The 56364-nt window shown below is 70.8% G+C and carries 53 protein-coding genes and 1 pseudogene (2 of these 54 running past the window's edge); 40 read left to right on the top strand and 14 right to left on the bottom strand.

The features are described from left to right. Window positions 1–905, top strand: partial view of a D-alanine--D-alanine ligase family protein gene (locus ACFWBD_RS11840; RefSeq protein ID WP_385665944.1) — the 3' portion only. Its footprint begins 253 nt before the window's first position; only the last 905 of its 1158 coding nucleotides appear in the window; its start codon lies beyond the left edge, outside the window; its stop codon occupies window positions 903–905. A 24-nt stretch (window positions 906–929) separates the two neighbouring features. On the opposite strand, the gene ACFWBD_RS11835 is transcribed toward ACFWBD_RS11840, so the two are convergent. Together ACFWBD_RS11835 and ACFWBD_RS11830 are read right to left on the bottom strand one after the other, a co-directional pair. Further along, complete coding sequence (locus tag ACFWBD_RS11835) at window positions 930–1412, bottom strand: DUF3515 domain-containing protein (protein ID WP_385665942.1); 483 nt, start codon at window positions 1410–1412, stop codon at window positions 930–932. A 20-nt stretch (window positions 1413–1432) separates the two neighbouring features. After that, window positions 1433–1666: an Lrp/AsnC family transcriptional regulator gene (locus ACFWBD_RS11830; protein ID WP_385665940.1), complete on the bottom strand. Its 234-nt coding sequence runs from the start codon at window positions 1664–1666 to the stop codon at window positions 1433–1435. Between the two features lie 206 nt (window positions 1667–1872). On the opposite strand from ACFWBD_RS11830, the gene ACFWBD_RS11825 reads away from it, so the two are divergent. Together ACFWBD_RS11825 and thiD are read left to right on the top strand one after the other, a co-directional pair. Further along, a complete protein-coding gene (locus ACFWBD_RS11825) occupies window positions 1873–2838 on the top strand; it encodes a thiamine-phosphate kinase (RefSeq protein ID WP_385665938.1) in 966 nt (321 codons plus the stop codon). After that, complete coding sequence (thiD, locus tag ACFWBD_RS11820; RefSeq protein WP_385665936.1) at window positions 2835–3650, top strand: bifunctional hydroxymethylpyrimidine kinase/phosphomethylpyrimidine kinase; 816 nt, start codon at window positions 2835–2837, stop codon at window positions 3648–3650. Before ACFWBD_RS11825 ends, thiD begins: the two co-directional genes overlap by 4 nt. 51 nt (window positions 3651–3701) lie before the next feature. Here the strand turns inward: thiD and ACFWBD_RS11815 are convergent. Next, a pseudogene (locus tag ACFWBD_RS11815) lies at window positions 3702–4583 on the bottom strand (BTAD domain-containing putative transcriptional regulator); the annotation flags it as partial. Between the two features lie 148 nt (window positions 4584–4731). Beyond that, on the bottom strand, window positions 4732–4917 hold the full coding sequence (gene rpmB / locus ACFWBD_RS11810; protein WP_328678677.1) for a 50S ribosomal protein L28: 186 nt from the start codon (window positions 4915–4917) through the stop codon (window positions 4732–4734). A 306-nt stretch (window positions 4918–5223) separates the two neighbouring features. Here rpmB and ACFWBD_RS11805 point away from each other — a divergent pair, with 306 nt between their 5' ends. Continuing rightward, on the top strand, window positions 5224–6945 hold the full coding sequence (locus ACFWBD_RS11805; protein ID WP_385665934.1) for a DAK2 domain-containing protein: 1722 nt from the start codon (window positions 5224–5226) through the stop codon (window positions 6943–6945). Window positions 6946–7038: 93 nt separating this feature from the next. Here the strand turns inward: ACFWBD_RS11805 and ACFWBD_RS11800 are convergent, their stop codons facing one another. Together ACFWBD_RS11800 and ACFWBD_RS11795 are read right to left on the bottom strand one after the other, a co-directional pair. Continuing rightward, window positions 7039–10038 carry a tetratricopeptide repeat protein gene (locus tag ACFWBD_RS11800; protein ID WP_385665932.1) on the bottom strand — a complete coding sequence of 1000 codons (3000 nt, stop codon included), beginning with the start codon at window positions 10036–10038 and terminating at the stop codon, window positions 7039–7041. Further along, window positions 10038–11885: an HSP90 family protein gene (locus tag ACFWBD_RS11795; RefSeq protein WP_385665930.1), complete on the bottom strand. Its 1848-nt coding sequence runs from the start codon at window positions 11883–11885 to the stop codon at window positions 10038–10040. The genes ACFWBD_RS11800 and ACFWBD_RS11795 overlap by 1 nt, the downstream gene beginning before the upstream one ends. Window positions 11886–12052: 167 nt before the next feature. Here ACFWBD_RS11795 and recG point away from each other — a divergent pair, with 167 nt between their 5' ends. The 8 genes from recG (at window position 12053) to mutM (ending at window position 19564) form a co-directional block, all read left to right on the top strand. Next, complete coding sequence (recG, locus tag ACFWBD_RS11790; protein ID WP_385665928.1) at window positions 12053–14284, top strand: ATP-dependent DNA helicase RecG; 2232 nt, start codon at window positions 12053–12055, stop codon at window positions 14282–14284. Between the two features lie 241 nt (window positions 14285–14525). Further along, window positions 14526–15110 carry a 16S rRNA (guanine(966)-N(2))-methyltransferase RsmD gene (rsmD, locus tag ACFWBD_RS11785; protein ID WP_351763522.1) on the top strand — a complete coding sequence of 195 codons (585 nt, stop codon included), beginning with the start codon at window positions 14526–14528 and terminating at the stop codon, window positions 15108–15110. A gap of 26 nt (window positions 15111–15136) precedes the next feature. Then, window positions 15137–15616: a pantetheine-phosphate adenylyltransferase gene (gene coaD, locus ACFWBD_RS11780; RefSeq protein ID WP_351763766.1), complete on the top strand. Its 480-nt coding sequence runs from the start codon at window positions 15137–15139 to the stop codon at window positions 15614–15616. 111 nt (window positions 15617–15727) lie between these two features. Further along, window positions 15728–16789: an ATP synthase F0 subunit B gene (locus tag ACFWBD_RS11775; RefSeq protein WP_385665926.1), complete on the top strand. Its 1062-nt coding sequence runs from the start codon at window positions 15728–15730 to the stop codon at window positions 16787–16789. A 161-nt stretch (window positions 16790–16950) separates the two neighbouring features. Further along, complete coding sequence (locus ACFWBD_RS11770) at window positions 16951–17604, top strand: DUF177 domain-containing protein (protein ID WP_171402257.1); 654 nt, start codon at window positions 16951–16953, stop codon at window positions 17602–17604. Window positions 17605–17606: 2 nt separating this feature from the next. Beyond that, on the top strand, window positions 17607–17780 hold the full coding sequence (gene rpmF / locus ACFWBD_RS11765) for a 50S ribosomal protein L32 (protein WP_007493396.1): 174 nt from the start codon (window positions 17607–17609) through the stop codon (window positions 17778–17780). Window positions 17781–17799: 19 nt separating this feature from the next. After that, on the top strand, window positions 17800–18612 hold the full coding sequence (gene rnc / locus ACFWBD_RS11760; protein WP_385665925.1) for a ribonuclease III: 813 nt from the start codon (window positions 17800–17802) through the stop codon (window positions 18610–18612). A gap of 91 nt (window positions 18613–18703) precedes the next feature. Beyond that, a complete protein-coding gene (mutM, locus tag ACFWBD_RS11755) occupies window positions 18704–19564 on the top strand; it encodes a bifunctional DNA-formamidopyrimidine glycosylase/DNA-(apurinic or apyrimidinic site) lyase (RefSeq protein ID WP_385665923.1) in 861 nt (286 codons plus the stop codon). On the opposite strand, the gene ACFWBD_RS11750 is transcribed toward mutM, so the two are convergent. After that, window positions 19537–19938, bottom strand: coding sequence for a winged helix-turn-helix transcriptional regulator (locus ACFWBD_RS11750; protein WP_385665921.1), 402 nt, complete (start codon window positions 19936–19938; stop codon window positions 19537–19539). The genes mutM and ACFWBD_RS11750 overlap by 28 nt on opposite strands. Before the next feature lie 107 nt (window positions 19939–20045). Here ACFWBD_RS11750 and ACFWBD_RS11745 point away from each other — a divergent pair, with 107 nt between their 5' ends. Continuing rightward, window positions 20046–20633 (top strand): flavodoxin family protein, encoded by a 588-nt coding sequence (locus ACFWBD_RS11745; protein ID WP_385665919.1) that lies wholly within the window; start codon window positions 20046–20048, stop codon window positions 20631–20633. A 162-nt stretch (window positions 20634–20795) separates the two neighbouring features. On the opposite strand, the gene ACFWBD_RS11740 is transcribed toward ACFWBD_RS11745, so the two are convergent. From ACFWBD_RS11740 to ACFWBD_RS11730, 3 genes are all read right to left on the bottom strand, one after another. Next, window positions 20796–21245, bottom strand: a complete 450-nt coding sequence (locus ACFWBD_RS11740; protein WP_385665917.1) for a hypothetical protein — start codon at window positions 21243–21245, stop codon at window positions 20796–20798. A gap of 500 nt (window positions 21246–21745) precedes the next feature. Then, on the bottom strand, window positions 21746–22300 hold the full coding sequence (locus ACFWBD_RS11735; RefSeq protein ID WP_385665915.1) for an AAA family ATPase: 555 nt from the start codon (window positions 22298–22300) through the stop codon (window positions 21746–21748). After that, the gene (locus tag ACFWBD_RS11730) at window positions 22300–23058 is read right to left on the bottom strand and encodes a GntR family transcriptional regulator (protein WP_385665913.1); all 759 of its coding nucleotides are present in this window, start codon (window positions 23056–23058) and stop codon (window positions 22300–22302) included. The genes ACFWBD_RS11735 and ACFWBD_RS11730 overlap by 1 nt, the downstream gene beginning before the upstream one ends. A gap of 192 nt (window positions 23059–23250) precedes the next feature. Between ACFWBD_RS11730 and ACFWBD_RS11725 the strand changes: the two genes are divergently transcribed. From ACFWBD_RS11725 to ACFWBD_RS11705, 5 genes are read left to right on the top strand one after another with little or no spacing between them, the layout of a single operon-like run. Continuing rightward, the gene (locus ACFWBD_RS11725) at window positions 23251–24000 is read left to right on the top strand and encodes a helix-turn-helix domain-containing protein (protein WP_385665911.1); all 750 of its coding nucleotides are present in this window, start codon (window positions 23251–23253) and stop codon (window positions 23998–24000) included. Then, a complete protein-coding gene (locus ACFWBD_RS11720) occupies window positions 23997–24203 on the top strand; it encodes a hypothetical protein (RefSeq protein ID WP_385665909.1) in 207 nt (68 codons plus the stop codon). The genes ACFWBD_RS11725 and ACFWBD_RS11720 overlap by 4 nt, the downstream gene beginning before the upstream one ends. Before the next feature lie 35 nt (window positions 24204–24238). Beyond that, window positions 24239–25627 (top strand): replication initiator protein RepSA, encoded by a 1389-nt coding sequence (repSA, locus tag ACFWBD_RS11715; RefSeq protein ID WP_385665907.1) that lies wholly within the window; start codon window positions 24239–24241, stop codon window positions 25625–25627. Then, window positions 25624–25818, top strand: coding sequence for a helix-turn-helix domain-containing protein (locus ACFWBD_RS11710; RefSeq protein ID WP_385665905.1), 195 nt, complete (start codon window positions 25624–25626; stop codon window positions 25816–25818). The genes repSA and ACFWBD_RS11710 overlap by 4 nt, the downstream gene beginning before the upstream one ends. Further along, entirely contained in the window at window positions 25818–27059 is a 1242-nt protein-coding gene (locus ACFWBD_RS11705; protein ID WP_385665903.1) for a tyrosine-type recombinase/integrase, read from the top strand. The genes ACFWBD_RS11710 and ACFWBD_RS11705 overlap by 1 nt, the downstream gene beginning before the upstream one ends. 20 nt (window positions 27060–27079) lie before the next feature. Here ACFWBD_RS11705 and ACFWBD_RS11700 read toward each other — a convergent pair whose 3' ends face one another. Continuing rightward, entirely contained in the window at window positions 27080–28213 is a 1134-nt protein-coding gene (locus tag ACFWBD_RS11700; RefSeq protein ID WP_385665902.1) for a CAP domain-containing protein, read from the bottom strand. Window positions 28214–28423: 210 nt separating this feature from the next. Here ACFWBD_RS11700 and ACFWBD_RS11695 point away from each other — a divergent pair, with 210 nt between their 5' ends. The 4 genes from ACFWBD_RS11695 to ACFWBD_RS11680 all read left to right on the top strand — a co-directional run bounded on the left by ACFWBD_RS11695 (window position 28424) and on the right by ACFWBD_RS11680 (window position 34774). Continuing rightward, window positions 28424–28705, top strand: a complete 282-nt coding sequence (locus ACFWBD_RS11695; RefSeq protein ID WP_351763505.1) for an acylphosphatase — start codon at window positions 28424–28426, stop codon at window positions 28703–28705. A gap of 379 nt (window positions 28706–29084) precedes the next feature. Beyond that, on the top strand, window positions 29085–29288 hold the full coding sequence (locus ACFWBD_RS11690) for a hypothetical protein (protein WP_385665901.1): 204 nt from the start codon (window positions 29085–29087) through the stop codon (window positions 29286–29288). Window positions 29289–29557: 269 nt separating this feature from the next. Continuing rightward, window positions 29558–33139, top strand: coding sequence for a chromosome segregation protein SMC (gene smc / locus ACFWBD_RS11685; RefSeq protein ID WP_385665899.1), 3582 nt, complete (start codon window positions 29558–29560; stop codon window positions 33137–33139). Between the two features lie 216 nt (window positions 33140–33355). Further along, window positions 33356–34774: a sugar porter family MFS transporter gene (locus tag ACFWBD_RS11680; protein ID WP_385665897.1), complete on the top strand. Its 1419-nt coding sequence runs from the start codon at window positions 33356–33358 to the stop codon at window positions 34772–34774. 87 nt (window positions 34775–34861) lie between these two features. Here ACFWBD_RS11680 and ACFWBD_RS11675 read toward each other — a convergent pair whose 3' ends face one another. Further along, entirely contained in the window at window positions 34862–35833 is a 972-nt protein-coding gene (locus ACFWBD_RS11675) for an LLM class flavin-dependent oxidoreductase (RefSeq protein ID WP_385665895.1), read from the bottom strand. Between the two features lie 91 nt (window positions 35834–35924). Between ACFWBD_RS11675 and ACFWBD_RS11670 the strand changes: the two genes are divergently transcribed. Both ACFWBD_RS11670 and ftsY read left to right on the top strand, forming a co-directional pair. Further along, window positions 35925–36128 carry a hypothetical protein gene (locus ACFWBD_RS11670; protein ID WP_385665893.1) on the top strand — a complete coding sequence of 68 codons (204 nt, stop codon included), beginning with the start codon at window positions 35925–35927 and terminating at the stop codon, window positions 36126–36128. 57 nt (window positions 36129–36185) lie between these two features. Further along, window positions 36186–37391 carry a signal recognition particle-docking protein FtsY gene (gene ftsY, locus ACFWBD_RS11665; protein WP_385665891.1) on the top strand — a complete coding sequence of 402 codons (1206 nt, stop codon included), beginning with the start codon at window positions 36186–36188 and terminating at the stop codon, window positions 37389–37391. 163 nt (window positions 37392–37554) lie between these two features. Here ftsY and ACFWBD_RS11660 read toward each other — a convergent pair whose 3' ends face one another. Next, complete coding sequence (locus ACFWBD_RS11660) at window positions 37555–38211, bottom strand: bifunctional DNA primase/polymerase (protein ID WP_385665890.1); 657 nt, start codon at window positions 38209–38211, stop codon at window positions 37555–37557. A 447-nt stretch (window positions 38212–38658) separates the two neighbouring features. On the opposite strand from ACFWBD_RS11660, the gene ACFWBD_RS11655 reads away from it, so the two are divergent. The 5 genes from ACFWBD_RS11655 to ffh all read left to right on the top strand — a co-directional run bounded on the left by ACFWBD_RS11655 (window position 38659) and on the right by ffh (window position 46311). Continuing rightward, window positions 38659–40143 (top strand): hypothetical protein, encoded by a 1485-nt coding sequence (locus tag ACFWBD_RS11655; protein ID WP_385665888.1) that lies wholly within the window; start codon window positions 38659–38661, stop codon window positions 40141–40143. 336 nt (window positions 40144–40479) lie between these two features. Further along, window positions 40480–41826: an ammonium transporter gene (locus ACFWBD_RS11650; RefSeq protein ID WP_385665887.1), complete on the top strand. Its 1347-nt coding sequence runs from the start codon at window positions 40480–40482 to the stop codon at window positions 41824–41826. Beyond that, window positions 41823–42161: a P-II family nitrogen regulator gene (locus ACFWBD_RS11645; RefSeq protein WP_003997576.1), complete on the top strand. Its 339-nt coding sequence runs from the start codon at window positions 41823–41825 to the stop codon at window positions 42159–42161. Before ACFWBD_RS11650 ends, ACFWBD_RS11645 begins: the two co-directional genes overlap by 4 nt. A gap of 26 nt (window positions 42162–42187) precedes the next feature. Continuing rightward, complete coding sequence (locus tag ACFWBD_RS11640) at window positions 42188–44638, top strand: [protein-PII] uridylyltransferase (protein WP_385665885.1); 2451 nt, start codon at window positions 42188–42190, stop codon at window positions 44636–44638. A gap of 122 nt (window positions 44639–44760) precedes the next feature. After that, the gene (gene ffh / locus ACFWBD_RS11635) at window positions 44761–46311 is read left to right on the top strand and encodes a signal recognition particle protein (RefSeq protein WP_385665883.1); all 1551 of its coding nucleotides are present in this window, start codon (window positions 44761–44763) and stop codon (window positions 46309–46311) included. A 268-nt stretch (window positions 46312–46579) separates the two neighbouring features. Here the strand turns inward: ffh and ACFWBD_RS11630 are convergent, their stop codons facing one another. Then, entirely contained in the window at window positions 46580–47461 is an 882-nt protein-coding gene (locus tag ACFWBD_RS11630) for an SAM-dependent methyltransferase (protein ID WP_385665882.1), read from the bottom strand. A gap of 199 nt (window positions 47462–47660) precedes the next feature. Here ACFWBD_RS11630 and proS point away from each other — a divergent pair, with 199 nt between their 5' ends. From proS to lepB (ACFWBD_RS11575), 11 genes are all read left to right on the top strand, one after another. Next, window positions 47661–49076 (top strand): proline--tRNA ligase, encoded by a 1416-nt coding sequence (gene proS, locus ACFWBD_RS11625; RefSeq protein ID WP_385665880.1) that lies wholly within the window; start codon window positions 47661–47663, stop codon window positions 49074–49076. A gap of 261 nt (window positions 49077–49337) precedes the next feature. Continuing rightward, window positions 49338–49934, top strand: coding sequence for a hypothetical protein (locus tag ACFWBD_RS11620; RefSeq protein ID WP_351763478.1), 597 nt, complete (start codon window positions 49338–49340; stop codon window positions 49932–49934). A gap of 284 nt (window positions 49935–50218) precedes the next feature. Next, window positions 50219–50638: a 30S ribosomal protein S16 gene (rpsP, locus tag ACFWBD_RS11615; protein ID WP_351763476.1), complete on the top strand. Its 420-nt coding sequence runs from the start codon at window positions 50219–50221 to the stop codon at window positions 50636–50638. A gap of 5 nt (window positions 50639–50643) precedes the next feature. Next, window positions 50644–50883, top strand: coding sequence for an RNA-binding protein (locus ACFWBD_RS11610; protein ID WP_005479813.1), 240 nt, complete (start codon window positions 50644–50646; stop codon window positions 50881–50883). A gap of 105 nt (window positions 50884–50988) precedes the next feature. After that, a complete protein-coding gene (gene rimM / locus ACFWBD_RS11605; RefSeq protein WP_385665877.1) occupies window positions 50989–51660 on the top strand; it encodes a ribosome maturation factor RimM in 672 nt (223 codons plus the stop codon). After that, window positions 51660–52493, top strand: coding sequence for a tRNA (guanosine(37)-N1)-methyltransferase TrmD (gene trmD / locus ACFWBD_RS11600; RefSeq protein WP_385665875.1), 834 nt, complete (start codon window positions 51660–51662; stop codon window positions 52491–52493). The genes rimM and trmD overlap by 1 nt, the downstream gene beginning before the upstream one ends. 137 nt (window positions 52494–52630) lie before the next feature. Continuing rightward, window positions 52631–52981: a 50S ribosomal protein L19 gene (gene rplS, locus ACFWBD_RS11595; protein WP_020128707.1), complete on the top strand. Its 351-nt coding sequence runs from the start codon at window positions 52631–52633 to the stop codon at window positions 52979–52981. A gap of 45 nt (window positions 52982–53026) precedes the next feature. Beyond that, the gene (lepB, locus tag ACFWBD_RS11590; RefSeq protein ID WP_385665873.1) at window positions 53027–53761 is read left to right on the top strand and encodes a signal peptidase I; all 735 of its coding nucleotides are present in this window, start codon (window positions 53027–53029) and stop codon (window positions 53759–53761) included. Beyond that, complete coding sequence (lepB, locus tag ACFWBD_RS11585; protein ID WP_385665871.1) at window positions 53754–54848, top strand: signal peptidase I; 1095 nt, start codon at window positions 53754–53756, stop codon at window positions 54846–54848. The genes lepB (ACFWBD_RS11590) and lepB (ACFWBD_RS11585) overlap by 8 nt, the downstream gene beginning before the upstream one ends. Next, window positions 54736–55716, top strand: a complete 981-nt coding sequence (gene lepB / locus ACFWBD_RS11580; protein ID WP_385665869.1) for a signal peptidase I — start codon at window positions 54736–54738, stop codon at window positions 55714–55716. Before lepB (ACFWBD_RS11585) ends, lepB (ACFWBD_RS11580) begins: the two co-directional genes overlap by 113 nt. Before the next feature lie 122 nt (window positions 55717–55838). Continuing rightward, window positions 55839–56364, top strand: the 5' portion of a protein-coding gene (lepB, locus tag ACFWBD_RS11575; RefSeq protein ID WP_385665867.1) for a signal peptidase I. Its footprint extends 251 nt past the window's final position; 526 of the gene's 777 nt are visible here — the first part of the coding sequence; it begins with the start codon at window positions 55839–55841; its stop codon lies off the right edge, out of view.

Genomic DNA, 56364 nt, shown 5'->3' with positions numbered 1-56364 from the left:
TCGCCGAGTCGCGGGACGGCGGCGTGGTGCTCCCCGTCGACCCCGCCAACCGTGAAGTCGTCTACTACGAGCCGGGATCGGTGCCGAAGGCACTCGGCGAGGTCGACGTCGTCTTCCCGGTCCTGCACGGCCCGTACGGCGAGGACGGCACCCTTCAGGGTCTGCTGGAGCTCTCCGGAATCCCGTACGTGGGCGCCGGCGTGCTCGCCTCGGCCGTCGGCCAGGACAAGGAGTACATGAAGCGGGTGTTCACCTCCTTCGGGCTCAAGGTCGGCCCGTACGTGGTGATCCGGCCGCGCGAGTGGGCGCAGGACGAGTCCGCCGCCCGCAAGAAGATCGTCGACTTCGCCGGCGAGCACGGCTGGCCGCTGTTCGTGAAGCCCGCGCGCGCGGGTTCGTCCATCGGCATCACCAAGGTCGACGACCTGTCCGGGCTCGACGAGGCGATCGCCGAGGCCCAGCGTCACGACCCGAAGATCCTGGTCGAGGCGGCGCTGCGGGGCCGCGAGATCGAGTGCGGCGTCCTGGAGTTCGAGGACGGCCCCCGCGCCTCCGTCCCGGCCGAGATCCCGCCGCCGGACGCGCACGCGTACTACGACTTCGACGCCAAGTACATCGACTCGACCCCGGGCATCGTCCCGGCGCCGCTGACGGACGAGGAGAGCGCCGAGGTCCGCAGGCTCGCGGTGGACGCCTTCGAGGCGGCGTCCTGCGAGGGCCTGGTCCGGGCGGACTTCTTCCTCACGGACGAGGGCGAGTTCGTCATCAACGAGATCAACACGATGCCCGGCTTCACCCCGATCTCGATGTACCCCCAGATGTGGCAGGCGACCGGGATCGGCTATCCCGAGCTGGTGGACCGCCTGGTCCAGGCGGCCCTGCGCAGGTCGACGGGTCTGCGCTGACCCGGGCTCGGTCCAGGGTCAGTCCTAGTCGGCGATCCCTTCGGGGATCGCCTTCTTGACGGAGGGCGCCAGGTCGACGAGCGGCGCCATGCCGTCTCCCGCGCGGTCCTTCGGGATCGTCACCTCGACGTAGGCCCTGCGCAGGGTGGTGGTGAACCGGAACGCCCCGCCGTCCCGCTCCTCCAGCAGCCACCCCACGCCGTCCACCTCGACCCCGTCCGCGTTCTCGTCGCTCATCTTCTCGGGTCGTTCGACACCGCAGCGCAGTATGATCGCCGGGTTCCCCCAGCCCGCGGTCAGCGCGGACGCGGGTGAGGGATCCCCGCGGTCGAGGTCGTCCACGGTGGACGGCAGCGCCTCGTCCAGGTTCCGGCACAGCTTGGTGACCGATGCCGAGGGGCTGGGAACCGCCACCGACGTGTCACCGTCTGCTGAGGAGCAGCCCACCGCAAGCAGCAGGAGGGCGAGCGAGGGCAGGCCGATGGGCCGGTGACGGAAAAGGTTCACCGGCCAAGGTTAGACGGGGGCTACAGATGCACGACCGGGCAGGTCAGGGTGCGGGTGATCCCGTCCACCTGCTGGACCTTGGCGACCACCATGCGGCCGAGGTCGTCCACCGTGTCAGCCTGGGCCCGCACGATCACGTCATAAGGTCCCGTCACGTCCTCGGCCTGGACGACGCCAGGGATTCTGCCGATCTCTTCGGCGACGGTCGACGCTTTGCCGACCTCAGTCTGGATCAGGATGTACGCCTGTACCACGGAACCTCCAGGGCGGCCACGAGGATCATGTGGGGAAAAGGAACGCCACGGTATCGCGTCGCCGCTCGCCGCGGGGAGACCTGCGGGAACCACGGCTCGCGCGCCGGGGTACAGGCAGGACAGAAGTTGACGGCTGACTCGACCGTATCGAGGACACTGGTTACGCGCGACCGGGCACAGACAGGTACAGAAGGGGCGAAAGGGCAATGAAGGGCACTGTTGGTGAGCTCGGGGAGTTCGGGCTCATCAGGGAGCTCACCTCCCGTCTCACCACCACCCCCGCGGTCCGGGTCGGCCCCGGCGACGACGCCGCGGTGGTCGCCGCGCCCGACCGCCGGGTCGTGGCCAGCACCGACATCCTGCTGGAGGGCCGGCACTTCCGCCGCGACTGGTCCACGGCCTACGACGTCGGCCGTAAGGCCGCCGCGCAGAACCTCGCCGACATCGCCGCCATGGGCGCCGTGCCGACGGCCCTGCTGCTCGGCCTCGTCGTGCCCGCCGAACTGCCGGTCACCTGGCCGTCCGAGATGATGGACGGCCTGCGCGACGAGTGCCAGGTCGCCGGCGCCTCCGTGGTCGGCGGCGACGTCGTACGGGGCGACACGATCATGGTGTCGATCACCGCGCTCGGCGACCTGCGCAACCAGGAGCCGGTCACCCGGGGCGGCGCCCAGCCCGGCGACCTCGTCGCGGTGACCGGCTGGCTGGGCTGGTCCGCCGCCGGGTACGCGGTCCTCTCGCGCGGCTTCCGCTCGCCCCGCGCCTTCGTCGAGGCCCACCGCCGCCCCGAACCGCCGTACCACGCGGGTCCGGCCGCCGCCGGGCTCGGCGCGACGGCGATGTGCGACGTCAGCGACGGGCTGATCGCCGACCTCGGGCACATCGCCGAGGCCAGCAAGGTCCGGATCGACATCCGCTCCGGCGCCATCGACATCCCCACCCAGATGCACGACATCGGGCAGGCCGTCGGCGTCGACCCGATCCAGTGGGTGCTCACCGGGGGAGAGGACCACGCGATCGTGGCGACCTTCCCGCCCGACGTGAAGCTGCCCGCCCGCTGGAAGGTGATCGGCGAGGTCCTCAACCCCTCCGCCCTGCCGCAGGTGACGGTCGACGGCGCGCCCTGGACCAACAAGGGCGGCTGGGACCACTTCGGGGACCTGGAGACGTGAGCGCGCTCGGAACCCCGCCCCGGGTGCTGACCGTCGCCGGCTCCGACTCCGGCGGCGGGGCCGGGATCCAGGCCGACCTGAAGACGATGCTCGCGCTCGGCGTGCACGGCATGAGCGTGATCACGGCGGTCACCGCGCAGAACTCCCTGGGCGTGCAGGGGGCTTGGGAGCTGCCGGTGGAGGCGGTCCGCGCCCAGTACCGCAGCGTCGTCGACGACATCGGCGTCCAGGCGGTGAAGACGGGCATGCTCGCCTCCGCCGAACTCGTCGAGACGGTCGCCGAGTTGCTCGCGGACACCGGTGCTCCCGTCGTCGTCGACCCGGTCGGGGTCTCCAAGCACGGGGACCCGCTGCTGGCCGCCTCCGCGCTGGACTCCGTACGGACGAAACTGCTGCCGCTCGCCACCGTCGCCACCCCGAACCTCGACGAGGTGGCCCAACTGACGGGCCTGCGGGTCGAGTCGGAGGAGCAGCTGAGGGAGGCGGCGGCCGCCGTGCTGGCGTACGGGCCGCGCTGGGCGCTCATCAAGGGCGGCCATCTTCCCGGTGCCGCCGTCGACCTGCTGACGGACGGCCACGAGGAGCACTGGCTGCGGGCGCCGAGGTACGACAACCGGCACACGCACGGCACGGGCTGCACCCTCGCGTCCGCGATCGCGGCACAGCTGGCGAAGGGGAGCTCCGTGCCGGAGGCGGTGGCGGCGGCCAAGCGGTACGTCACCGGGGCGATCGCCGCCGGGTTCGCACTCGGCGCAGGCATCGGTCCCGTGGACCACGGATGGGAACTCACCCGGGGTACGACCGGAGCCTGATGTCGGTCGCCGCCTTCTCGGTGAGCCGCCTGAAGACGCCGGCCGTCAGGCGCGAGCCGCCTCGATCGCCGGCCGGGTCTTGCCGGCCCCGCCCGGCCCGGTGAGGGTGACGAGCCGTGCCTCGGACAGCGCCTCGGCGATGCGGGCCAGTTCGTTCTCGCGGCCGATGAAGCGGGTGAGCTGCACGGGTACGGAGGACCGCCCGGGTCCGCCGCCCTGGAGGAGCTCCAGGTGCAGGGCGGCCAGTTCGGGCGAGGGGTCGGCGCCCAGCTCCTCGGCGAGGGCGCGCCGCGCCTCCTCGAACACCGTGAGCGCCTCGGCGGGCCGCCCACCCGCGTGCAGGGCCCTCATCAGCTGCCCGTACAGCCGCTCGCTCAGCGGGTGCGCGGTCAGCAGACCCCGCAGCTCGGGCACCAGGTCGGGCCCGCCGCCGAGCAGGAGATCCGCTTCGACCCGGTCCTGTACGGCGCTCAGCCGCAGTGCGTCGAGCCGGGCCCGCTCGGCGTGCGTGTCGGGGAGGTCGGGCAGGGCCGGGCCGCGCCAGAGGGCGAGGGCCTCGCGCAGCAGGGCGGCCGCCCGGGTGGGGTCCCCGGCGGCGAGAGCGACCCGCCCCTGCCCGGTCAGCCGCTCGAAGCGGTGGAGGTCCACGGCGTCGGGCGGGACGGCCAGCCGGTAGCCGGCGGGAGTGGCCTCGATCTCCGCGTGCGGCGCCAGGCGGCGGCGCAGTCGGGAGACCTGGGACTGGAGCGCGTTGCACGCTCCGGCGGGCGGCTCGGCGCCGTACAGGCCGTCGGTCAGGCGCTCGACGCGGACGCCGCGGCCGGCCTCGAGCAGCAGGAGGCTGAGCAGGGCGCGGGGACGGGGGCCGCCGGGGTCGACGGGGGTGCCGTCGCCGGCGCGGAGGTCGAGGGTGCCCAGGATGCCGAAGCGCATTCCCCGGAGTCTGACAGGCGGCGGGATGCCGGGCACAGCAGAAAGCCGGCCCACCTGGGTGGACCGGCTCTATGCAGCGAACCAGCAGTGGCCGCGCGCGTTGGGGTTCCCCCCGGCTCGAGCGGAGTCGAGAGTGGGGGGATGTGCGTCAGCGCGAGACCTTGCCGGCCTTGATGCACGAGGTGCAAGCGTTCACGCGCTTCGGCGTCCCGCTCACCACGGTACGGACGCGCTGGATGTTGGGGTTCCAGCGACGGGACGTACGGCGGTGCGAGTGCGAGATGTTGTTGCCGAAGCTCGGCCCCTTGCCACAGACGTCGCAGTTGGCAGCCACGGGTCACTCCAAAGACTTCAGATGCACTTACGGATGATCCCGGCATGCCGGAATCAGGATCTAGGATCTGAGTGGCGCTGCCAGGGGGATGGCCCGATGCGGATCGGGCAACCGGAGCAGCATACAACGACTGCGCCAGTGCAACGAAACTACCATGGCTGCTCAGGGGCCTGGCCCCCGCCTCGGTCGGTCCGGCCCCGCCTCGGTCGGTCCGGCCCGCTCCTGACCGGCCCGCTTTCCGGCTGACACCGGCCCGGGGTCTACGCTGCGTCCAGTCCAGCAGTCCAGCAGTCCAAGGAGGCGCAGGTGGCGCAGGTGCCGCAGACATTCTTCGATGCTCTCGCGGTGCGCACCTGGTGCGGCCTGGCGCTCACGGCGCTGGGCCGCGCGCGCGAGGAGATCGACGCGATCAACGTCTATCCGGTCGCGGACGGGGACACCGGCACCAACCTGTACCTGACCGTCGAGTCCGCGGCGACCGCCGTGGAGGCGGTGTTCGCCGGGTACGAGGCCGGTTCCGGCGCCGGTTCGGTGCCCGCGGGGAAGCCCTCTCTCGCCGACGCCGCGCGCGCGATGGCGCATGGCGCGCTCATCGGGGCGCGCGGGAACTCGGGGACGATCCTCGCGCAGCTGCTGCGCGGCATGGCCCAAGTGCTCACCGCCGAGGGTGAGACCCCGCACACCGACGGGGGCGGGCTGCGGCTGGCCCTTCGGCACGCGGCCGACTCCGCTCGCCAGGCCGTCGCCCACCCCGTCGAGGGCACCGTGCTGTCGGTCGCCTCGGCCGCCGCCGACGCTGCGGAGGGAGCCGAGGGGGACTGCGGGACGGTCGCCAGGGCGGCCTACCGGGGGGCGTGCGCGGCGCTCGCCGCGACCCCGGGCCAACTGGCCGTGCTGGAGCGCGCCGGAGTGGTGGACGCGGGCGGCCGGGGGCTGGTGGCAGTTCTCGCCGCGCTGGTGGAGACGTTCACGGGGGAGGCGCCGGGGCTCTCCGGCGCCCTGACCGCAGCCGCTGTCGCGGCCCACGGGCGCGTGGAATCCGTTCAGGCGGCGGACTGCGCCGACGACGGGCCGGACGGTGGAGCCGGCGAGGGCGGCGAGAGTGGTCCCGCCTTCGAGGTGATCTATCTGCTGGAGGCCGAGGACCCGGCCGTGGCGCGGCTGCGGCGGCGGCTGGACGCACTGGGCGACTCGCTGGTCGTGGTCGGCGGCGACGGGCTGTGGAACGTGCACGTGCACGTGGACGACGCGGGCGCCGCCGTGGAGGCGGGTGTCGAGGCGGGCCGGCCGTACCGGATCCGCATCACCCACTTCGGCGCCGACGACGCGCACACGCGTGCTGGCGAGCGTCCGCCGCGCGAGCGCGTCCAGCGGGCGGTCGTCGCCGTGGTGCCCGGCGAGGGCCTGGCCGGGCTGTACGCCGAGGCGGGCGCGACCACCGTGCTCGCGCGTCCCGGGGAGCCGCCCGCCAGCGGAGAGCTCGTCGAGGCCGTACGACGGGCGCACGCGCGTGAGGTCGTGCTGCTGCCCAACGACGCCGACCTGCGGCACACCGCCGCCGCGGCCGCCGAGCAGGCCCGCACGGAGGGCATCCGGGTGGCCCTGATCCCCACCCGGTCCGCGGTCCAGGGGATAGCGGCGCTGGCCGTGCACGAGCCGGACCGCCGCTTCGACGAGGACGTCGTCTCCATGACCTCGGCGGCGGGCGCCACCCGTTACGCCGAGGTCACCGTCGCCGAGCGCCAGTCGTGGACCATGGCCGGCATCTGCCAGGCCGGTGACGTCCTCGGGTTGATCGACGGTGACGTGGCCGTCATCGCCTCCGATGTCACCGCCGCCGCCGAGACCGTCCTGAACCGCATGCTGGCGGCGGGCGGCGAACTCGTCACACTCGTGCTCGGCGACGAGGCCCCCGAGGGTGTTGCCGAGCACCTGGAGACACGGGTACGGGAGGCGTACCTCGCCGTGGACACGGTGGTGTACCGAGGCGGACGGCAGGGCGCGTTGGTGCTGATCGGGGTGGAGTAGGGAGGGAAGGGGTGCGGGCAGGGAGGCGGCGAGCCGGAGACGGCGAGCGGGGCAAGGGATTGTTGAACAACCCCTGTGCCCCCTGAGGATCGTTCAACGATCCTTCTGTTCCTCCGCCGCCTGCAACAACTGCTCCGCCTCGGCCCGCCGCGCCCGCACCGTCTCGTCCTCTTCCTCCTCGCCGCTCCCTGCGGCGATGTCGGCGGCGTCTTCGACATCGGCGTAAGCCCGCAGCACCGTACGCGCGCGTGCGGCCGCCGCCGCGGGGCGTCCCAGGTCGGTCTCCAGCCAGCCCGCGGCCAGCTCCGCCCCGGTCCGGGCGTGCACGGCGTCCTCGCCCAGGGCGACGAACACCGCGACGGCCTCGGCCATCTGGGAGAGCGCCTCGTCCAGGGCGGCCCGGATCGAGTCGTCGTCGGCGTCCTCGGCGGCGGAACGGGCCAGCAGGTCCCCGAACTGGCGGTGCGTGTGGCCCAGTTCGGCGACGAGCCGCAGCCGCGCCTCGTCGTCGTCGGCCCCGTCGAACGCGTCCGCGCACTCCTCCACGGCACTCGCCATCAGGTCGCGCGCCGCGTCCGTCCCGTCCTCGGCGCGCAACGCCAGCCACGCGCGGGCGCGCAGCGAGCGGACGAGCCCGTGGACGTTGCCGAGACCGCGCCACAACTCGCCCGCCCGCGCGTAGGCCTGGTCCGCCTCGGTGCGCAGACCGGCCTGGCCGAGCGACTCGGCGGCCAGGTGGGCGAGGGTCGCGTGGTCGTGCTGCTCCGGCCAGTGCCGGGCGATCTCGGCGGCCTGGAGCCGGCGTTCGGCGGCGTCCCGGTGTTCCCCGAGCTCGCTCAGACAGTCACCCAGCCACCACTGCGTCTGGACGACCGCGCCGTCGCCGTGCGTCTCGGCGGTCAGCTCCGCCAGCGCGGACTCCAGCACCTCCGCGGCCTCGGCCCAGCGGCACTGCCGTACCAGGAACCCGCCGAGCTGGTGCCGCGCCCACGCGCCGAGCGTGGGGCCCGCACCCGCCTCGTCCGCCCAGTGCGCCGCCTCCAGGGCGTGCTCCGCGGCCTCCTCGGCCTCCCCCCGGCCCCCGACGACCTCGGCGAGCTGGAGGTGCAGCTGGGCCCGCCCGACGGCCTCCAGGTACGGTCCGCCGTGCTCCAGGGCCGCCCGCAGGGCCCGCTCCGCCTCCCTCATGTCGCCCAGCTGGTGGGCGAGTCCGGCCAGCCGGGCCTCGTACTCCACGGCGAACCACGGCAGGCCCGTCTCGTTGAACTCCCGCGCGGCCCGTGCGAACAGTTTCGCGCCCGCCTCCGGGTTCCCGGAGTGCGTCGCCAGCTCCGCGAGCATCGCGTGCCCCTCGGCGACCCGGGCGGCGAGCCGTACGTCGTTCCCCGCGCGTCCCTCGACGAGGGCCAGCAGCTCCCGTACCGCCGCCTCCGCCTCCGCCAGGACCGCCTCGTCGACCACCTCCCCCTCGGCCTCGTGGACGCGCCGCATCAGGATCCGCGCCCGGCCCATCAGCACGCCCGCCGCCTGCGGCACCTCCGTGCCGCCCTCGGCGTACAGCGCGAGAACCCGGTCGTACGGCTCGGCGACCGCCGCGAGCGCCTCGTCGATCTCGCCGGCCAGCGCACGGATGTACGCGGCACGCGCGCGTGCCGCCAGGGCCTCACCGGGGTCGCCCGCCTGCGCGTACAGCTCGGCGGCGTGCTCGAACGTCTCCGCGCCCTCCGGGCCGAGACCTATCGCCTCGTGGTCGGCGATCTCCGCGCGCGCACGCGCGTCCAGCTCGACGCCCTCCACCTCCCCGGCCAGCCGGGCCACCCGCGCCCACGCCTCGACGGCCTGCGGCTGGAGCGTGTCGGACAGCCGCTGGGCCTCGGCGAGCAGGACCGCCAGATCCGGTTCGGCGGCCTCCTGAACCGGCGCCGGCGCCGGAGCGGCGGCCCCGGGCGCCGCCGCCGCGGCGGCCACGGCGGCGGGGCGAGCCGCCCGTACACCCAGGGGCAGCCGCTCCACCAGGGGCCGCTGTGTCATACGCGCGCGTGCCCGCTCGCCGACGTACGACGTGCCGTTGCGCTCGTCGAAGCGCGCGGCCAGCGCGAGGGCCTGCGCACGCGCGTGCGCCGCGAGTTCCCCGGCCGTCCACTCGCGCCCGTCCGGCCCGGGCACCCGCTGACCGGCGAGCCCCAGCTCGGACAGGCGCTCCATGAGCAGCACCACCACGCTCAGGAACTCCAGCCTGCTGTGCGGATGCCCCTCGTCCGTGAAGTACGCCGGGCGCTCCGCGAGCAGCTCCAGTCCCCGCGCCTCGTTGCCGGTCAGCGCGCAGAACTCGACGTGGTCGGCGTAGGCGCCCCGCATGCTCTCCATGGACCGCACCAGCCGGAATCCCCGCAGATGGTGGGCGCGGGCCTCCTCCAGGCGGCCGAGCCGCAGCAACGGCACCAGGGACGACGCGAGCACCGTGTGCGGCTCGTGCGCGCACGAGTACTCGCCCTCCAGGACCGGCGCCCACAGCGCGAGCGCCTCCGCGTCCCGGCCCCGCTCCGCCTGCCACCAGCCCTGCCCGTGCAGCTCGCACGCGTGACAGTCGGCCATGGTGTCCCGGTCCGCGGCCAGCCACGCGGTGAACGCCCGCTCCGCCCGCTCCACGTCGCCCACGTGCGCGGCCACACTGAACTCGGCGCTGCGCACCGCCCGCGCGGAGTGCCCGGCGAGCCGGTAGCGGTGCTCCATCTCGCCGAGCCACTTCTCCACCGACGCCAGCGGCACGTGCGGCTGGTCGAGCATGCCGGACGACATCCACTTGAAGACCCAGTGCAGCGAGTGCGTCTCGTACTCGTCGAAGTCCTCGGGCCGCTCGTCCCACATGCGCAGCAGCCGCGCGAACGGGACGAACATCTTCGCCTTCTCGGAGCTGTAGTTGTAGACCTTCAGCTGGTGCCCGAGCGCCTCGATCACGGCGAGCGGGACGCCCAGCGTCTCGGCCTCCAGCAGCAGCTGTTCCGCGCGCGCGTTGCGGGCCGGGCCCTCCGGCTGCTCGCCGTTCTCCGCCATCGCCCGGCGGAGGGAGTCGAAGTCCGTGATCTCGCTCATCAGTGACCGCCTTGTTCCTCTGTCGGCTCCCCGTGTGCCGGCTCCCCGTGCGTGGCCCATTCCAGGAGGCCTATGAACGCCCGGTTCAGCAGCGCCGAGTCCGCGGGCCGCAGGGGGCGCTGCGCCATCAGCAGCGCCTGCCCGTACAGCGACTCCGTGGCGGTGCCGATCAGCTCGGGATCGTTCAACGAACTGATCCGCCGGATCAGCGGGTTGAGATGGTTGAGCACCAGCCGCGCGCGGGGGGCGCTCCCGCGCAGCGAGCCCAGAATGCCCGCCCACAGGTCGTCGGCCTGTGCCTCGGCCTGCGCGCGTGCCTGCTCGTGCCGGGCCCCCCGGTCGTCGAGGTGCAGCGCGGGCACCGACAACGGGTGGAAGGCCCGCAGGACGACATCGCAGCCCAGTGGGTCGAGCTTCGCCCGCGCGGCCGCCAGGAAGCCCGCAAGAGCCAGCTCGTCGGCCGCGGCGACGGTGTCCAGGTGGGCGGTCACGGTGTCCGCGTCCAGCTCGGCGACCACCGTCCCCGGCCGCACCGAAGGCAGCGCCTCGACCAGCTCGCTGTCGTACGTGTAACCGCCGTTGACCACCCCGATGCCCTGCGCGGACGCGATCGGCGCGACCTGCCGGTACTCCTCCACGGTCCGCGTGAAGTGCACCACCGGGTGCCGCTGCGCGAACTCCTCCAGCGACAGCCGCCCGTCGGTCGTCTCGAAGGGCAGCCACGGCAGCATCGTGCGCAGCATCTCCTCGTCGTGCCGCGCCAGGGACTTCACGCCCAGGTGGTGCACCTCGAGGAAGGCCGCCAGCCGCTGCGGATCACCGGCGGCCAGACCCGTCAGCCACGACCGGATCCGTTCCCCGAGCGCCTCCCGTACCGCCGCCAGCGTCTCGTCCTCGTACAGCGACTCCCGCGAGGCCGTCGGCCGCAGACTGTCGGTGTCGAGGACGCAGCGCACGAAGAACGCCCAGTCGGGCAGCAGCTGTTCGCCCCGCTCGGTGAGCAGCATCCCCTTGAGGTGCACGCGGTGACCGGCACGCTGTGCCGGGCTGACCGCCGAAGGCAGCACGTAGGCCACTCCGCGGACCCCCGCCACCGGCAGATCCAGCTCGACGGAGTCCAACGGCGTGAACCCGAACAGCCCGTGACAGTGCCGGGCCAGCGCCACCCGCCGGTTGGCGGGGGAGGGGTAGGACCGGTTCCAGGGCGCCGGCAGATCGGTGACCGCCTCGTCGCCGACCCGGACGTCGTACGGCAGCAGCGATCCGAAGTCCCTGGCCAGCGCCAGCACTCGCGGCTCCGCGAGCCACTCACCTGCGCCGGCCCGCGCCACCAGATGCACGGTGGTGCCCGGTTCGGGGCGCTCCTCGTGCGGCAGCGTCCGCACGGTGTAGGAGCCGTCGTCGTGCGCCGTCCACTCCACGGGCGGCGCGTCCGGCGTGCGAGCGCTGCGGCTGACCACGCGGATCCGTTCAGCCACCACGAAACAGGCCAGCAGTCCGATGCCGAACTGCCCGAGGAAGTCCGAACGGACGTCCTGGAGTCCCTCGGCGCGCTTGGAACTGCGCCCGATCGTGGCCAGCAGGTCGTGCACGTCGGCCTCGGTGAGCCCGATGCCCGAGTCCTCCACCCGCAGCCCGCCGTCCGCCGCGAACAGCCGCACGCGCGCCGGGGCGTCGGGCTCCTCGGCCCGCCGGGCGGTGATCGCGTCCACGGCGTTCTGAAGCAGTTCGCGCAGGTAGACCTTGGGACTGGAATAGAGGTGATGGGAGAGCAGGTCCACCAGACCACGCAGGTCGACCTGGAACGTGTGAGGCGGCTGGGATGACGGTGAGGTCTGGGAGTCCATCGCTGCTGCGCCGCGGGCTGGGGGAGGAGCACGGCGCGGGGTCGGGCGGTCCCGGTGGGGCGGTGACCGCGGATGATGGCCGGAGCGCGTCATCCTAGAGCCCGAACGAGCCGCCTGACCAGGGGTTTCGGGACACATATAGGGCAATGTCAGTGCCGTGGTGTGCAATGGATCTCGTGCCCGCACTGGAAGAACCACTGGAACAGCCACTGAAGTCAGTGCTCGGCCCCGCCACCGCGAAGGTGATGGCCGAGCACCTCGGCCTGCACACCGTCGGCGACCTCCTGCACCACTACCCCCGCAGATACGAGGAGCGCGGCCAGCTCACCCACCTCGCCGACCTCCCCATGGACGAGCACGTCACCGTGGTCGCCCAGGTCGCCGACGCCCGTCTGCACAGCTTCGCCTCGGCCAAGGCTCCCCGGGGCAAGGGCCAGCGCCTGGAGGTGACCATCACCGACGGCAGCGGCCGGCTCCAGCTGGTCTTCTTCGGCAGCGGCGTCCACAAACCCCACAAGGAACTCCTGCCGGGCACGCGCGCGATGTTCTCGGGCAAGGTCTCGGTCTTCAACCGCCGTCTCCAGCTGAACCATCCGGCCTACGAACTGCTGCGGGCCGACACCGACGAATCGGTGGAGACCTGGGCCGGCGCCCTCATCCCGCTCTACCCCGCCACCGCGAAGCTGGAGTCCTGGAAGATCGGCAAGGCCATCCAGACCGTGCTGCCGCACGCGCAGGAGGCGCTCGATCCCCTCCCGGACTCGCTGCGGGACGGCCGGGGCCTGGTCTCCCTCCCCGAGGCCCTCCTGAAGATCCACCGCCCCCACACCAAGGCGGACATCGCCGACGCCCGCGCCCGGCTGAAGTGGGACGAGGCGTTCGTCCTCCAGGTAGCCCTCGCCCGCCGCCGTCACGCCGACGCCCAGCTCCCGGCCGTCCCCCGCGTGGCCGCCGCCGACGGCCTGCTGACCTCCTTCGACGACCGGCTCCCCTTCACCCTGACCGAAGGCCAGCAGAAGGTCTCGAAGGAGATCTTCGACGACCTGGCGACGGACCATCCGATGCACCGGCTGCTCCAGGGCGAGGTCGGTTCGGGCAAGACCATGGTCGCCCTCCGGGCCATGCTCGCCGTGGTCGACGCCGGCGGCCAGGCCGCCATGCTCGCTCCTACCGAGGTCCTCGCCCAGCAGCATCACCGCTCCGTCGTCGAGATGATGGGCGAACTGGCCGAGGGCGGGATGCTGGGCGGGTCCGAGCGGGCCACCAAGGTCGTGGTGCTCACCGGGTCCATGGGCACGGCCGCCCGCCGGCAGGCACTGCTCGACCTCGTCACCGGAGAGGCCGGCATCGTGATCGGCACGCACGCGCTGATCGAGGACAAGGTCAAGTTCCACGACCTCGGTCTCGTCGTGGTCGACGAACAGCACCGTTTCGGCGTCGAACAACGCGACGCCCTGCGCGGCAAGGGCAAGCAGCCCCCGCACCTGCTCGTCATGACGGCCACGCCCATCCCGCGCACCGTCGCCATGACCGTCTTCGGCGACCTGGAGACCTCCGTCCTCGACCAGCTGCCGGCCGGCCGCTCGCCCATCGCCAGCCATGTCGTCCCGGCCGCCGACAAGCCCCACTTCCTGGCCCGCGCCTGGGAGCGGGTCCGCGAGGAGGTCGGCAAGGGCCATCAGGCGTACGTCGTCTGCCCCCGCATCGGCGACGACGCCGACGAACCGGCCGGCTCGAAGAAGGCCGGGGCCAAGAAGAAGTCCCCCGAGGACGAAGCCGAGAAGCGGCCGCCGCTGGCCGTCCTGGACATCGCCGACCAACTCGCCAAGGGACCCCTGCACGGCCTCCGGGTCGAGGTCCTGCACGGCCGTATGGCCCCCGACGACAAGGACGCGGTCATGCGCCGCTTCGCCGCGGGCGACACCGACGTCCTGGTCGCCACGACCGTCATCGAGGTCGGCGTCAACGTCCCGAACGCCACCGCGATGGTGATCATGGACGCCGACCGCTTCGGCGTCTCCCAGCTGCACCAGCTGCGCGGTCGCGTCGGCCGCGGCTCGGCGCCGGGTCTGTGCCTCCTGGTCTCGGAGATGCCGGAGGCGAGCCCGGCCCGCCAGCGCCTCAACGCCGTCGCCGCCACCCTGGACGGCTTCGAGCTCTCCCGCATCGACCTCGAACAGCGCCGCGAGGGCGACGTCCTGGGCCAGGCCCAGTCCGGCGCCCGCTCCAGCCTGCGGGTACTCGCGGTCATCGAGGACGAGGAGGTCATCGCGGAGGCGCGCGAGGAGGCGGCCCGTCTGGTCGCCGCCGATCCGGAGCTGGAGAGCCTGCCCGGCCTGCGCACGGCCCTGGACGCCCTTCTGGACGAGGAGCGGGAGCAGTACCTGGACAAGGGCTGACGGCGGCCGCCCCGGACGCGGGGCGCCGCCGGTGTGCGGCGCAGGCCGCCGGACCGACGAGCCCTGCCGACGTGGTGTGCGGCTCCGCCGTCCGGGCGAGTCGAGCCACGGACGGCCCGCAGCCGCTCCCGGGACAGGCGCGACGGCCGTGGACGGCGCAGAGCTCCTCCCGGCACAGAGCGGCCTCGCACCTCCGCCTGCCAGACTGGACGCGTAACCGCCCCCGAACAAGGACCCCGAGATGACCCGCGTGATCGCCGGCGCAGCCGGTGGACGTCGCCTGGCGGTCCCGCCAGGCACCGGCACCCGTCCCACCTCCGACCGCGCACGCGAGGGTCTCTTCTCCACCTGGCAGTCCCTGCTGGGCGGACCCCTCGGCGGTGAACGCGTTCTCGACCTGTACGCGGGCTCCGGCGCCGTGGGCCTGGAAGCCCTCTCCCGGGGCGCGGGCCACACCCTCCTGGTCGAGGCCGACGCGCGGGCGGCCCGCACGGTCCGGGAGAACGTGAAGGCCCTCGGCCTGCCCGGCGCCGAGGTCAGGGCCGGCAAGGCCCAGCAGATCATCCAGACCCCGCCGGCGGACCCGTACGACCTCGTCTTCCTCGATCCCCCGTACGCCGTCACCAACGACGATCTTCGGGAGATCCTGCTCACACTCCGCTCGGGGGGCTGGCTCGCGGCCGATGCTCTCGTCACCGTGGAGCGCAGCACCAGAGGCGGGGAGTTCCCCTGGCCGGACGGGTTCGAGGCACTCAGGGCCCGTCGCTACGGCGAGGGAACGTTTTGGTACGGTCGCGCCGCCTCTACGTGCGAAGACGCACGATGACCGGACTGGAGAGCGAGGGACCACAAGTGCGCCGTGCCGTCTGTCCCGGGTCGTTCGACCCGATCACCAACGGACACCTGGACATCATTTCCCGCGCGTCTCGTCTGTACGACGAGGTCTATGTCGCGGTCATGATCAACAAGGCCAAGAAGGGCCTGTTCGAGATCGACGAGCGGATCGACCTGATCCGCCAGGTCACCGCCGAGTACGGCAACGTCCGGGTCGAGGCCTTCCACGGCCTCCTCGTCGACTTCTGCAAGCAGCGTGACATCCCGGCCATCGTCAAGGGCCTGCGGGCGGTCAGCGACTTCGACTACGAGCTTCAGATGGCCCAGATGAACAACGGGCTGTCGGGCGTCGAGACGCTGTTCGTGCCCACCAACCCCACGTACAGCTTCCTCTCCTCCTCCCTGGTCAAGGAGGTCGCCACCTGGGGCGGCGACGTCTCCCATCTGGTGCCGCCGCTGGTCCTCCAAGCCCTGGGCGAACGGCTCAGGAAGGACTGACCCGGGGACCGGGTTCCTGACGGCTCGTCACCCGGTGCCCGGCGGGCACCCCATGGCCGTACAGTCGTTCCGTCCGTCTCCAACCCAGCTGTAGAGAGTGGCGAGCAACCGGTGGACGTGCAGAAGAAGCTCGACGAGATCGTCACGGCGGTCTCCAGTGCCCGGTCGATGCCGATGTCGGCCTCGTGCGTGGTCAACCGCGCGGACCTGCTCGCCCTGCTGGAAGAGGTGCGCGCGGCCCTTCCCGACTCCCTCGCCCAGGCCGAGGAGCTGATCGGCGGCCGTGAGCAGATGGTCGAGCAGGCCCGCCAGGAGGCCGAGCGGATCATCACCACCGCGCACGCCGAGCGCGGCTCCCTGATCTCCGACACCGAGATCGCCCGCCGCTCCCAGAACGAGGCGGACCGCATCCTCGCCGAGGCCCGCAAGGAGGCCGAGGAGGTCCGCGCCGAGGCCGACGACTACGTCGACTCCAAGCTCGCGAACTTCGAGGTCGTCCTCACCAAGACGCTCGGCTCCGTCGGCCGCGGCCGCGAAAAGCTCCTCGGCACCGGACCCGGCACCGACGAGAACGGCTACGAGGACGAGGACGCCCCCGAGCGCAGCCACGACCCCGAGACCCTGCGCCGCGACGCCGACTCCTACGTCGACACCAAGCTGGGCGCCTTCGAGGCGGTCCTCGCCAAGACCCTGGACGCGGTCGGCCGCGGCCGCCAGAAGCTGCACGGCCGCATCGCCTCGGACGACCTCGGCTCCCTCGCCGACGACGCCACGACGTTCCAGCACTCCTCCGACGCCGACTACCTGGCCGACCTGACCGCCCTCGCGGAGCAGGACGCCGCGGCGGCGCAGCCCGTCCAGCAGCCGTACGACCAGCAGGAACCGCAGCCGGCGTACGGCTACCAGCAGCAGACGGACCCCTACGGCGGCTACCAGCAGCAACAGCAGCAGGCCTACGGTCAGCAGGACGCGTACGGATACCAGCAGCAGGCCGACCCGTACGCGTACCAGGGCTACGACACCCAGCAGGCCCCCTACGACCCGAACCAGGCCGTGCAGCAGTCCCAGCAGCAGGTCCAGCAGGGGTACGCCCTCGACGAGACCAGCCTCTTCGACACCGGCATGATCAGTGCCGAGCAGCTGCGCGCCTACGAGCAGGAACGCGGCCTGTAGCACCGGGGCAGCACCGGGGGGACCGGAGAAAGGGCCCGGATTGGGCTGTGGGCGAATGCTCCAGTATCCTGGCTCTTCGGTCGCGTGTACGTCCGCGATCACAGCTGCCCGCAGCACCGTAATAGGGCAGCGTCCCCGAGCTCAGAAGATCGAAAGCAGGAATGGCCCTGAACGCCCGCCTCGACCACCGCAAGCCTCTCGTGTTCGACACGCACGAGCTGGGGCGGCGTCCTGGTGCGCTACAGCGCCTGACCCGCGAGTTCGACGCTCCCCAGGACCTCGGGATCCAGGGAGTGATCGGAGTGCCGGAAGGCGCCCCGGTGGAGCTGGAGCTCCGACTCGAGTCGGTCATGGAAGGGGTGCTCGTCACAGGCACCGCCCGTGCACAGGCCGAGGGGGAGTGCGTAAGGTGTCTGGAGCCGCTGGAGCTGGAGCTCGAAGCGGACTTCCAGGAGATGTTCTCGTACCCTGACGCCGACGACCGGGGCCGCCCCAAAGCGGAGCCGGTCGACGACGCCGAGGAAGACGAGGACAGGCTCTTCATCGAGGACGGATTGTTCGACCTCGAACCCGTGCTGCGTGATGCGGTGGTGCTCGCACTGCCGATGCAGCCGGTGTGCCAGGACGACTGTCTGGGCCTGTGCTCCGAGTGTGGAGCCCGGCTCACGGACGACCCGGACCACCACCACGACGCCACCGACATCCGTTGGGCGGCATTGCAGGGACTCGCCGGTTCACTCGAAGACGGCGAGAAGGACGAGATGAGTGGCGAAGCGCCTCGATCGGCGCGCGCCAACGAGAAGCAGGAGAAGTAGCCGTGGCTGTTCCGAAGCGGAAGATGTCGCGCAGCAACACGCGCCACCGCCGGTCGCAGTGGAAGGCTGCGGTCCCCACCCTGGTTGCGTGCGAGCGCTGCCACGAGCCCAAGCTGCAGCACATCGCGTGCCCGTCTTGCGGCACCTATAACAAGCGCCAGGTCCTCGAGGTCTGAGCGGCTGGTGAGAGGCTTCATGTCTGACGCCAAGGCGGACACGACCGCCAAGAACAAGGCGGACACGGCCTCGTCCCACACGCTTCTGGAAGGGCGGCTCGGCTATCGGCTCGAGTCCGCCCTTCTGGTGCGTGCGCTGACCCACCGTTCCTTCGCATACGAGAACGGCGGCCTGCCGACGAACGAGCGGCTGGAGTTCCTCGGGGACTCCGTGCTCGGCCTCGTCGTCACGGACACGCTGTATCGCACCCACCCCGACCTGCCCGAAGGCCAGCTGGCCAAGTTGCGGGCCGCGGTGGTCAACTCGCGTGCGCTGGCGGAGGTCGGTCGTGGCCTCGACCTGGGCTCCTTCATCCGGCTCGGCCGGGGTGAAGAGGGCACGGGCGGCCGGGACAAGGCGTCCATCCTCGCCGACACCCTCGAAGCGGTGATCGGCGCGGTCTATCTCGATCAGGGCCTCGACGCGGCCTCCGAACTGGTGCACCGCCTGTTCGACCCGCTGATCGAGAAGTCCTCGAACCTCGGTGCCGGCCTGGACTGGAAGACCAGTCTCCAGGAGCTCACCGCGACCGAAGGCCTCGGTGTCCCCGAGTACCTGGTCACGGAGACCGGTCCCGACCACGAGAAGACCTTCACTGCTGCTGCCCGCGTCGGAGGCGTCTCGTACGGCACCGGCACCGGCCGCAGCAAGAAGGAGGCGGAGCAGCAGGCCGCCGAGTCCGCATGGCGGTCCATCCGGGCCGCGGCGGACGAGCGTGCCAAGGCTGCGAAGACCGTCGAGGCCGTCCAGGCCACCGACGGCAGCCCGGACCCCGAGTCCGCCTCCGCCTGACGAACAGCGGAACAGCAAGAAAAGCAGAACAGCGGTACGAGACGAGCGCCCGCCCCCCGTTGGGAGGCGGGCGCTCCGTACGGGGGATCCCATGCCCGAGTTGCCCGAGGTCGAGGTCGTCCGGCGCGGTCTGGAGCGGTGGGTGGCCCATCGCACGGTCGCCGACGCCGAGGTGCTGCACCCGCGTGCCGTACGCCGTCATATCGCCGGCTCCGACGACTTCTCGCACCGGCTCGAGGGCCACCGCATCGGCACCCCCAGCCGCCGGGGCAAGTATCTGTGGCTGCCGCTGACGGACACGCACCAGGCGGTCCTCGCCCACCTCGGGATGAGCGGTCAGCTCCTCGTCCAGCCGCACGAGGCGCCCGACGAGAAGCATCTGCGCGTCCGGGTGCGCTTCGCGGACGAGGTCGACACCGAACTGCGCTTCGTCGACCAGCGCACCTTCGGCGGGCTGTCGCTGCACGACACCACCCCCGACGGCCTTCCGGACGTCATCGCGCACATCGCCCGTGACCCCCTCGACCCGTTGTTCGACGACGAGGCCTTCCATCAGGCGCTGCGGCGCAAGCGCACCACCATCAAGCGCGCCCTGCTCGACCAGTCGCTGATCAGCGGGGTCGGCAACATCTACGCGGACGAGGCGCTGTGGCGCGCCCGTCTGCACTACGACCGTCCGACCGCGAACTTCACCCGCCCCCGCACGCTCGAACTCCTGGGCCACGTCCGGGACGTGATGAACGCGGCTCTCGCCGTGGGCGGCACCAGTTTCGACAGCCTGTACGTCAACGTCAACGGCGAGTCGGGCTACTTCGACCGGTCGCTGGACGCGTACGGCCGCGAGGGCCTGCCCTGCAAGCGGTGTGCCACGCCGATGCTCCGGCGCCCGTGGATGAACCGGTCCAGCTACTTCTGCCCGAAGTGTCAGAAGGTGCCGCGCGTCCCGTCGTAGTGCTCGCGGGCGGCCAGTACGTCGCCCATGCGCCCCTCGACGCAGTGGATGAGGGACAGCAGTCGCTCGGCCACCTCGCGCCCCAGCGGCGTCAGTTCGTAGTCCACGCGGGGTGGGTTGGTCGGCTGGGCCTCGCGGTGCACAAGGCCGTCGCGCTCCAGTGCGTGCAGCGTCTGGGACAGCATCTTCTCGCTCACGCCGTCGACGCGGCGGCGCAACTCGTTGAAGCGCAGCGAACCCTCGTACAGTGCACCGAGCGTGAGACCGCCCCAGCGGCCCGTGACGTGTTCCAGCGTGCCGCGCGAGGGGCAGGCCTTGGCGAACACGTTGAACGGGAGGTCCTGGTCCTCCGCGCGCCCCTGGGTGATGTCCATGCATCAAGCGTACTCGAAGGCAGCGCTAGCCAGTAGGTTGCACTAACCAAAAGTTAGTGCTTTCCTGTGGTCACCGCTTTCGACCTGCCCTATTCGAGGAGTGTCGTATGTCCACCCCCGTTGTCGCTGTCGCCTACCACTCCGGCTACGGCCACACCGCCGTCCTCGCCGAGGCCGTCCGTGCCGGGGCCGCCGACGCCGGTGCCGAGGTGCGCCTGATCAAGGTCGACGAGATCACCGAGGAGCAGTGGACGCTGCTCGACGGCTCGGACGCGATCGTGTTCGGCTCGCCGACCTACATGGGGACCGCGTCCGGCGCCTTCCACGCCTTCGCCGAGGCGACCTCCGCGCGCTGGGCCACCCAGGAGTGGAAGGACAAGCTGGCCGCCGGGTTCACCAACTCCGGCTCCAAGAGCGGCGACAAGCTGCACACGCTCCAGTACTTCCAGATCCTCGCCGCGCAGCTCGGCATGCACTGGGTCAACCTCGGCCTGCTGCCCGGCTGGAACAGCAGCACCGCGTCCGAGCACGACCTCAACCGCCTGGGCGTCTTCCTGGGCGCGGCCGCGCAGACCAACGTCGACGAGGGCCCGGACGCCGTCCACAAGGCCGACGTGGCGACGGCGGAGCACCTGGGGCGGCGCGTCGCCGAGACCGCGAGGGTCTTCCTGGCAGGCCGCGCCCAGGCTGCTTGATCGTTTCTGCGGGTCCGGTACCCGCCGTGCGATCCCTCTTCGGTCCTAGTAGCCGAAGAAGTGAAGGGCCGAGTCCCTGACCTGCGGCCGTGTAATCGATCAACGCTGCGACCTGCGACTTAGCTGTCGGTGGTTGTCAGCGTTGGTCGTCGTTGAGCACCCTCAGGCGGCCCCCACACGGCCCGGCCGTATGCGTAGTTCTTCACGCGCTGCGGCCACAAACTGGTGGTGTCCTAGCGTCAGCTGCTGGACAAGAGCCTGCCTTTCGGCGCTGCCTTCTTGGCTGTCAGCGCGGGCGGTAAGCAGGGTGTTGGAACTCATGGCGGCGAGGTAGGTGCGCACAGCCTGTTGGACGGCGTCACTGCTCGTGATCAGCAGTACTTCTTGGGACTGGCGGGCCACCTTATCGATCGCCTCGGAAGCAAGCTCCAGTGCCTGAGTAGCTTCCTGGCGCAGAGGGTGATCGCCGCCCTCGTCGGGCAACGGCTGTCTTACATTGACCAGCCACGCCCAATCGATCTTTCCTGTGGCGTCCATCTCTGCGTCCATGAATGCCGCGTACGCGATCCTTCGCTCTTGCCACAGTCGAGATTCCTGCTGATCTGTTGCCATACGATCTTGATCTGCTACCTGCCATCTGCGGGTCCACGCTGCCTGTGCTGCCTGAGCCGCTGCCCCAACAATGACGCCTCCCAATGACCCAATGAGGCCTGCGATCGCTGCATCCATGAAAGTCAACGCTAGGTCGATCACGCGGTCGGTGGAACGACTTTGGGCTGGAGCTGCTTTGGGGCGAGTGATCATGGCCCATTAAGCTGATGGCGAGTCGGGCAGTCTGTGGACCTGCCCGTTAAAGCACGACGTTGGGCCATGATCTTCGAGGCTCGCCCCAAAGTGGCTGCCTAAAGTCGTGGAGCCGACCGCCCCAGCCACAGAGGGTTTCCCCACCCCACGCCCCCGCAGTCGCCTGCGCGCCGCCGGGCGCGGCCAGCCGGGGCGCAGACAGGAGGCAGGCCGCGCCGCAGAGGCGGCGCGCTCCCGCGCCGTGCGCGGGGGCCTTGATGAGGTAGAGAAACCTGTAACTCGGGCTCTGGCGGCTTCGCATTTCCGGGCTACGGGCGGGCCTGCTCCGATTGCAGCGTCTTCAGTACAGACTCGGGGTCGCCGTCGTAGACAACGTGAGGCTCGTCGGGCTCTGGGGGCACGAATCGCGTGCGGTAGCGGAGCAGGTCAGTTTCCGCGAAGTAGATCGAGTTCGGATCATCCTCGTGCCGAACATTGCGCTTGCTCACGCGGGACCACAGTTCTTCGTGGCTGGCCTCGAGGTAGACCACCACCGAGGTCGCGCCAGCATCGACAGCGACTGATCGCCATCGGGCACGGTCTTCCGGCGTCCAGAAACCATGGTCAATCACCACGTCGTGCCCGGCCTGGAGCTGCTCACGGAGTTGCACCGAGATCTCTTCGAGGATCGGTCGCTCAAGGGTCGGGAACGTGCCTCGGGGGAAGTCGACCCCGTACACACCGTGTCGGCGGAACATCTCCTCGTCCGGACAGAGCCTCACGAACCCGCGAACTGTCAGCGCATGGGCCAGCGTTGTCTTGCCTGAGCCAGGAAGCCCAGCCATCAGGACGCAGAACGGTTGGCGGGTGCCGTTGGCGGCCATCACTGGTTGACTTCCGATTCGGTTTGCCAACTGCGGCCGGGGCCGCCGAGGTCTACGCCGTACTCCACGACGGTGCCTTCGCTGTCGACGAACTTCGCCGTCATCACAACCACGGGCTCCCGCGGCGACTTGGTGGCGTCCAGTTCCAACAGCTCCGCATCCTCCGGGGTCAGCAGTCGCGCCGACGCGGTGTCGAACCGATGGGTGATCGGTCGCCCGGTGGCCTGCGCGATGAGCTGAAGCGATGTTCCCCCAGTGAGCCGCTCACTGCTCGTGAGCTGCGGGATCAGCTCTTCGTAGCGAACGGGAATCCACGACGTCGAGTGCGCGACGATGCCGTGTCGGTCGCGGTACACCCGGCTTCGCCGGATCACGTTCGAGCCGGGCTTGATGTCCAGCGCTTGAGCTACGTCGGTGGGCGCCGGCACTACCGAGGCCCTGTGGGAGTCCGACCGTTCACCGGTTCCCCAGCTGGACCCGGTGCGGCGTCCACGGTCTTGGCGCTGGGCTCCCGAGGACATAGGGGCGGGACGGTCCAGAACCTCGGTGCCGATCCCATGAATGCCTCTGACCAGGCCCTCGTTACGGAGTTTCCGCAACGCCTTCTCGGCAGTCGCGGCGCTGACGCTCCACTCCTGCGACAGGTTCTTGATGCTCGGCAGAAGTGAGCCCGGCTGTAGTTCGCCGGACGTGATCAGTTCCGCGTAGTGGGCGGCAATCTGCGCGTAGGGCGCGCGATTGTCGGCCTGGTCCGCCATTGCTTCAACTCCCTTGCCTCAGTGGCTACTTCCCTAGCGTACCGCTTGACACCCTAAGGTGCCCTAGGGAACCCTAAGGATGTACCGCTGGATGAGTAAGTGAGACCCGGCACCAACTACGTCTGCCCAGGGACGGCGCTCAACCGCCAAGAAGAACCGCCGCCCCTGGCTCCCACGAAGGGAAGCCCCATCATGCCTGCGACCCTGACGTCTTCGCATTCGACCACCGGTAATGAGCGGTTACGCGGTGCCATGGTTGCCGCCAACGTGACCATCGAGGGCCTGGCCGATCACCTCGCCGTCGACGCCAAGTCGGTCGACCGCTGGCTGAACTCGGACCGGACTCCGCACGCCCGGAACGCTGAAGCCGCCGCCAAGCTGCTGGGTGCCGACGCCTACCACCTGTGGCCCAAGCTGGCCGACCGGCATCGCTCCACGCCGACCGCTCAGGATGAGGTCGTCGCCTGCTACCCGATGCGCAGCACGGTCCCTTACGGGCTGTGGCGCTCCACCCTGGCCGGGGCCACCACGGTGATCGATCTGGCGGTTGCCAACCTGCTGTTCCTCGCCGATGCGGTGTGGGACCTGCCCACTCTGCTGGCCGACAAGTCCGCCGCTGGTGTCCGGGTCCGCATCGTTACTCCCGAAGACTTCGCCGGGCCGGTCACCGGACTGGGCGACGTGTTCCCTTCGCTGCTGACGGTCCCCGGCCTGCGGCTGTCCACTCACCCCGGCCTGCGGGCCGACGTGATGCGCGCCGATGATGACCTGCTGGTCACCACGCCGATCGACGGGCTCACCCCGGCTCTGGCCCCGGTGCTTCACCTGCGCCGCCTGGGTGCGGCTCCGATGGTCGGCGGCTACCTCGCCACGCTCGATCACCTCTTCGCGACCGCCACCCCGGCACGCTCCGCCTCCCACCTGCGGGCGGTGGCGGCATGAGTGCCCTCGCTTCCTGCTTCGACCTACTGGACCTCCCGGCCCGGCCGACCGCCTGCCCTGGCTGCGGCGGACATGCCCCGGCCTGGACACGCGTCGCAGTCGACGGGCTGAGCATCCTGACCCACGACGGTGACCTGATCTGCCCCCGTGACCAGTCCTTCGGCTACACCCCGGTCCCGGAGCGGCTGGAGGCGGCCGCGTGACCAACTTCCCCGTTTCCCCGGCTGAGGTGGCCCCCATGGCTGCCTCGGTCGGGGTCGACCCCCTGACCCTGGCGGACATGCTCCGGGTGGCGAACTCGCCCGGCTTCGAACGCTGGCAGGAACAGATCCGACGGACCGGCGGCTGCACGAACCCGATCCGCCTCGCGGGCCAGACCGTCACCCGTGACGCCAAGACCGGTGACGTCCTGTACTCCTACAGCACCGAGCAGGAACCGGGCGGCATGCTCCGCGTCGCCTGCGGCAACCGTCGGGCCTCCCGCTGCCCGGCCTGTGCCTGGACCTACGCGGGCGACACCTACCACCTGATCCGGGCCGGGATCACGGGCGACGAACGCAAGGACGTCCCCGAAACCGTGCGGGATCACCCCCGCGTCTTCGCCACCCTCACCGCCCCCTCGTTCGGCCCGGTCCACAACCGGCCCGACTCAGGCCGCTGCCGCTGCGGTGCCCAGCACGGCGACGACGACCAGGCGCTCGGCACGGCGCTCGACCCGGAGCGCTACGACTACGCGGGCGCGGTGCTGTTCAACAACTTCGCCGGGGACCTGTGGCGACGCTTCACCATCTACCTTCGCCGGGAGATCGCCGCTCGCGCGGGCCTGACCCAATCGGCCCTGAAAGAGGTCTGCCGGGTCTCCTTCGGCAAAGTCGCCGAGTTCCAGAAGCGCGGGGCCGTGCACTTCCACGCCGTGGTGCGCCTCGACGGCCCGGCCGGTCCCGACTCGACTCCACCGGCCTGGGCCACGGTCGCTCTGCTCGACGGTGCGATCCGCGCCGCCGCCGATCGGGTCTCGGTGCCGGTACCTGCTGCTGGCGACTTCCCCGCCCGCGTCCTGCGCTGGGGCTCGCAGGTCGACGTGCAACCCATCGGCGCTCTGGGCTGCGAGGAGCTGACCGAACAAGCGGTGGCCTCCTACGTCGCGAAGTACGCCACCAAAGCCGCCGAGACCACCGGCACCGTCGACCGCCGTATCGGGGAACTGGCCGAACTCGACCGCCTGCCGCTGCCCGCGCACACCCGGCGGCTGATCGAAGCGTGCCGGGTGCTCGATGACGCCTACCCGGAACGGCTGCTGTGGCGCTGGGCTCACATGCTCGGCTTCCGCGGCCACTTTTCCACCAAGTCCCGCCGCTACTCCACCACCCTCAGCGCGCTGCGCCAGGTGCGCGCCGACTACCGCGCCCGCCAGGAACGCCGCGAACGCGGGCTCTCCGAGGACCTCGACGACACGGAGGGCTCCACGCTCGTGCTCGCCCACTGGACCTACGCCGGACAGGGCCACACCCCCGGTGAGTCCTGGCTCGCCGCCAATATCGCTCGCGACCTGCGGCTGAACCGGGAGACAGCGCGCGAAGCACTCGCCGACCTGGACCACATGGACGACATGGAGGCCTGGACATGAAGCGCTCGCTGCCCGCTCGCTACCTGACCCCTGCCGACCTGGCCGATCTCCTCGGCGTCCCGGTCGAAACCGTCTACCAGTGGCGCCGCAAGCAGACCGGACCGCGTGGCTTCCGCGTCGGCCGGCACCTCCGCTTCGACCCCGAAGACGTCCGCGTCTGGGTCGAATCCCAGATGGAAAGGGCCGCCTGATGGCCGGGCACATCCAAGACCGCTGGTTCAAGGCCGAGCCGGGACCGGACGGCAAGACCGTGAAGGTCAAGACCGACCGCTTCGGCGTCGGCCTCCGCTACCGCGCCCGCTACATAGGGCCGGACGGCTCCGAGAAGTCCAAGAGCTTCCCGGACAAGCAGAAGCGCAAGGCGGAACAGTGGCTCGCCAACATCGAAGCGGACATGTCGCGCGGTGACTACGTCAGCCCGGACGCTGGCAGGGTCACGTTCGAGCAGTACGCCACGGAGTGGATGACCACACAGATCACGGACCCTCTGACGCGGGAGTCTGTCGAGAGCCGGTTGAAACTCCATGCGATCCCTTACCTGGGTACGCGGCCGATCGGTTCATTCACCCCGTCGCATCTCCGTCTGTGGCTGCGCACCTTGGAGGATCGAGGGCTGTCGGCCGGTTACCGGCGCGGGATCTTCGCGCACGTCTCCACGGTTTTCACGGCTGCCGTGGAGGACCGGGTCATACGTGAGAACCCGTGCAGGGCCCGGTCGGTGCGGGCTCCTCGTCTCGAACCTCGCAAGGTCAAGCCCTGGCCCGCCGAGCGAGTGATGGCAGTGCGTATGGCCTTGCCGGTCAGCTACCAGGCTCTCGTGAACGTCGCTGCCGGATGCGGCCTGCGACAGGGAGAGGTCTTCGGCCTGGCCGTGGAGGACGTGGACTTCCTCGGTGGGGTGATGCACGTGGTCCGGCAGGTCAAGCTGCTGCAACGTCATCGGGCGGTGTTCGCTCCGCCCAAGGGAGGCAAGGAACGTGACATGCCTCTGCCTGAGTCGGTGGCCTTCGCGTTGGCTGCGCACCTGAAGCGTCACCCGGCCGTGAAGGTCACGTTGCCGTGGAAGACGCTCGACGGCCCTCCGGTGACGGCATCGCTGATCTTCACCGGCTCCATGGGCCTGGCCCTCGATCGGAACCGCTTCAACGATCGAGTGTGGCGGCCGGCGCTTCGGGCTGCGGGCGTGGAGACCGGGCGGGATAACGGCATGCACGCGCTGAGGCACTTCTACGCCTCGGTGCTCCTGGACGCGGGGGAGAGCATCAAGGCTCTCAGCGAGTACCTGGGCCACCATGACCCCGGCTTCACCCTGCGCACGTACACGCACCTGATGCCGTCCAGTGGGACCCGCACTCGGGCCGCCGTGGATCACGTCTTTGCGGACCACGACCCCACGGGTGACGGCCCGGACACGGCCCGGGAGAGTTCCTAACCCTCTGACCTGCGGTTATCTCAGTAGCCGAAGTCCTGCGTCCACCAGGGGCCGCCGGAGCCCAGGTGGACACCGACGCCCAGCGTCTTGAAGTCGCAGTTCAGGATGTTCGCCTTGTGGCCGGGGCTGTTCATCCAGGCCTCCATGACCGCGGCCGCGTCGGCCTGGCCGCGGGCTATGTTCTCGCCGCCGAGGTCGGATATCCCGGCCTTCGCCGCCCGGTCCCACGGGGTCGCCCCGTCCGGATCGGTGTGGTCGAAGAAACCGCGCGCGGCCATGTCGTCGCTGAACGCCTCGGCGAGCTCCGACAGCGCGCTGTTGGCGGAGACGGCACTGCACCCGACCTTGGCCCGCTCCTCGTTGACCAGCTTCAGCACCTCGGCCGCGGCCTGCGCCTCGGCCGAGACCGTCACCGGGGACTCGGACTTCTCCGGCGCCTTGGTGGCGGTCTTCGACTTCGACGGAGTGGTCTTCGGCTCCTTCGAAGGCGTGGCCTGCGGCTTCTCGGCGGCCGTCTCGGTCGGCGACGCCGACGCGGTGGAGGCGGGGGCGGAGGGGGAAGGCGTCTGCGAGGTGGCCGGCGAGGTCGACCGGCCGGCGTCACGGCTGGTCGACGTACCACCGCGTTCGGCGTCGGCGGTGCCGGAGGTGCCGCCCTGCTCGGAGGCCGAGTTGGTCGGGGAGTCGGCGGCCTGCACCTTGTCGCCCGAACCGCTGCCGCCGCCGAGCTGGTAGTTGTCGAGGCCGGGCACCACGCCCGTGGCCACCGCGACGGTGCCGATGGCGACCGCCGCGGAGACACCCAGCAGTCCCGTCTTGACCGGTGTGGCGACCTTCCGCTTGCGGCGGCGGCCCGCCCCGGCCCGGTCCGAGCCCGGCCGAAGGGGGCCGTCGTCGGGCCGGAAGCCGTCCGTCGCGAAGACCGCGGTGCCGGCGTAGTCGTCGCCGGTGGCGTACAGGTAGTCCCGGCTTCTGGCGACGGAGTCGGCGTACGCCTCCGGGTTCAGATACGGCGCGATGCCCATCGTGGGGCGGTCGTCGTCGTACGAGTCCTGCGGGGTGTGACTGTCCGCGTGCGAGCCGTGCGTCTGTGTGACCCCCGTGGCGCGGCCCGTGGCGGCGCGGCCGGCGGCGGAGCGTCGGTGGCGTCCCATGTCCTTGCCTTCCTCGTCCAAGCGGTGATCCCAGCGGTGTTCCCAGCGGCCGGCCGAGGATCTGGGGCGACGTGCGCCTCCTGCTCCCTCTGGTCAACCAGACTCACCCGATCGAGTGAGTTTCATATGAGAATCATTGGGTGGGGACGGTACCGCATGGCTCTGAGGGAGGAAGTGCTCCGAGCGACTTTGCCCGGTTAGGTTGCACCCATGAGCGAGGATGTACGGCTGGTCGCCTGGGTGCGCGGACATGTCCAGGGTGTGGGTTTCCGCTGGTTCACACGTGCCAAGGCGCTGGAGATCGGCGGCCTGAGTGGCTTTGCTCTCAATTTGGCCGACGGACGGGTCCAGGTCGTCGCGGAAGGGGCCCGAGAGGGCTGTGAGGGGCTGCTCGGGTGGCTCCTGGGTGACGACACGCCCGGACGGGTGGAGGGCGTCACCGAGATATGGGACACACCGCGCGGCGGCTACGACGGCTTCGCGATCCGCTGAGGAATTCGTGCGGAGCGACCCCGGGCGGGCGGCGGTACATGCCAACGGCACCTGCCCGAGCGGAAAGGGGCAGGTGGTTGCCAAGAATTGCTTGCGGTGGGAGGCTCCGCACGTCAGGATGATCGCCACGCCCCGAGAGCCCCGCAGGAGTCGCAGCGCCGCCGTTCAGGCCGCGCGCCACCGGGCTGCCCGCCAATACGGGGTGTGATCGTGTTGACCGTCAAACTTTTTGGTGAGACGCTGAAAGCACCCCGCGCACCTCAGCTGTTTGGCATGGATGAACGGCAGCACAACCAAGATCCTGGCAAGCACCGCGGGTGCGAATCCCTCACGACCCACACCGCTTCGGTCGGTCACTCATTGTGGAGGACCATCCATCATGGCAAAGGCGCTTCTCGGTTACGTCGGCGGCTCCGACCCGCGACTCCTCGCCGAGATGCGACGGCTCCAGCAGCGTGTACAGGACCTGGAATCCGAGCTCGGACGAATCCAGGCCGAGAACGACACGCTCACCGCTGCCGCTTCTCACGAATCGCTTCTCGAGAGCATCGACGCACGCCAGGCGGAGCCTGCGCTCACCTGATCGCTGCACCGCTGCACAACAGCACACGCAGTGGTCGGGCGGCTCATCCCGCCGCGTCGGACCGCTAGGTAGTCAGAGTTTGCAAGGGACGCTTCGGCGTCCCTTCTTTCTTTTTTCCCCGCCCCGTCTTCCCCGCCGTCGTCCTGCCCGCTCTATTGCTTCCCCCGCGCACCCTTTCAGTCTCTTAACGTTTGGTGTGCCCTGCGCGTTCATGGGTGAAACCGCGGGTTCATGGAGTGAGACACCCCCGGAAGGTAGAGTCCAGCGCCGTGCACCTCAAGGCCCTGACCCTCCGGGGATTCAAGTCGTTCGCATCGGCGACCACGCTCAGGTTCGAACCGGGGATCACGTGCGTCGTCGGACCCAACGGCTCGGGCAAGTCCAACGTCGTCGACGCGCTCAGCTGGGTCATGGGCGAGCAGGGCGCGAAGTCGCTGCGCGGCGGCAAGATGGAGGACGTCATCTTCGCCGGCACCACCGGCCGCCCCCCGCTGGGCCGCGCCGAGGTGTCCCTGACGATCGACAACTCCGACGGGGCGCTGCCCATCGAGTACGCCGAGGTCACCATCACGCGGATCATGTTCCGCAACGGCGGCAGCGAATACCAGATCAACGGCGACACCTGCCGGCTCCTCGACATCCAGGACCTGCTGTCCGACTCGGGCATCGGCCGCGAGATGCACGTCATCGTCGGCCAGGGCCAGCTCGACTCCGTCCTGCACGCCGATCCCATGGGCCGCCGCGCCTTCATCGAGGAGGCCGCGGGCGTCCTCAAGCACCGCAAGCGCAAGGAGAAGGCGCTCAGGAAACTGGACGCGATGCAGGCCAACCTCGCGCGTGTGCAGGACCTGACCGACGAACTACGGCGTCAGCTCAAGCCCCTCGGCCGTCAGGCCGCCGTCGCCCGCCGCGCCGCCGTCATCCAGGCCGACCTGCGCGACTCCCGGCTGCGCCTCCTCGCCCACGATCTCGTACGGCTGCGGGAGGCCCTGCGGACCGAGGTCGCCGACGAGGCCGCCCTCAAGGAGCGCAAGGAAGCCGCCGAGCAGGAACTGCGCAAGGCCCTTCAGCGGGAGGCCCTGCTGGAGGACGAGGTCCGCCGGCTCGCACCGCGCCTCCAGCGCGCCCAGCAGACCTGGTACGAGCTGTCCCAGCTCGCCGAACGCGTCCGCGGCACGATCGCGCTCGCCGACGCGCGCGTGAAGAGCGCCACCTCCGCGCCGCCCGAGGAGCGCCGCGGTCGCGATCCCGAGGACATGGAGCGTGAGGCCGCCCGTGTCCGCGAGCAGGAGGCCGAGCTGGAGGCCGCCCTCGAAGCGGCCCAGCACGCGCTCGACGACACCGTCGCCCACCGCGCCGACCTGGAGCGGGAGCTCGGCGTCGAGGAACGGCGGCTGAAGGACGTCGCCCGGGCCATCGCCGACCGCCGCGAGGGCCTGGCCCGGCTGAACGGCCAGGTCAACGCGGCCCGGTCACGTGCCGCCTCCGCCCAGGCCGAGATCGACCGGCTCGCCGCCGCCCGCGACGAGGCCCAGGAGCGGGCCGTCACCGCGCAGGAGGAGTACGAGGCGCTCAAGGCGCAGGTCGACGGCCTCGACGCGGGTGACCAGGAGCTCGGGGAACAGCACGAGACGGCCAAGCGGCGGCTCGTCGAGGCGGAGGCCGCTCTCACCAACGCCCGCGAGGCGGTCACGGGGGCCGAACGCAGCCGCGCCGCGACCCAGGCCCGCCACGAGACCCTGGCGTTGGGCCTGCGCCGCAAGGACGGCACGGGCGCGCTGCTCGGCGCACGGGACCGGCTGAGCGGACTGCTGGGCCCGGCGGCCGAGCTGCTGACGGTGACGCAGGGGTACGAGGTCGCGCTCGCGGCGGCCTTCGGGGCGGCGGCGGACGCCCTCGCCGTGACGACCCCGGCCGCGGCCGCCGAGGCACTCCGCTTGCTGCGCAAACAGGACGCCGGACGGGCGGCGCTGCTGCTCGCCGGGGCACCGGAGGCGCCCCGAAGGGGCGCGGGGAACGGCGCGACCAGCCACGACGCACCCGCAGCCGACAGACAGCCCGCCGCAGACCTTGTCCGCGCCCCCGCCGACCTCATGCCCGCCGTCCGCCGCCTCCTCCACGACATCGTCGTCGTCGGCACCCTGGAGGACGCCGAAGAGCTGGTCCACCGGCACCCGGAACTGACCGCCGTCACCGCCGAAGGCGACCTCCTCGGCGCCCACTTCGCCCACGGCGGCTCCGCGGGCGCGCCCAGCCTTCTCGAAGTACAGGCGTCCGTGGACGAGGCGGCCGCGCAGTTGGAAGAGCTGGCCGTGCGGTGCGAGGAGCTGACGCGAACGCAACACGCGGCCCAGGAAAGCCGTAAGGAGTGTGCCGCGCTCGTCGAGGAGTCGGGGGAGCGGCGGCGGGCCGCCGACCGGGAGAAGTCGGCCGTTGCCCAGCAGCTCGGGCGGCTCGCGGGACAGGCGCGGGGCGCCGCCGGTGAGGCCGAGCGGTCCACGGCGGCCGCGGCGCGAGCGCAGGAGGCGCTGGACCGGGCGGTGGAAGAGGCCGAGGAGCTGGCCGAACGGCTGGCCGTCGCCGAGGAGATGCCGGTCGAGGAGGAGCCCGACACCTCCGCGCGCGACCGGCTCGCCGCGGACGGGGCCAACGCCCGGCAGACCGAGATGGAGGCGCGGCTCCAGGTCCGTACGCACGAGGAGCGGGTGAAGGGGCTGGCCGGGCGGGCCGACTCGCTGGACCGTGCCGCGCGGGCGGAACGCGAGGCACGCGCGCGTGCCGAACAGCGGCGGGCGCGGCTGCGGCACGAGGCCGCCGTCGCGGAGGCCGTCGCCTTCGGTGCGCGGCAGTTGCTCGCGCATGTCGAGGTGTCCCTCGGGCGGGCCGAGGCGGAGCGGGTCGCCGCCGACGCCGCCAAGGCACGGCGCGAGCAGGAACTGGCCGCCGCCCGCACCGCCGGGCGCGACCTCAAGGCCGAGCTGGACAAGCTGACGGACTCGGTGCACCGGGGCGAGGTGCTCGGCGCCGAGAAGCGGATGCGGATCGAGCAGCTGGAGACCAAGGCGCTGGAGGAGCTGGGGGTGGAGCCCGCGGGGCTCGTCTCCGAGTACGGGCCCCACCAGCCGGTCCCGCCGTCGCCGCCCGCCGAGGGCGAGGTGCTGCCGGAGGACCCCGAGGACCCGCGCAACCAGCCGAGGCGTTTCCTGCGGGTCGAGCAGGAGAAGCGGCTGAGGGCGGCCGAACGCGCCTATCAGCAGCTCGGCAAGGTGAACCCGCTGGCCCTGGAGGAGTTCTCCGCGCTGGAGGACCGGCACAAGTTCCTCAGTGAGCAGCTGGAGGACCTCAAGAAGACCCGCGCCGACCTCCTTCAAGTGGTGAAGGAGGTCGACGAGCGGGTCGAGCAGGTCTTCACCGAGGCCTTCCGGGACACCGCACGGCAGTTCGAGGGCGTGTTCAGCCGGCTCTTCCCGGGTGGCGAGGGGCGGCTGATCCTGACCGACCCCGACAACATGCTCACCACGGGCGTCGACGTCGAGGCCCGGCCGCCCGGCAAGAAGGTCAAGCGGCTCAGCCTGCTCTCCGGAGGCGAGCGGTCGCTGACCGCCGTCGCCATGCTGGTGTCGATCTTCAAGGCCCGGCCCAGCCCGTTCTACGTCATGGACGAGGTCGAGGCGGCCCTCGACGACACCAACCTGCAGCGGCTGATCCGCATCATGCAGGAGCTCCAGGAGTCCTCTCAGCTGATCGTGATCACGCATCAGAAGCGGACGATGGAGGTCGCCGACGCGCTGTACGGCGTGTCCATGCAGGGCGACGGTGTGTCGAAGGTCATCAGCCAGCGCCTGCGCTGAGCGGCCCGAAGCGGGGTACCTGTAACCAAGCTCCGGGCACTACTTCAAGAGTTGAATACATCTACCTCACCTGTGCACTGAAAAGTCACAGTCACCCCCTCTTGACTTCGACACTTGAAGGCATAGTCTCGGCACCGTTGCTTTTACCTTCAGGTACCACCTATCTGGAGGTGTTGATCCCGTCGGCAGCGTTGCCGGCGGCCCGAGGAGTTGAACGTGACCAGCACAGAGCAGGCACAGAAGTCAGGAGCCGGGACGGCTCACCCCGATCATCTCGGGCATGTCATCTTCATCGCGGCGGCTGCCGCGATGGGCGGTTTCCTCTTCGGCTACGACAGCTCCGTCATCAACGGCGCCGTCGAGGCCATCCGGGACCGCTACGACGTCGGCTCCGCGGCCCTGGCGCAGGTCATCGCCATCGCCCTGATCGGTTGTGCCGTCGGCGCCGCGACCGCCGGCCGCATCGCCGACCGGATCGGCCGCATCCGGGTCATGCAGATCGCCGCCGTGCTGTTCACCGTCAGCGCCGTCGGCTCGGCGCTGCCCTTCGCGCTGTGGGACTTCGCCCTGTGGCGGGTCGTCGGCGGCTTCGCCATCGGCATGGCCTCCGTCATCGGCCCCGCCTACATCGCGGAGGTCGCCCCGCCCGCCTACCGCGGCCGCCTCGGGTCCTTCCAGCAGGCCGCGATCGTCATCGGCATCGCGATCTCGCAGCTGGTCAACTGGGGTCTGCTGAACGCCGCCGGCGGCGACCAGCGCGGCAAGCTCATGGGCCTGGAGGCCTGGCAGGTCATGCTGGGCGTCATGGTGGTGCCGGCCGTCCTCTACGGTCTGCTCTCCTTCGCCATCCCCGAGTCCCCGCGCTTCCTGATCTCCGTCGGCAAGCGCGAGCGGGCCCGGGACATCCTCGAAGAGGTCGAGGGCAAGAGGATCGACCTGGACGCCCGCGTCGCCGAGATCGAGCACGCGATGAACAGCGAGCACAAGTCCACGTTCAAGGACCTGCTCGGCGGTTCCTTCTTCTTCAAGCCGATCGTCTGGGTCGGTATCGGACTGTCGGTCTTCCAGCAGTTCGTCGGCATCAACGTCGCGTTCTACTACTCCTCGACGCTGTGGCAGTCGGTCGGCGTCGACCCGACGGACTCGTTCCTGTACTCCTTCACGACGTCGATCATCAACATCGTCGGCACCGTGATCGCGATGATCTTCGTGGACCGCGTCGGCCGCAGGCCGCTGGCCCTCATCGGCTCCGTCGGCATGGTCGTCGGCCTCGCGCTGGAGGCCTGGGCGTTCTCCTTCGACCTGGTCGACGGCAAGCTGCCGGCCACCCAGGGCTGGATCGCCCTGATCGCCGCCCATGTGTTCGTCCTCTTCTTCGCCCTGTCCTGGGGTGTCGTCGTCTGGGTCTTCCTCGGCGAGATGTTCCCCAACCGGATCCGTGCCGCCGCCCTCGGCGTGGCCGCGTCCGCGCAGTGGATCGCCAACTGGGCCATCACCGCGAGCTTCCCGTCGCTGGCCGACTGGAACCTCTCCGCGACCTACGTGATCTACACGGTCTTCGCCGCGCTCTCCATCCCGTTCGTCCTGAAGTACGTCAAGGAGACGAAGGGCAAGGCGCTGGAGGAGATGGGCTGAGCCTCGTGAAGAGGCCTTCGATCTCGAGGAGCCGGGCCAAGTCCCCGCTGCCCGCTCCTCGATACCCGTAGGACGCGCTGCCCCGGCTCACCCGTCGAGCCGGGGCAGCACGTTCTCGCAGAACAGCCGCAGTCCGCGCCACCCCTCCGCCGTCGGCATCCCGCCGGCCAGCGGATGCAGGACGAGATTGTCGAGGCCCTGCGCCACGCACTCGTCCGGTGTGAGGATCCGGTAGACCCCCTCGTCCCGGAGCTCCCGGACGCTGCCCGCCGCCGACCGCACCGCCGAGCGGATCTCGCCGGACTGCCAGGAGGCGTACGTCCGTGCCTCGTGCAGGAAGTGTTCGCCGTACTCGGCCCACGCCCGGTCCGGATCCTCGGCGATGTGCAGCAGCGGGGTCTCGGCGGCCGGCATCATCGTCCAGCCCTCGGTCCCGTGCTCGACGAGCCGTTCCTTGTAGTACGCCTCCAGCTCCGGCAGGTGCGCGCTGGGGAAGAAGGGCAGGCCGAGCCGGGCGGCCCGGCGGGCGGCTGCCTTCGAGGAGCCGCCGACCAGCAGCAGGGGGTGCGGCTCGGAGGACGGACGCGGGGTGACGCGCACCGTACGGCCCCGGTACTCGAACTCCTCGCCGGTCCAGGCCTTGAGCAGGGTGTCGAGCAGCTCGTCCTGCAGCCGCCCGCGCCGCTTCCAGTCCACGCCCGCGCGCTCGTACTCCTCGGGCCGGTAGCCGATCCCGGCGACCGTGACCAGCCGGCCGCCGCTCAGCAGGTCGAGCACCGCGATGTCCTCGGCCAGCCGCAGCGGGTCGTGCAGCGGGCCGATCACCGCCGAGACCGTGACCGCGAGCCGCCGGGTCGCGCCGAGCACGGCGCCCGCGAAGGCGAACGGCGACGGCAGCCAGTTGTTCTCGGCTCCGTGATGCTCCTCGGTCTGCACGGTCGTGACCCCGCACTCGTCGGCGTACGCGGCCATCTCCAGGGCGGCCCGGTACCGCACACCGAGCTCGGCCGGGGTCGCGCCGGGAGCGACGAGGTTGAAACGGACGACGGTGACGGGCATGGGAGGCCCCCTTCGGCGGATGTGTGGGGACCGTAGCTGACGGTGTGTCAGATGGCCATGGGTCGGGGTCGGCCGACCGTAGGCTCGGGCCATGACTCGACCCGTCGTGCCGACCGACCCGCAGGACGAGGCCGACCGGGGTCGCGTCGCCCTCTGGCTCGACCCCGCCGACCTGCGGTGGCTCGCCGAGCACTGCTGCTGCCCCGAGGACGCGTCGGAGGAGGCGGCGGACCGCTGCCTGCGCCTGCGCTTCCGGGCGCGGGCCGCGCTGCACAAGAGTGGCGCGGCCGACTAGCCGTACGGACCAGGGAACAGGGCCCCCGGGCGGGGAGGGATGGATACTGGACGGGTTATGGAAACCGTCATCCTTGCTGTAGTCATCGCCGTGGTCGTGCTCGGTGTGCTCGGCGGGCTCGTGGTCGGCAGTCGACGGAAGAAGTCGCTGCCCCCGCCGCCCCCCACCGCGCCCGACATCACCGCCCCTCCGGCCGAACCGCACGTCGGCGACGAGGCCGAGACACCGCGCGACGAACCGCGCCGCACGATAGAGGAGGTGGATCTTCCCGACGGCGGCTCGACCGGCACCGCCGTCGAGGAACCGCCCGTTCTCGAGGCTCCCGAGCTCGAGATCCCCGAGCCCACCGAGGGGCGGCTGATCCGCCTCCGCGCCCGGCTGTCCCGCTCGCAGAACGCCCTCGGCAAGGGCCTGCTCACGCTGCTCTCCCGCGAGCACCTCGACGAGGACACCTGGGAGGAGATCGAGGACACGCTGCTCACCGCCGACGTCGGCGTGCAGCCCACCCAGGAGCTGGTCGAGCGGCTGCGCGAGCGCGTCAGGGTGCTCGGCACCCGCACCCCCGAGGAGCTGCGCGCCCTGCTGCGCGAGGAGCTGCTCAAGCTGATCGGCACCGAGGTCGACCGCACCGTGAGGACCGAGCCCGAGGAGCGCAAGCCGGGCATCGTGATGGTCGTCGGGGTCAACGGCACCGGCAAGACCACCACCACCGGCAAGCTCGCCCGCGTGCTCGTGGCCGACGGGCGGACCGTCGTCCTGGGCGCCGCCGACACCTTCCGCGCCGCCGCCGCCGACCAGCTCCAGACCTGGGGCGAGCGCGTCGGCGCCCACACCGTGCGCGGCCCGGAGGCCGGCGACCCCGCCTCCGTCGCGTTCGACGCGGTGAAGGAGGGCAAGGAGATGGGGGTGGACGTCGTCCTCATCGACACCGCCGGGCGGCTGCACACCAAGACCGGCCTCATGGACGAGCTCGGCAAGGTCAAGCGGGTCGTCGAGAAGCACGCGCCGCTCGACGAGGTGCTGCTCGTCCTCGACGCCACCACCGGGCAGAACGGTCTCGTCCAGGCCCGGGTCTTCGCCGAGGTCGTGAACATCACCGGCATCGTCCTGACCAAGCTGGACGGCACGGCGAAGGGCGGCATCGTGATCGCGGTCCAGCGCGAGCTGGGCGTCCCGGTCAAGCTGATCGGACTCGGCGAGGGCGCGGACGACCTGGCGCCGTTCGTGCCGGAGGCGTTCGTGGATGCTCTTATCGGCGACTGAGCGCCATTGCATACCGTCCACGGACCGCAACCATCGATTGAGGTACCGCGACGGCGACCGGCCAGGTCCGCGAGAGCGGCGCCGGTGAAGACGTACGAAGACCGAAGCGCCCGCCCCCAGGTGCAGTGGGAGCGGGCGCTCGGCTGTCCGCGGGCCGTACGGCTCAGGCGCGCGAGCGGTGCGCCAGATAGGCCAGCGTGCCCAGCAGCAGGCGGGCCTCCGGCGGGCGGGTCGCCGAGTCCAGCGCGGGTGGGCGCAGCCAGCGCACCGGGCCGAGCCCGCCGCGGTCGGAGGGCGGGGCCGTGATGTGCGTGCCGGGGCCGAGGCCGCGCAGGTCCAGGGCGGTCGGGTCGTCCCACCCCATGCGGTAGAGCAGACCGGTCAGTTCGGCGGCGGCGCCGGGGGCGACGAAGAACTGGGTGCGGCCCTCGGGAGTGGCGGTGACCGGACCGAGGGGGAGTCCCATGCGCTCCAGCCGGACCAGGGCGCGACGGCCGGCGGCCTCGGCGACGTCGATCACGTCGAACGCGCGCCCGACGGGCAGCATGATCGCGGCGCCCGGGAACTCCGACCACGTCCGGCTCACGTCGTCGAGAGTGGCTCCGGCGGGGACCCGGGGGGCGAACGCCAGGGGATGCGCGCCGGGTTCGCGGCAGTCGGGGCGCCCGCACGAGCAGACGCCCGCCGCGGCCCGCGCGCCGGGCAGGGCGTCCCAGCCCCAGAGTCCCGTGAACTCGGCGACGGCGGTGCACTCGGACGAGCGACCGCGCCTGCGCGCGCCGGAGCGGATCTCGCGAATGCCGCCGATCGTGAAGCCCATGCCCCCTCCAACGGGTTCGACGCGCCGATGGTTACGCAGCGATCGGTAGCCGTGACTCTGTGTGCTTTCGCTTCCCGTCGACCGCTCGATCCAGGCGGCGCCTGGAAGCGCTCCGGGTGGTGTGCCGGGCCGTGTGCGCCCCTGAATGCTTCGCTCCGCCCACTCCCGGCCGTCCTATGTCAAGTGAATCGCGTACGGGCCACCGGGAGTTCATTCGAAGGGGTGGCGAATGGTGGCGTTTCCGGGATCCTCGTGGCCGGAGCCGTGATCGTAGGATTACTTTGAGTGTGCGGGTCCTGGAGGCACATGCGCTTGTGGGTATGCCGGAGGCAAGTCGGCTTTCCGTTCGAAGGGTGACAAGTACCGTACGGCGGGCCGTATTTACGGGCATTCTGATAAGGCTTGGCGCACTCAGTGACAAGTGGTCTCAGGGATGGGGGCGTTCCAGTGAGCGGCAACGGCGGAAGCGGAAGTATCGCTGCGGGTGGGGACAAGCGCCCGAACGAGCTGCTCTCTTCGTGGTTCGTGCGCAGCGGCTGGTCGAAGGGTGAACTCGCCCGTCAAGTCAACCGCCGTGCGCGCCAGTTGGGCGCCAACCACATCTCCACGGACACCTCGCGCGTGCGCCGCTGGCTGGACGGCGAGAACCCGCGCGAGCCCATCCCCAGGATCCTGTCGGAGCTGTTCTCCGAGCGGTTCGGCTGTGTCGTCTCCGTCGAGGACCTCGGGCTGCGCGCCGCGCGGCAGGCGCCCTCGGTGACCGGCGTCGACCTGCCGTGGACGGCCCCGCAGACGGTGGCCCAGCTCAGTGAGTTCTCGCGCAGCGACCTGATGCTGGCGCGACGCGGCTTCCTCGGGACCTCGCTGGCCCTGTGCGCGGGTCCGTCCCTCATCGAGCCCATGCAGCGCTGGCTCGTCCCCTCGCCGCCCGCCCCGCTCGAGGAGCCGGACTCGGTTCCGACCAGCCGGGCCCGCGGCCGGCTCTCCCGGCCCGAGCTGGACCTGCTGGAGTCCACCACCGTGATGTTCCGGCAGTGGGACGCCCAGTGCGGCGGCGGGCTGCGCCGCAAGGCGGTCGTCGGGCAGCTGCACGAGGTGACGGATCTGCTCCAGGAGCCCCAGCCCGAGTCCACCGCGCGAAGGCTCTTCAAGGTCGCCGCCGAACTGGCGGAGCTGGCGGGCTGGATGAGCTACGACGTCGGGCTCCAGCCCACCGCGCAGAAGTACTTCGTCCTCGCCCTGCACGCGGCGAAGGAGGCCGGTGACCGGCCGCTCGGCAGTTACGTGCTGTCCAGCATGAGCCGCCAGATGATCCACCTCGGCCGGCCCGAGGACGCCCTGGAACTGATCCACCTCGCGCAGTACGGCAGCCGGGACTGCGCGAGCCCGCGCACCCAGTCCATGCTGTATGCGATGGAGGCCCGCGCCTACGCCAACATGGGGCAGCCCGGCCGGTGCAAGCGGGCGGTGCGGATGGCCGAGGACACCTTCGCCGAGTCGGACGAGTGGGACGAGCCGGACCCCGACTGGATCCGCTTCTTCTCCGAGGCCGAGCTCTACGGCGAGAACAGCCACTCGTTCCGCGACCTCGCCTATGTCGCCGGCCGCAGTCCCACGTACGCCTCGCTGGCCGAGCCCCTCATGCGCAAGGCCGTGGAGCTGTTCGAGGGCGACCACGACCACCAGCGGTCGTATGTGCTGAACCTGATCGGCATGGCCACGGTGCACCTCCTCCAGCGTGAGCCCGCGCAGAGCGCCACCCTCGCCACACAGGCCATGAAGGAGGCCAAGAAGGTGCGCTCCGAGCGCGTCAACACTCGTATCCGAAAGACGGTCGACAGCGCCGTACGCGATTTCGGGGATCTCTCCGAGGTCGTGGACCTGACCGAGCGGCTCACCATCGAGCTGCCGGAGACGGCCGAAGCGGTCTGATCCGGCTGATCCACAGAGCAGGACCCTGGAACTCCGGCCGCGGCCGGCCCTCCCGAACTGCCCGACTCGGCTCCCCCAGCCAGGTCATTCGGAAGGCCGTCCGTGGCCGGTTTGCTGCGTTCTTCGAAGGTTGCGCCACGATAACGATCCACTCGACGGACATCAGGCAGTTCATCGAGGCGTAACGCGCAAGGCGCCTTCGTCACAGCGGCGAAACAACGAGGGGTGTCCACCGAAACCGCGCTGCGCGAATCTCATGGCGCATAACCGGCCCACCCCTCACGACCCGCTCTGGCTTCGCCCGCACGGGGCCGTACCTACGACGAGGAGACGCCGATGGCACAGGCCGCCATCACGCTTGCGGCGGACGCACCCACGCTGTCGTCCGCGAACACAGGCTTCATGCTCATCTGTTCCGCACTGGTACTGATCATGACCCCGGGCCTCGCCTTCTTCTACGGAGGCATGGTCCGCGTCAAGAGCACGCTCAACATGCTGATGATGAGCTTCATCAGCATCGGGATCGTCACCATCCTGTGGGTGTTGTACGGCTTCTCCCTCGCTTTCGGCACCGACTCCGGCAGCCTCATCGGCTGGAACTCCGACTGGGTGGGCCTCAGCAACATCGGCCTGACGGAGCTGTGGGACGGCTACACCATCCCGATCTTCGTGTTCATGGTCTTCCAGATGATGTTCGCGATCATCACGCCCGCCCTGATAAGCGGTGCCCTCGCCGACCGCGTCAAGTTCTCCGCGTGGGCGCTGTTCGTCGCCCTGTGGGCCACGGTCGTCTACTTCCCGGTCGCGCACTGGGTCTGGGGCGCCGGCGGCTGGGCCTTCGAGCTGGGTGTCATCGACTTCGCCGGTGGTACGGCGGTGCACATCAACGCCGGTGCCGCCGCCCTCGGCGTGATCCTCGTCATCGGCAAGCGGGTCGGGTTCAAGAAGGACCCGATGCGCCCGCACAGCCTGCCGCTGGTCATGCTCGGCGCCGGTCTGCTGTGGTTCGGCTGGTTCGGCTTCAACGCCGGCTCGTGGCTCGGCAACGACGACGGCGTCGGCGCGCTGATGTTCGTCAACACGCAGGTCGCCACCGCCGCCGCCATGCTGGCCTGGCTCGTCTACGAGAAGATCCGCCACGGCGCGTTCACCACGCTGGGCGCCGCCTCCGGCGCGGTCGCCGGTCTGGTCGCCATCACCCCCTCGGGTGGTGCGGTCACCCCGCTCGGCGCGATCGCCGTCGGCGCCATCGCGGGTCTGCTGTGCGCCATGGCCGTCGGCCTGAAGTACAAGTTCGGCTACGACGACTCGCTCGACGTCGTCGGCGTCCACCTGGTCGGCGGTGTCGTCGGCTCCCTGCTGATCGGCTTCTTCGCCAGCGGCAAGGGCCAGTCCACGGCGACCGGCGTCTTCTACGGCGACCACTCCTTCGACCAGTTGTGGAAGCAGTGCGCCGGCGTCTTCGCGGTGCTCGCCTACTCGCTGGTGGTCTCCGCGATCCTCGCCTTCCTCCTCGACAAGACCATCGGCATGCGGGTCTCCGAGGACGACGAGGTGGCCGGCATCGACCAGGCCGAGCACGCCGAGACCGCATACGACTTCAGCGGGGCCGGTGGCGGCGTCCGCACGACCGCCCTCCCCCCGACCGCGGTCACCGACGCGAGCAAGAAGGTGGACGCATGAAGCTCATCACCGCCGTCGTGAAGCCCCACCGGCTCGACGAGATCAAGGAAGCCCTGCAGGCCTTCGGCGTCCACGGCCTGACGGTCACCGAGGCCAGCGGCTACGGTCGTCAGCGGGGACACACCGAGGTCTACCGCGGCGCCGAGTACACGGTCGACCTGGTTCCCAAGATCCGCATCGAGGTGCTGGCCGAGGACGACGACGCCGAGCAGCTGATCGACGTCATCGTCAAGGCGGCCCGTACCGGCAAGATCGGTGACGGCAAGGTCTGGTCCCTTCCGGTCGAGACGGCCGTACGGGTCCGCACCGGCGAGCGCGGCCCGGACGCGCTCTGACGGCAGAACAGAACAGGAGTCGCTGGGTGACGAGTACGGACGTGCGCAAGGATGCAGAGGACTCGGGACCCAGCGGTTACGCGGCGGCCCGGCTGCGCCTCCTCACCGAGGGGGCGCGGTCCGGGCCGCCGCGCCGTTCAGCCCTCGCGGAACTGACCGACGACTGGCTGTCGGGGCTCTTCACGGCGGGCACCGAGGACCTGAAGGGCGTGTCCCTGGTCGCCGTCGGCGGCTACGGCCGGGGCGAGCTGTCCCCGCGCAGCGACCTCGACCTGCTCCTTCTGCACGACGGCGCGGATCCCAAGGCGGTCGCCGCCCTCGCCGACCGGCTCTGGTACCCCGTGTGGGACCTGGGCCTCGCTCTGGACCACTCCGTCCGCACCCCCGCGGAGGCCCGCAGGACCGCCGGGGAGGACCTCAAGGTCCAGCTCGGCCTCCTCGACGCCCGCCACCTCGTCGGCGACCCCGCACTGACCGCGGGACTGCGGACGGCCGTCCTCGCCGACTGGCGCAACCAGGCGCCCAAGCGCCTCCCCGAGCTCCAGGAACTCTGCGCCGAGCGCGCCGAACGCCAGGGCGAGCTCCAGTACCTGCTGGAGCCGGACCTGAAGGAGGCGCGGGGCGGGCTGAGGGACGCCACCGCGCTGCGGGCCGTCGCCGCCTCCTGGCTGGCCGACGCGCCCCGCGAGGGCCTCGACGACGCCCGGCGCCGGCTCCTCGACGTACGGGACGCCCTGCACCTGACCACCGGCCGCGCCACCGACCGTCTGGCCCTCCAGGAACAGGACCAGGTGGCCGCCGAGCTGGGCCTGCTGGACGCCGACACGCTGCTGCGGCAGGTGTACGAGGCGGCCCGCGTCATCTCGTACGCGAGTGATGTCACCTGGCGCGAAGTGGGGCGCGTGCTGCGGTCGCGCGCCGTCAGGCCGCGCCTGCGCGGCCTGCTGGGCGGCGGCCCCAAGCCCGCCGCCGAGCGCTCTCCGCTCGCCGAAGGAGTCGTGGAGCAGGACGGCGAGGTGGTGCTCGCCCGCGCCGCACGCCCCGAACGCGACCCCGTGCTTCCCCTGCGCGCCGCGGCCGCCGCCGCGCAGGCCGGCCTCCCGCTCTCCCTGCACGCCGTACGGCGCCTCGCCGCCACCGTGCGCCCGCTGCCCACGCCCTGGCCCGCCGAGGCCCGTGAGCAGCTCGTGACCCTGCTCGGCTCGGGCCAGCCCACCATCGAGGTCTGGGAGGCGCTGGAGGCCGAGGGCCTGATCACGCGACTGCTGCCCGACTGGGAGCGGGTGCGCTGCCGCCCGCAGCGCAACGCCGTGCACATCTGGACCGTCGACCGGCACCTCATCGAGACCGCCGTGCGCGCCTCCGAGTTCACCCGGCGGGTCAGCCGCCCCGACCTTCTCCTGGTCTCCGCCCTGCTGCACGACATCGGCAAGGGCTGGCCCGGCGACCACTCGGTCGCGGGCGAGATCATCGCCAAGGACGTCGCCGCCCGGATCGGCTTCGACCGCGCCGAAGTCGCCGTCCTCGCCACGCTCGTACGGCATCACCTGCTGCTGATCGAGACGGCCACCCGGCGCGACCTGGAGGACCCGGCCACGGTCCGCTCGGTCGCCGACGCGGTCGGCTCGCAGAGCACCCTGGAGCTGCTGCACGCGCTCACCGAGGCGGACGCGCTGGCCACCGGCCCCGCCGCCTGGTCGTCCTGGCGAGGTTCGCTCGTGGCGGACCTGGTCAAGCGGGTGGCGGCGGTGCTCGCCGGGGACGAGCCCGACGAGCCCGACGCCGCCGCGCCCACCGCCGAGCAGGAACGGCTCGCCATCGAGGCGGTCGCCACCAGCAGCCCGGTGCTGGCCCTGCGCGCCCAGACCGAGCCCCCCACGGAGGACCGGCCGGCGGACGACCCCGAGCCGCTCGGTGTGGAACTGCTCATCGCCGTACCCGACCAGGCGGGCGTGCTGCCCGCGGTGGCCGGTGTCCTCGCCATGCACCGCCTGACGGTCCGCACCGCCGAGCTGCGCGCCCTGGACCTGCCGAGCGGGGTCGAGGGCTCCGTCCTGCTGCTGAACTGGCGGGTCGCCGCCGAGTACGGCTCCCTGCCCCAGGCGGCCCGGCTGCGCGCCGACCTCGTACGCGCCCTGGACGGCTCGCTGGACATCGCCGGGCGGCTCGCCGAACGGGACGCCGCCTACCCCCGCCGGCGGGGCGTGGTCGCGCCGCCGCCGCGGGTGACGGTGGCCTCGGCGGCCTCCCGGCACGCCACGGTCATCGAGGTACGCGCGCAGGACGCGCCGGGGCTGCTGTTCCGGATCGGACGAGCCCTGGAGGACGAGGGTCTGCGGGTCCGCAGCATGCATGTCTCGACCCTCGGCGCGAACGCCGTGGACGCCTTCTACGTCACCGGAAGCGAGGGCACGCCGCTGCCCGGCGACGAGGCCGCCTCGGTGACCCGCAAGCTGGAGGAGACCCTGCGGGCGTGACCGTGTGCCGCGCGGCACGCGTCCCCGCCCGCTGAATACAGCAGGCGGGGACGAATGTCTTGCGCGGCCGGATACCCTGGAAGACGCTCAGACTGCCCCCGACTCCGAGGACCGACGCCGCCGTGTTCGATACTCTTTCCGATCGCCTTTCAGCGACCTTCAAGAACTTGCGCGGCAAGGGGCGCCTGAGCGAAGCGGACATCGACGCCACGGCGCGCGAGATCCGCATCGCACTCCTCGAAGCCGACGTGGCTCTGCCGGTCGTCCGCACGTTCATCAAGAACGTCAAGGAGCGCGCCCTCGGCGCCGATGTCTCCCGGGCGCTGAACCCCGCCCAGCAGGTCCTGAAGATCGTCAACGACGAACTCGTCACGATCCTCGGCGGCGAGACCCGGCGACTGCGGTTCGCCAAGCAGCCGCCGACCGTGATCATGCTGGCCGGTCTCCAGGGCGCCGGTAAGACCACCCTCGCCGGCAAGCTCGGCCACTGGCTCAAGGAGCAGGGCCACTCGCCGCTGCTCGTCGCCGCCGACCTCCAGCGCCCCAACGCCGTCAACCAGCTCAGCGTCGTCGCCGAGCGCGCCGGCGTGGCCGTGTACGCCCCGCAGCCCGGTAACGGGGTGGGCGACCCGGTCCAGGTCGCCAGGGACTCCATCGAGTTCGCCAAGGTCAAGGTCCACGACATCGTGATCGTGGACACCGCCGGCCGCCTCGGTATCGACGCCGAGCTGATGCGACAGGCCGCGGACATCCGCGACGCCGTCTCGCCCGACGAGATCCTCTTCGTCGTCGACGCGATGATCGGTCAGGACGCCGTCAACACCGCCGAGGCCTTCCGCGACGGCGTGGGCTTCGACGGTGTCGTGCTCTCGAAGCTCGACGGCGACGCCCGCGGTGGTGCGGCCCTGTCGATCGCCTCGGTGACCGGCAAGCCGATCATGTTCGCGTCGAACGGCGAGAAGCTGGACGAGTTCGACGCCTTCCACCCTGACCGGATGGCCTCCCGCATCCTCGACATGGGTGACCTGCTCACCCTGATCGAGCAGGCGGAGAAGACGTTCAGTCAGGAAGAGGCCGAGAAGATGGCCTCCAAGCTGGCGTCCAAGAAGGGCCAGGACTTCACCCTGGACGACTTCCTGGCCCAGATGGAGCAGGTCAGGAAGATGGGCAGCATCAGCAAGCTGCTCGGCATGCTGCCCGGCATGGGTCAGATCAAGGACCAGATCGCCAACCTCGACGAGCGTGACGTCGACCGCACGGCCGCGATCATCAAGTCGATGACCCCGGCCGAACGCCACGAGCCGACGATCATCAACGGCTCGCGTCGCGCCCGTATCGCCAAGGGTTCCGGTGTCGAGGTCAGCGCGGTGAAGGGCCTGGTCGAGCGGTTCTTCGAGGCCCGCAAGATGATGTCCCGGATGGCTCAGGGCGGCGGCATGCCCGGGATGCCGGGAATGCCGGGCATGGGTGGCGGCGCCGGCCGGCAGAAGAAGCAGCCGAAGCAGGCCAAGGGCAAGCAGCGCTCCGGCAACCCGATGAAGCGCAAGCAGCAGGAGCTGGAGGAGGCCCAGCGCCGCGAGGCCCAGGCCCAGGGCGGCAACGCGCTCGGGCTGCCGCAGCAAGGCGCCCAGGACTTCGAGCTGCCGGACGAGTTCAAGAAGTTCATGGGCTGACGGCTGGACGGCCTGTCGCACGCGGCCCGGCGCCGGGCCGAGCCCGTTCGTACGCCATGTGGGGTGCTCTTCCGTTCGCGGAGGGGCGCCCCACACGGCGTATCGCCAACTGCCCGGTCGCTCTCCGGGGCCGGGCGGGCCTCGTTCTGGAGGTGTCGACGGAGGTCGGATTCCTCGGGCGGCGGCCGGAGGCGTCAGAGCGGTGATCGCCTGCGGGGGTTACCCCACCGCGCACGCTCGTATCAGCTGTACCACCGACACGCGTGCTTCAGGGAGTTCGCGCGATCAGGTACCGGAACACGTTCGGCATCCATACCGTCCCGTCCGGACGCCGGTAGGGGTGCAGCGCCTCGGTCAGTTCCTTGTCGACCTGCGCCTGGTCCGTCGCCGCGACCGCCGCGTCGAACATCCCGGTGGACAGCAGGCCCTTGAGGGCGCTCTCCACGTCGGCGTACCCGAAGGGGCAGGCCACCCGCCCCGATCCGTCCGGCTTGAGACCGGCCCGCCCGGCGACCTCCTCCAGGTCGTCGCGCAGCGCCGGGCGCAGCCGGACGGCGCCGCCGCGCAGCGGATCGGCCAGCTTGACCGCGACCCGCAACACCGCGGACGTCGCGCAGCGTTCCGGCGGGCCCCAGCCGACGAGCACCACGGGCGCCCCGCGCGCGGCGAGCGGCGTCGTGCCCGCGAGCAGAGCGCCGAGCCCGTCAGCGTCGCCCGCGAGACACCCGATCGGCTCGAACGCGGTCACCAGGTCGTACGCGCGGGTGCCCGGGCCGGCCAGGTCTTTCGGCAGCCGGTCGGTGAGACGGATGACGCCGCTGTCCCCCCGCGGGGTCGCGGCCCCTTTCCCGGGCTCCTTCGGCAGCAGGCGTTCGCGCGCGAGGGTCAGCCGTTCGGGGGAGGAGGGTTCGACACCGGTGAGGGCCGCCGCGCCTCTGGAGGCCGCCATCAGCAGGGCGAGCCCGGAGCCGCAGCCGAGGGCGAGGAGCCGGGTGCCGGGCCCTACGTCGAGTCGCTCGTAGACGGCCTCGTAGAGCGGGACCAGCATCCGCTCCTGGATCTCCGACCAGTCACGCGCGCGTGCACCCGGGTCCGCGCGGGGCGTCGGCCCCGCGAGTGGCAGGTGCTGCCGCACGAGCGTAGGTGTCATGGATAAGCGCCCCAATCCGCCGAGAGTTGCCGGAGTTTTTGATCAGGTGGCCCCCGTGCAGTGCGCTCGCACTTCCCCCGTATGCCAGGTAACTCCCCGTACGCGACCGCGTCCAGAGGTCTCGGCCACCCCTTTGCGCGCCCGCTGTGCCTGTGGCGAGAATTCACATACCGGCAACCTGGGGCCGTACCATCGCGCCATGGCAAAGGCTCCCGTTCTCACCCCGCGGGCGGACGACTTCCCCCGCTGGTACCAGGATCTGATCAACAAGGCGGAACTGGCCGAGAACGGGCCGGTGCGCGGCACCATGGTGATCCGACCGTACGGTTACGGACTGTGGGAGCGGATGCAGGCGGAGATGGACGCCCGCATCAAGGAGACGGGCACGGAGAACGCGTACTTCCCGCTGTTGATCCCGCAGTCCTACCTCACGCGCGAGGCGGACCATGTCGAGGGTTTCGCACCCGAGTTGGCCGTGGTGACGCACGGGGGCGGCAAGGAGCTGGAGGAGCCGGCGGTCGTCCGGCCCACCTCCGAGACCATCGTCAACGAGTACTTCTCCAAGTGGGTGCAGAGCTACCGCGACCTGCCCCTGCTGATCAACCAGTGGGCCAACGTGGTCCGTTGGGAGCTGCGGCCCCGTCTCTTCCTGCGGACGTCCGAGTTCCTCTGGCAGGAGGGGCACACCGCGCACGCCACGTACGAGGAGGCCCGCGACTTCGCCGCGCGCATCCAGCGCGAGGTCTACGGCGACTTCCTGGAGAACGTCCTCGCGATCGACTTCGTCTCCGGCCGCAAGACGGTCAAGGAGCGCTTCGCGGGCGCCGTCAACACCCTCACCCTCGAGAGCATGATGGGCGACGGCAAGGCCCTTCAGATGGTCACCAGTCATGAGCTGGGCCAGAACTTCGCCAAGGCCTTCAACACCCGCTACCTGTCGAAGGAGGGCACCCAGGAGCTGGTCTGGCAGACCTCCTGGGGTTCGACGACCCGCATGATCGGCGCCCTGGTGATGACCCACGGCGACGACGACGGGCTGCGGGTGCCGCCGCGGCTGGCGCAGGTCCAGGTCGTCGTCCTCGCGATCAAGGGCGACGAGGCGGTTCTGGCCAAGGTCCGCGAGCTGGGCGACCGGCTGAAGGCGGCCGGACTCCGCGTCCGGGTCGACGACCGCACCGACCTCCCCTTCGGGCGGCGCGCGGTCGACTGGGAGCTCAAGGGCGTGCCCGTCCGCGTCGAGATCGGACCCCGTGACCTGGAGAACGGCACCGCGATGCTGGCCCGCCGTATCCCGGGAGGCAAGGAGCCGGTGGCGATCGACGCGCTCGTGGGCCTGCTGCCCGCCGTCCTCGAGGAGGACCAGGCGCTGCTCCTGAAGCAGTCCCGTGAGCGCCGTGAGTCCCGCACCACGGACGTCTCGACGATCCAGGAGGCGGCCGAGGCGGCCGCCGCCGACGGCTGGGCGCGCATCCCCTGGGCGACGCTCGGCGAAGAAGGCGAGGCCAGGCTGGCCGAGCAGTCGCTGACCGTACGGTGTCTGATCGCGGAGGACGGGTCGGTGCCGGACGACGGGGACGCCCCCGGTAACGTCGCGATCGTCGCGCGCGCTTACTGAGACAGCGCCCTCCGCTCACGAGAGCGACCGAAACGCCTCTTGCGCCCCTGCGGAAAATCCCTACCCCGGCGCGCGGACCTCGTCTACGCGCCGGGTCGTACGTGGGCCTACGCACCAGCTTGGTAGGAGCTGTGAGGCTTCTCCGCAGATCAGCGCACCCGCCCTCGTCAGGACGCATCAGCGGCAACTGACGGGTACGTGCAAATTATTTGGGATGGCCCGGAATAGGAACACTGGGGCACCCCCGCTCGTTGTCATTACGTGAGCACGACACAGACACCACCTGTTCTCGCCGCAGAGCTGGCAGAGGCGTGGGCCGACATTCAGCGGTACCACCCCGAGCTGCCGGATCTTGCCGCGCCAGAGTCCCTGATCGGGGAGTCGTCGTCCGCCTGCGGTCACGAGCTCTCCTTCGAGCGACTGCTTCACGAGGCAGTCCATGGCATCGCCGCCGCCCGCGGCGTCCGCGACACCTCCCGCGCCGGCCGCTACCACAACCGCAGATTCCTCGCGATCGCCGAGGAACTGGGGCTGGACCACCCCGAGGAACCCCACCCCAGCAGCGGTTTCTCCCTGGTCACGCTCAACCCCGAGGCCAAGCGGCGCTACCGCCCGACGATCGAGCGCCTCCAGCGGGCCCTCAAGGCCCATCTGGCGGCCACCTCCGCCGACACCACCCGTACCTTCCGCGGTCCGGCGGCCCGGCACGGCTCCTCGGGCGGCGGCGTCCGGGTCAAGGCCGTGTGCGACTGCGGCCGCAATGTGCGGGTCGTACCGTCGGTCCTGGCCCAGGCGCCGATCGTGTGCGGGGGCTGCGGCAAGCCGTTCCGGATCCCGGAGATCGCGGGCGCGGCCTAGGCGCGTGCCGTCATGCACCGGCATCTCGTGGCTGCCGGTTCAGCGTGGTGCGGGGGCCGTCGAAGGCGGTGCCCCGCAAGCGCCGGGCGTGGCTGCCGCATGCCCTGCGACCACCCGCGGCCGGAAGGGGCCCGCGTGGTGTGGCACAATGGCTAGCTGTACTCGACAGCCGCACAGGACCCCTCTCTCCTCCGGCTGACGCGTCCATCGGGCACTCGGGTACCGCAACCCCACGCGGCAATCTGCCGTGCCCAACCACGTCAAGACCAGGAGACACCACTTCCGTGGCAGTCAAGATCAAGCTGAAGCGTCTGGGCAAGATCCGCGCGCCTCACTACCGCATCGTCGTCGCCGACTCCCGCACCCGTCGTGACGGTCGTGCGATCGAGGAGATCGGCAAGTACCAGCCGACGTACCACCCGTCGATCATCGAGGTCGACGGCGACCGCGTGGCGTACTGGCTGGGTGTCGGCGCGCAGCCGACCGAGCCCGTGCTCGCCATTCTGAAGAAGACCGGCGACTGGCAGAAGTTCAAGGGCGAGCCCGCCCCGGCGCCGCTGCTCGTCGCCGAGCCGAAGAAGGCTCGCCCCGTGTTCGAGGCCCTCGGTGGCGACGACTCGGGCAAGGGTGAGGCCATCACCCAGAAGAAGAAGGCTGAGAAGAAGGACGAGGCTGCCGCCGAGTCCACGTCGACCGAGGCCTGAGCAGCATGCTCGAAGAGGCGCTTGAGCACCTCGTGAAGGGCATCGTCGACAACCCCGACGATGTGCAGGTCGCCTCGCGTGACCTGCGCCGTGGGCGTGTGCTCGAGGTCCGGGTCCACCCGGACGACCTCGGCAAGGTGATCGGCCGCAACGGTCGCACCGCACGCGCTCTGCGCACCGTCGTGGGCGCCATCGGCGGCCGTGGCGTCCGTGTCGACCTCGTCGACGTGGATCACGTCCGCTGACGCGTTTCGCAGCACCGGCTCGGGCCGGGGAGGGCCACTGGGCCGTCCCCGGCCCGTAGTCGTTACGGCACTCGTGATGACAGGTACGACAGGAGATCTTCAGAAGTGCAGCTCGTAGTCGCGCGGATCGGCCGCGCCCACGGCATCAAGGGCGAGGTCACCGTCGAGGTACGCACCGACGAGCCCGAGCAGCGGCTCGCGCCCGGCGCCGTCCTGTCCACGGACCCGGCCTCGACCGGACCGTTGACCATCGAGACGGGCCGCGTCCACAGCGGTCGTCTCCTCCTGCGTTTCGAGGGGGTGCGGGACCGCACCGCCGCCGAGGCCCTGCGCAACACCCTCCTGATCGCCGAGGTCGATCCCGAGGAGCTGCCGGAGGAGGACGACGAGTACTACGACCACCAGCTGATGGACCTGGACGTGGTCACCAAGGACGGCGCCGAGGTCGGCCGGATCACCGAGATCTCACATCTGCCCTCCCAGGACCTCTTCATCGTCGAGCGGCCCGACGGCAGCGAGGTGATGATCCCCTTCGTCGGGTCGATCGTCACCGAGATCGACCTCGAGGAGCAGCGGGCCGTCATCGACCCGCCGCCCGGACTGATCGACGACCGCGCCGAGATCGCGTCCTCGCGCGACGCGGCCGAGGCCGAGGACGCGGCGGACGGGGACGAGGGCGCGGCGGACGGGGACGAGGGCGCGGCGGACGGGGACGAGGGCGCGGCGGACGGGGACGAGGGCGCGGACGGGGACACGGCGGACGGGGACCGGCCGTAATGCGCCTCGACGTTCTCACGATCTTCCCCGAGTACCTCGACCCGCTGAACGTCTCCCTGGTCGGCAAGGCACGCGCGCGTGGCCGGCTGGACGTACAGGTGCACGACCTGCGGGAGTGGACGTACGACCGGCACAACACGGTCGACGACACCCCCTACGGTGGCGGACCCGGCATGGTCATGAAGACCGACCCCTGGGGCGACGCCCTCGACACCGTCCTGGCCGACGGCTACGAGCGGGGCTCGCACGCGCCCGCGATCGTCGTCCCGACCCCCAGCGGCCGGCCCTTCACCCAGGAGCTGGCGGTCGAGCTCTCCGAGCGCCCCTGGCTGATCTTCACCCCGGCCCGCTACGAGGGCATCGACCGGCGGGTCATCGACGAGTACGCCACCCGCATCCCCGTCTACGAGGTCTCCATCGGCGACTACGTCCTGGCCGGCGGGGAAGCCGCCGTCCTGGTCGTCACCGAGGCCGTGGCGCGCCTCCTGCCCGGCGTGCTCGGCAACGCCGAGTCCCACCGCGACGACTCCTTCGCCCCCGGCGCCATGGCCAGCCTCCTGGAGGGCCCCGTCTACACCAAGCCGCCCGCCTGGCGGGGCCGGGAGATCCCCGAGGTGCTGCTCAGCGGTCACCACGGCAGGATCGCGCGCTGGCGCCGCGACGAGGCCCTGCGGCGCACGACGGCCAACCGGCCCGACCTGATCGAGCGCTGCGAGCCCGGAACCTTCGACAAGAAAGACCGCGAGATGCTCTCCATCCTGGGCTGGACGCCCGACCCGGAGGGTGCGCCGTACGGTCGATTTTGGCGCAGGACCGACGGCGTGGAACAATAGGTCGCTGTTGTGCGCCGTCCGGTGTGCGCCCCTGCCGCAGGGGGACACGACGCCCGCCTCGACGGGCACACGGCACTCAATCTTCGAACATCTAGTTCCGTTGATGACCTGTGGCATCAGCGAAGAAAGCAGACGAAATGTCTCACCTGCTCGACTCAGTCGACGCCGCGTCGCTGCGCAGCGACGTCCCGGCCTTCCGCCCGGGTGACACCGTCAACGTCCACGTCCGCGTCATCGAGGGCAACCGCTCCCGTGTGCAGCAGTTCAAGGGCGTAGTCATCCGCCGCCAGGGCGCCGGTGTCCGCGAGACCTTCACGGTCCGCAAGGTCTCCTTCTCCGTCGGCGTCGAGCGCACCTTCCCGGTGCACACTCCGATCGTCGAGAAGATCGAGCTCGTCACCCGCGGTGACGTGCGTCGCGCCAAGCTCTACTACCTGCGCGAGCTGCGCGGCAAGGCCGCGAAGATCAAGGAGAAGCGCGACAACTGAGCGCCCTGAGGGGTTCATAGAGCGGCCGGATAGCATCTGGCCCCGATGGACACCGAAGCTCAGCCGACGACGGAGCGCGACCGCTCCTCCCACCCTTCCGTTCCCGCGGACGTCTCCCAGGAGACGACCCGGGAGACGGAGGGACCGGAGGGACGGTCGCGTTTCGCGTTGGTGGCGCGGATCACGGGGTGGCTCCCGGGCGGCCGGATCAGTCTGACCCTGCTGATCTGCCTGCTGTTTTTGCTGGTCCTCAACGCTTTCGTGGCGCAACCATTCCAGATTCCCAGCGGATCCATGGAAAACGGATTGAGGATCGGTGACCGCGTTCTCGTAAATAAGTTGGCGTACCGTTTCGGTGCCGAGCCGCGGCGCGGCGATGTCGTGGTGTTCGACGGCACCGGGTACTTCGGGAACTTCGACTACATCAAGCGCGTCGTGGGTGTAGGGGGAGATCACGTGGTCTGCTGCGACAAGGAGGGGAGGACCAAGGTGAACGGCCGGTCGGTCGACGAGTCGACGTTCCTGTATCCCGGCGACCGTGCGTCCACGGTGGACTTCGACGTGGTCGTGCCCGACGGCACCCTGTTCGTCCTCGGTGACCACCGCAGTCACTCCCGCGACTCCCGGGACCACCTCGGCTCACCGGGCGGCGGCATGATCCCCGTCGACCGGGTGATCGGCCGCGCCGACTGGATCCTCTGGCCCTACGCGCACCTCACCCGCCTGTCCCGCCCGAGCGCCTACGCGCGCGTGCCGGGCTCGGAGAGCGCCCATGGGTAACCGCGGCAGGCCGCGCTCGATCCCGACCAGCGCCGCGGACAACCTGCTGCCCACCGGCGCCCGGCGCACCTCCAGCTCGGGCAGCGGCCGCACGCGCGCGGAGCGGCGCAAGCTCCAGCGCAAGGTCAAGCGCAAGCGCAGGCGCTCGGCCGTCCGGGAGATACCGCTGCTGGTCGGTGTCGCCGTTCTGATAGCCCTGGTCCTGAAGACCTTCCTCGTGCAGGCCTTCGTGATCCCGTCCGGCTCCATGGAGCAGACGATCCGGATCGGCGACCGTGTCCTGGTCGACAAGTTCACCCCGTGGTTCGGCTCCAAGCCCGAGCGTGGGGACGTCGTCGTCTTCAAGGACCCCGGCGGCTGGCTCAACGACGAGCAGACCACCACCAAGAAGGAGGACCCGGTCGTCGTCAAGCAGATCAAGGAAGGGCTCACCTTCATCGGTCTGCTGCCGTCCGACAACGAGAAGGACCTCATCAAGCGGGTCGTCGGGGTGGGCGGCGACCGCGTCGTGTGCTGTGACACGCAGGGGCGGGTCACCGTCAACGGCGTACCCCTGGAGGAGGGGGCGTATCTGTATCCCGGCAACGACCCCTCCAGCACGTCGTTCGACATCACCGTCCCCCAGGGGCGGCTGTGGGTGATGGGCGACCACCGGGCCAACTCCGCCGACTCCCGGGCCCATCAGAACACCGACTACGGCGGCACCGTCTCGGAGGAGGTGGTGGGGCGGGCCATGGTCATCGCCTGGCCGCTGGGGCACTGGGTCCGCCTCAAGGAACCGCAAACTTTCGCGGCCGTCGCCGGCTCGGCCGCCACGGCGACCGCGTCCGCCCAGCTGTCGCATAGGGTTGCTCCCGTCGATCCGAACGGATCGATTGGACAACTCCCGAGCCCTGCGGAACTCCCGCTCGTTATGGGAGTGGTGGTCCTGCGTCGTACGTGGGGCAGGCAGTGGCACAGAGTGAGGAGTTGGCGTGGGGGATGTGGCGGTTGGCGCACGGTCAGGGCACGACGGCGAGGAGCACCGCGGTCATCCCGTGGAAGCCGCCGACCCGGCTTCCGGCAGCGCCGTGACCTCCGGGAGTGACCCGGCGGCGGGCGGCGACGGCCCGCCGGTGGACGAGCCGCCGCGGACCGGTGGGGAGGGGTCGGGCAGCCCGGCCCCGAAGCCGAAGAAGCCCCGCTCCTTCTGGAAGGAGCTGCCGATCCTGATCGGTATCGCGCTCGTTCTCGCGCTGCTGATCAAGACGTTCCTGGTGCAGGCGTTCTCCATCCCGTCCGCCTCGATGGAGAACACCCTCAAGGAGGGTGACCGGGTCCTCGTCGACAAGCTGACCCCGTGGTTCGGTTCCGAGCCGGAGCGCGGCGAGGTCGTCGTCTTCCACGACCCCGACAACTGGCTGGCGGGTGAGGCCACTGCGGATCCGAACGCCTTCCAGACCGTCCTCAGCTGGATCGGCCTGATGCCGTCCGCCGAGGAGAAGGACCTGATCAAGCGGGTCGTCGGCGTCGGCGGCGACACCATCTCGTGCAAGGGTACGGGCCCGCTCACGGTCAACGGCAAGGCGCTGAACGAGCCGTACGTGTACCCCGGCAACACCCCGTGCAGCCAGGACGACCAGGGCGGTCAGTTCACCGTGAAGGTGCCCAAGGGCTTCATCTGGGTCATGGGCGACCACCGTCAGAACTCGCGCGACTCGCGCTACAACCAGTCGGACAAGAACCACGGCATGGTGCCCGTCGACCAGGTCGTCGGCCGCGCCGTCGTCAAGGCCTGGCCGATCACCCGCTGGGGCACGCTGCCGGTGCCGGACACCTTCGACCAGGACGGTCTGAACACCCAGTCCGCGGCGTCCGCGGCGCTGACGGTCGCCCCGCAGGGGCTCGCGTTCGTCGGCGTCGTCCCGGTGGTCCTGTGGCGTCGTCGGCGCACGGAGGACTCCGCGGCCCGCTGACCTTCCGGCTTCCGCACCGGCTGCCACTCGGCAAACCCTTTCCCAAGCTTGTGACCAAGGCTCGGGAAGACCGGCGAAGAAGGGCTGACCCGGTTCGGTACCGCCGGGTAGGGTGCGGATCCATGGGTGGCGAGAGCACTACGCGTACGGCCCCGCACAGTGGCGGTGGCACCAGCAGTGGCCCGGTGGGCAGCCGGACCGGACAGCGTCTGTCCGGACTGGCCGTCGCACTGGGCCTCGTGCTGTTCCTCGGCGGATTCGGCTGGGGAGCCCTGATCTACCGGCCGTACACCGTGCCCACCAGCTCCATGAGCCCGACGATCGCCGCCGGCAACCGGGTGCTGGCCCAGCGCGTCGACGGCGACGAGGTGCGCCGCGGGGACGTCGTCGTCTTCACCGACAAGACCTGGGCGAGCAACGCGCCCGTGGTCAAGCGGGTCGTCGCGGTCGGCGGTGACACGGTCTCCTGCTGCACCGACGGCAAGCTGACCGTCAACGGCAAGCAGATCGAGGAACCGTATCTGCCCGCGGGCAGCCTCGCCGAGAACAAGAACATCCCGACCGTGAAGGTCCCGGACGGCCGGCTGTTCCTGCTCGGTGACGAGCGGGAGGGCTCCCTGGACTCCACCGCTCACCTCACGGACGCCG

This window comes from Streptomyces sp. NPDC060002, assembly GCF_042737245.1.
Taxonomy (GTDB): domain Bacteria; phylum Actinomycetota; class Actinomycetes; order Streptomycetales; family Streptomycetaceae; genus Streptomyces.
Note: the sequence above shows the minus strand (reverse complement) of the source record. Positions and strands in the feature narration are given on the sequence as shown.

Bases quoted from the DNA above. Each gene is read 5' to 3' on its own strand.
- ACFWBD_RS11825 (WP_385665938.1), top strand. From the start codon at position 1,873: ATGAAGGGCACTGTTGGTGAGCTCGGGGAGTTCGGGCTCATCAGGGAG.
- ACFWBD_RS11800 (WP_385665932.1), bottom strand. From the start codon at position 10,038: ATGAGCGAGATCACGGACTTCGACTCCCTCCGCCGGGCGATGGCGGAG.
- ACFWBD_RS11795 (WP_385665930.1), bottom strand. From the start codon at position 11,885: ATGGACTCCCAGACCTCACCGTCATCCCAGCCGCCTCACACGTTCCAG.
- recG (WP_385665928.1), top strand. From the start codon at position 12,053: ATGGATCTCGTGCCCGCACTGGAAGAACCACTGGAACAGCCACTGAAG.
- rsmD (WP_351763522.1), top strand. From the start codon at position 14,526: ATGACCCGCGTGATCGCCGGCGCAGCCGGTGGACGTCGCCTGGCGGTC.
- ACFWBD_RS11770 (WP_171402257.1), top strand. From the start codon at position 16,951: ATGGCCCTGAACGCCCGCCTCGACCACCGCAAGCCTCTCGTGTTCGAC.
- rnc (WP_385665925.1), top strand. From the start codon at position 17,800: ATGTCTGACGCCAAGGCGGACACGACCGCCAAGAACAAGGCGGACACG.
- mutM (WP_385665923.1), top strand. From the start codon at position 18,704: ATGCCCGAGTTGCCCGAGGTCGAGGTCGTCCGGCGCGGTCTGGAGCGG.
- ACFWBD_RS11750 (WP_385665921.1), bottom strand. From the start codon at position 19,938: ATGGACATCACCCAGGGGCGCGCGGAGGACCAGGACCTCCCGTTCAAC.
- ACFWBD_RS11745 (WP_385665919.1), top strand. From the start codon at position 20,046: ATGTCCACCCCCGTTGTCGCTGTCGCCTACCACTCCGGCTACGGCCAC.
- ACFWBD_RS11740 (WP_385665917.1), bottom strand. From the start codon at position 21,245: ATGGCAACAGATCAGCAGGAATCTCGACTGTGGCAAGAGCGAAGGATC.
- ACFWBD_RS11735 (WP_385665915.1), bottom strand. From the start codon at position 22,300: ATGGCCGCCAACGGCACCCGCCAACCGTTCTGCGTCCTGATGGCTGGG.
- ACFWBD_RS11730 (WP_385665913.1), bottom strand. From the start codon at position 23,058: ATGGCGGACCAGGCCGACAATCGCGCGCCCTACGCGCAGATTGCCGCC.
- ACFWBD_RS11725 (WP_385665911.1), top strand. From the start codon at position 23,251: ATGCCTGCGACCCTGACGTCTTCGCATTCGACCACCGGTAATGAGCGG.
- ACFWBD_RS11720 (WP_385665909.1), top strand. From the start codon at position 23,997: ATGAGTGCCCTCGCTTCCTGCTTCGACCTACTGGACCTCCCGGCCCGG.
- repSA (WP_385665907.1), top strand. From the start codon at position 24,239: ATGGCTGCCTCGGTCGGGGTCGACCCCCTGACCCTGGCGGACATGCTC.
- ACFWBD_RS11710 (WP_385665905.1), top strand. From the start codon at position 25,624: ATGAAGCGCTCGCTGCCCGCTCGCTACCTGACCCCTGCCGACCTGGCC.
- ACFWBD_RS11705 (WP_385665903.1), top strand. From the start codon at position 25,818: ATGGCCGGGCACATCCAAGACCGCTGGTTCAAGGCCGAGCCGGGACCG.
- ACFWBD_RS11700 (WP_385665902.1), bottom strand. From the start codon at position 28,213: ATGGGACGCCACCGACGCTCCGCCGCCGGCCGCGCCGCCACGGGCCGC.
- ACFWBD_RS11695 (WP_351763505.1), top strand. From the start codon at position 28,424: ATGAGCGAGGATGTACGGCTGGTCGCCTGGGTGCGCGGACATGTCCAG.
- ACFWBD_RS11690 (WP_385665901.1), top strand. From the start codon at position 29,085: ATGGCAAAGGCGCTTCTCGGTTACGTCGGCGGCTCCGACCCGCGACTC.
- ACFWBD_RS11675 (WP_385665895.1), bottom strand. From the start codon at position 35,833: ATGCCCGTCACCGTCGTCCGTTTCAACCTCGTCGCTCCCGGCGCGACC.
- ACFWBD_RS11670 (WP_385665893.1), top strand. From the start codon at position 35,925: ATGACTCGACCCGTCGTGCCGACCGACCCGCAGGACGAGGCCGACCGG.
- ftsY (WP_385665891.1), top strand. From the start codon at position 36,186: ATGGAAACCGTCATCCTTGCTGTAGTCATCGCCGTGGTCGTGCTCGGT.
- ACFWBD_RS11660 (WP_385665890.1), bottom strand. From the start codon at position 38,211: ATGGGCTTCACGATCGGCGGCATTCGCGAGATCCGCTCCGGCGCGCGC.
- ACFWBD_RS11650 (WP_385665887.1), top strand. From the start codon at position 40,480: ATGGCACAGGCCGCCATCACGCTTGCGGCGGACGCACCCACGCTGTCG.
- ACFWBD_RS11645 (WP_003997576.1), top strand. From the start codon at position 41,823: ATGAAGCTCATCACCGCCGTCGTGAAGCCCCACCGGCTCGACGAGATC.
- ACFWBD_RS11630 (WP_385665882.1), bottom strand. From the start codon at position 47,461: ATGACACCTACGCTCGTGCGGCAGCACCTGCCACTCGCGGGGCCGACG.
- proS (WP_385665880.1), top strand. From the start codon at position 47,661: ATGGCAAAGGCTCCCGTTCTCACCCCGCGGGCGGACGACTTCCCCCGC.
- ACFWBD_RS11610 (WP_005479813.1), top strand. From the start codon at position 50,644: ATGCTCGAAGAGGCGCTTGAGCACCTCGTGAAGGGCATCGTCGACAAC.
- trmD (WP_385665875.1), top strand. From the start codon at position 51,660: ATGCGCCTCGACGTTCTCACGATCTTCCCCGAGTACCTCGACCCGCTG.
- rplS (WP_020128707.1), top strand. From the start codon at position 52,631: ATGTCTCACCTGCTCGACTCAGTCGACGCCGCGTCGCTGCGCAGCGAC.
- lepB (WP_385665873.1), top strand. From the start codon at position 53,027: ATGGACACCGAAGCTCAGCCGACGACGGAGCGCGACCGCTCCTCCCAC.
- lepB (WP_385665871.1), top strand. From the start codon at position 53,754: ATGGGTAACCGCGGCAGGCCGCGCTCGATCCCGACCAGCGCCGCGGAC.